This window comes from Citrobacter sp. BDA59-3 (genome assembly GCF_015167655.1).
Lineage (GTDB): Bacteria > Pseudomonadota > Gammaproteobacteria > Enterobacterales > Enterobacteriaceae > Phytobacter > Phytobacter diazotrophicus.
This window is the reverse complement of the sequence record NZ_CP063427.1, coordinates 1,728,842-1,786,512: the sequence shown is the minus strand read 5'-3', so window position 1 is coordinate 1,786,512 and position 57,671 is coordinate 1,728,842. Positions and strand designations below refer to the sequence as shown.

The window sequence follows — 57,671 nt, the reverse complement described above, 5'->3', positions numbered from 1 at the left end:
TTCAGAAAAGAAAAAGGGCGGCATCTCTGCCACCCTCATTGTTTAAGCGAACCGTTAAGAAGCGTCTGCCGTACCAGGTAATGTCTCCGGTAGCTGAGCCGCGAAGCCGCGCAAACCCACAACGTGAACATGCTCGTGGTTCTGGAAGACTTTACGCACCAGTTTATAGGTGGTGCCTTTTTCTGGACTGATGTTCTCCGGAGCCGCAATAATCAATTGCATTTCAAGGCGTTCGCAGAGTTCGAACAAGGTTGCGATGGAGCGGGCATCCAGACGTGCGGCCTCGTCGAGGAACAACAAGCGGCATGGCGAAATATCTTTACCACGCAGGCGTCGCGCCTCGTCTTCCCAGCTCTGAACAACCATCACGAGGATAGACATCCCGGTACCGATGGCTTCACCAGTCGACAGGGCCCCGGATTCCGCACGCAGCCAGCCATCTGAACCACGGTTGACTTCCACTTCCATCTCAAGATAGTTGCGGTAATCAAGCAGCTCTTCGCCGATGGTTTGCGGCGTACGCTGACCAAGATCGATTTGCGGATTCAGGCGTTGATACAGTTTCGCCAGTGCTTCGGAGAAGGTCAGGCGGTTGCTGTTAAACAGGTCCTGATGCTGCTCATGCTGCTCGGAAAGCACCGTCAAAAGCATTGCATGACTCTCGCGGACGTTAACATTCAAACGGACGCTGTGTACCTGGCCGAAGGAGACGTTTTGCAGACCCTGGTTAAGTTGCCGGATACGGTTCTGCTCGCGCTGAATCGTTTTGCGAATGATATTCGCCACGCTACGAGAGCTGATCGCCAGTTTCTGCTCGCGGGAGGTTAGCTCTTCCGTCAGACGGCTGAGTTCAATCTCCATCTGTTCGATAGCTTCAACCGGATCGTCAGTACGAATAATATCCTGGCGGATACGCTCGCGCAGATGCTGGTAAACCGCGACAAAGAATTGAATCTTACGCTCCGGACGTTTCGGATCTTCCGACATACGCAGCACATCACGCAGATGTTCGTTGTCCGCCACGGCGAGGCGCAACGCACCTAACGCCTTATCCGACATTGAACGCAGTTCGTCACCAGAAAGGTAAGCCAGTTCACGACGATGCAAGCGACGTTCAACGCCGTTATCTTTCACCATTCGCATCACCGCACACCAGCCTGCTTTCGCCGTGACGACCTGTTCGCGCATCTCATGATAATCACGTTCAAGGCGACGCAACGCACGGGTCAGGTTATCCATTTCCGCTTCGCAGAAGGTCAGCGCTTTTTCCAGTTGATTACGGCGGGCACGGTTGCCGGACAACTGGGCATGCAACTCGTCGCGACGAATACGCGCGCGCTCCTCCGCGCCACTGTCGGCACGGACACCAATTTCCTGCAGCTCTTTTTGCAGATCGTTGAGCAGTTCTTTTTTGGTATCAAACGAGCTTTTCAGCGATGCCAACACCTGGTTGTACTGACTGAGCTGGGCCGCGTGGCTACGCAGCGCCTCACGCGTACGGCTACGTTCTCGTTCTGCCTGCTCGAGCCGCTGACGCAGCTTCTCGTTGAGATCGTTATTGCCACTGAGCATTTCCGCAGAATCGGAATAGCTAAAGTGCGCCCGGCGCTGTACAACTTCGATCAGCGCAAACGCCTGCTGGCGTGCTTCACGCTGCACTTGCTGGGAGTACGCATAATCTTCTTTCAGTTGTTCATACTGTTCCGGGTCATTTTGCAGCACAGAAACAACCGGCTCCAGTTTCGCCAGATGGTTGCCAAACTGTTGAATAAAACGCACGGCTTCCTGAGCTTCGTCCAGCCGTTCCTGAATTTCATCAACGCGATCGGCCAGGGTTTCATCTGCCAGCAAGCTCAGGCGTGGCAGCAGGCGGTTAAGCTGAGCAACCCCCTCTTTCGCCTGCTCGAACTGCATGCGGTTCTGCTGGTTGTCATTCTCATGATTACTCAGCGCGCGCTCCAGTTCACCACGGCGGCCACTGAGCGTACGAATTTCAGCTTCCGGGTCTGGATCAAACGCCACGGCAAGATGGCTACCGATAAAACGGCTGAAGGCCTGATGCAGGCGCTGCGTTTTCTGCACGTCGAAGGATAATGTGGCAAAACGCTCGGCAAGCTCTTCACGCTCGGCGTGGAGCCCTTCGATACGGCTTTCACGTGCGGCGCGACCAAACAGCGGCACCGACGGGAAACGGGAGTAGCGCCACTGACGATCGGCTATCTTAACCACCACCGCTTTTTCCAGCTCATCGACGCTGAACACACTGTCATCGAAAGATTGCGGATCCCCTTCAATCAAATAGAGGTCTTCCGGGCAATCCTCGAGCCCTTCAAGCTGTTCTGAAATGAGGGAGAGGTCCGGGACCACGATCGCGTGACGTGATGGGCCATACAACGCGGAAAAATAGGGCGCGTCGTCAAGGCTAACGTCATCGTAAATTTCAGAGAGCAGTACACCGCCAAAGCGTTCAGCCAGTGTGTTAAGACGCCCGTCTTCGGAGCCACCCGGCTGACTCAGACGTTCGATTTCTTCGTCTACCGCACGCTTGCGTGCCCCGACTTCATCGCGTTCAACGATAGCTTCGCGTTCACGCTCCAGCAATTGTTGCAGGTATTCCGTCACTTGCTGGCCGGATTCAAACTGCTCGCCGCTCTGCTCACACAACTGGGTCAGGCTGCTTTGCGCTGCCAGCCAAATCGGTGCGCGCTGGGTCAATATTTGGATGCGTGACTGTAGCTGTTCCAGCTCCTGGCGCAACGCCATACGCTGCTCACCGGCCATGGCCACATTCTCGGAAAGCGCGGCAATTTGCGCCTCCAGCTCATGATGCAGAGCCTCAAGCTCATCAGCGTCGTACTGTTTATTCTGCCGTTTGCAGAATTCCGCCAGCATGCGTTCAGCATCTTGTTGCTCACGCAGACGCTGTTCCAGTTCGTTCAGACGCGCACGCAACGATGGCGCCTGTTCAGCCAGATGGCGCTGGTTTACCCCTTCTCGTAAAAGGTCACGTGCGACATCCCAGGCTTCATCACGGGCCAGCGGACCATTGATAGCGACGACCAACTGGTAAGCTTGTTCAAACTGGCTGTGCGCGGTTTGCGCCACGCTCATACGTTGGTCAAGCGACAGGAGTTTCTCTGTAGCTTCCTGCTCTTTCGCCTGGAAAGTTTCCAGCCATTCGTCTGCCGTTTCTGCCGTCAGGTTCGGTAGCTGGCAAAGTTCTTTTGCACGCTGTAAGGCCTGTTGTGCCTGATTGTACTGAATCGCGCGGGTTTGCTGCACATCCAGAGCCTGTTGGTAGTCGGCAAGCTGGTTTTTCAGCTCATCCACTTCCAGTTCAGCGGCCTCGGCGCGCGCTTCGTTCTCTTCCTGCTGATCGGTGGCTTCGGCCACCACTTCATTTTGTTCTTCAAGGCGGATTTGCAGTTCGTCCAGATCCGACTCGTAGCGCTCAATTTTTTCCTGCTGGCGCAGCGCGGTCTGCACCAGGTTCAGGTGATCGCTGGCAGCCTGATAGTCAGCCTCAAGATCCCCTTCAGCCCCGGCGTGTTCTGCCAGTTCGCGCGCCATATCGACATGTTTGTATTGCTCAGCCGCCAGCTTTTGCCGTGAACTGAACAGATCGCGACGGAATGTCAGAGCCTGATCGAGGTGAATACGTCGTTCGTTGGCATGACGCATGTAATCCGCCGCCACATAGTTGGTCGCTTCACTGATCAAATGCTTGAACAGATCGCGATCCGACTGAGTAACGCGAATCGCTTCCAGCGTCATGCGGTTTTCGCGCAGTGCAGCTTCCATGTCCTGGAAGGCTTTACGTACACCGCTATTTTCCGGCAAGAGATAGTCGCGCAGAGAACGGGTGATCGCACTGGAGATACCACCATACAGCGATGCTTCGATCAGGCGATAGAATTTGCTGCGATCGGATGCTGAGCGCAAGCGACGTGCGACGATGCCCAAATCGAACATCAGAGAATGATAATCGGTGATGGAGTTGAACTGCTTAAACTGCACCCCTTCCATCGCATCCAGCTTTTCCTTCACTTCCTGCAACGGCAGCACACGCGCCTGACGCTCGTTAAGCGTTTCTGTCAGCAGTTGTGTCGGCTGAACCGCCGTTGGCAGCCCCTGAATAGCGAACGGTTTGATGTCGACTTTACGATCGCGACCGGCCACCTGTTGCAGGCGAACCCCCACCAGCACGCGCTGATGACGAGAGTTGATCACATCAAGAACGGAGTAGCAGACCCCGGCTTTCAGTTTACCGTGCAGGCCTTTGTCACGAGAGCCAGACGTCGCGCCTGCCTCGGTGGTGTTACGGAAGTGCAGCAGCGTTAAGTCCGGGATAAGCGCGGTGACGAACGCCGCCATGGTGGTGGATTTACCGGCACCGTTTCCCCCGGACAACGTGGTCACCAGTTCGTCCAGGTCAAACGTACGGGCAAAAAAACCGTTCCAGTTAATCAGCGTCAGTGAGCGAAATTTACCGCGATCAATCATTATTCTTCCTCTCCACTATCCGGCTGATTGTCTTCGTTCTCATCATTGAGCTGCAGGTGATTTTCTACAGGCATGGCTTCACCGTCACGGATCAAGCGCCGCTGAGCCTCGCGTGCATCGTCACCGGAGCGCACATCCGCGCCGAAGCGGAACACAGACTCGGTAATACGAAACTTGCTGCTGTCGTTACCCATAAACCAGATCATGCCAAGACGACGCAGGCGGTTCAGGGAGGAACGCACTTTTTCCTGTAATTTTTGGCGATCCAAATCAGAACCGGTTGAGCGGTTGTTCACCAGCTTCAACAGTTTGGCTTCGTCTGCCAGTGCCATCAGCTCGTCATACAGCTCCTGCTGAGTGAAGATGCCTTCATTGGCCAGACGTTCCGGGCTGAGATAGAGGTAACAAAGAATTTTACCGACCATCATGTCCAGTTCAGACAGCACCGAGCGTGGGATCAGCGTTGTCGAGCGCGGGCGCAGATAGAAAAAACCTTCTGGCGCACGGATCAACTCAACGTTGTAACGCCCATAAAACTCCTCCAGAAATTCCTGGAAATCCATTAAAAAGGCGTGATTATCCAGCTCATCAAGGCCGATATGGCGGCCTGAGCGCAGCGCACTGTCGAGCGCCGGAAAGAGTGGGTTTGCCAACGCCTGGGCCAATTTGATCGGCATCACTTGTTCAATATTTGTCAATGACATGCGCCTGTACCTTGGCTCCGTAATCATTAATCGGCTGCCATTTTGCTGGCAGGCCGGTGAAATCTGCTTGCGCTACGCCGAGGCGTACCGCCTGATCAATGACGATCCGCGCGATATCAAAATGCCGCGCGCGCGGGTACCGCGCCAGATATTCGCGTACAACCAGCCCAAGATCCAGTGGAGCTTGTCTGGTTTTATATATCGCCAGTTGTTCTTCGATCATCGCCGCAAGTTGTTCGCGGATTTCGTTGAACTCTTCATATTCCAGGTCAGGCGGAAGCTCACCTGTAACCTCGGCATCGCTCAACGCAATCTCTTCATCGCGCATATCCAGCAGCCTGTCGGCGTTCGCATAGGTCAATGCCCAGGGAGCATCGAAGTAACCCTGTACCGACTGGCGCAAACGCTGGGCAAATACGCGGTTTTTATCCATATCGATAGCGGTACGAATAAACTTGTGTACGTGGCGATCATAGCCAATCCACAAATCGATAGCCTGCTGTCCCCAACTGACGATGCGGTCCAGTTTGCTTTGTAAATCAAAAACCAGCCGGTCGACAAACTCCAGATCGTTATGCGCCAGCGTCGCGTCCTGGATACGTAATAAGTTCGCCTGCAGCTTATCCCCTGCCGCCTCCAGCGTATCCTGTAATTCACGCAGCGTACCGGAGGTTTCGGAGAGTAACAGCTCACAGCTTGAAATAGCCGCACGCCAGTCTTTATTCAATAACTGAGCGATATCATCTTTGACTAACTGCTGTTGCTCATCCATCACGCGCTGGGTGAGATCGATACTGTCGAAAATTTCTGCCACCGAGTATTTCAACGGCGCATAGACATTGCGATGCCAGTGGAATTCATCCCCACCCTCATCAGCGGCATCAGCAGCGCGTTTCAGCTCTCCCGCCACGATAGATAACTGCATGGACAGGCGCAGCGTAGAAAACTCGCGCTGGCGGATATAGTAATCGGTAATGCCAATGCCGAGCGGCGTCAGACGATAGATGGCATTACCGTCAGCCAGTTCGCTGGTAAAACGGTTTAACAGGCGCTGACGCACCATATCGTTTATGGCATTGTTCGCACGCTGAGCAATGGTTTCGCCGCTTTGTTCAAATGCTTCGCTGACGTGGCGAAACGCATCAACAAGCTCTCCCTCGCTCATTTCGCCATCCAGGCGTTCACCGTTCAGCGTGGCAACCGCCAGCAAAAACGACAGTCTGTCTACCGGAAGCGTGATAGAGAAATCGTTTTTCCTGGCCCAGGCAACCAGTTCGGGAACTGTCTGGGAAAATTCACTCATCGTTCATCCTTTCATCTCTCTGCGGCTTGAGCGCGGTCACATGGATATAACGCCCCAGGCTTATATACGGCTCCTGACGACAATATTGCGTTTCAAGTTCAAGCAAGGAGTCAAAACAGTCACGTTGTTGGTGTTTTTCGCGTAAGTAATCGTGAAACACCCGAACACCCGTTTTCCCCGTGATCTGCCAGCCAATCACATTCAGCCAGCTATAGACTTCATCCGGATGTCGCGGATAATCCGGGGATAATGTGCGCTTTTTCTTTTTAGGCATACCCGCCAGCACATAGTCGAAATTACCTGCCACCATGTTGTGCATCAACAGGCCATTAGCATTGTAAAACATCAACGACAATGTCCCTGCGGGCTTTAAAACCGACCACAGCGTTCGCAAAACGTCCACCGGTTCAGCGACCCATTCGAGCACAGCATGGAACAATATCAGATCGACGGACGATTCCAAATGTTGCGCAATATCCTGAACGGGGCATTGTACAAAATGCATGTTACCGCTCACACCTTTCTCTTCTGCGGCTGCGGTAGCACGCGCAATCATCTCCTGCGACACATCACACAGCGTCACATGATGACCCCGTTCTGCCAGACGAATCGCCGTCTGGCCTTCGCCGCCGCCCGCATCCAGTACACGAAGCGTGCGATCGCCCATTTCGGCGAGAACCCTATCCAAATCCTGCCAGAGGATCGCCTGACGCAGTTGGCCTTTGGTCGTGCCATAGATATTGCGGGAGAATTTTTCCGCGATGTCATCGAAATTACGATCCTGCATAGCCGCTCCGCGATCCTGACAAAACCGCTATTTTGTCACAGCCGTGCTCAGAATGAACCCATCCGGTGTAAGATCCACGCAAAACGCCTGCTGTATGGTTAAAAAGGAGACGGACGCGTGCTTTTTACGCTCAAGAAATACATTGGCGGCCTGATGCTGCCCCTGCCGGCATTGCTTATATTGATTGGTTTTGGGCTGTTGCTTGTCTGGTTCAGTCGCTGGCAAAAAACGGGCAAAGGCATCATTAGCGCAAGCTGGTTGATTCTTCTGCTACTGAGTCTGCAACCCGTTGCGGACAAAATGCTCAAACCCATCGAGGATAGCTATCCCACCTGGCGCGGCGCAGAGACGGTCAAATATATCGTGGTTCTGGGCGGCGGCTACACCTGGAATGACGCCTGGGCACCAAGCTCAAATCTCATTAATAACAGCCTGCCACGTTTGAATGAAGGCATTCGCCTGTTACATCAGAATCCTGGTGCGAAATTAATCTTTACCGGCGCGGCGGCAAAAACGAACCCGGTCAGCACAGCAGAAGCCGGAGCCAGAGTGGCGGAGAGCCTGGGCATACCGCGCAGCGATATCATCACCCTGGATTCACCGAAAGATACCGAAGAGGAAGCTGCCGCCGTCAAACAGGCTATTGGCGACGTACCTTTTTTACTGGTGACATCCGCATCGCATATGCCCAGAGCAATGGTTTTCTTCCGTAATGCGGGGCTCCATCCCCTGCCCGCTCCCGCGAATCAGATGGCTATCGTTTCCCCTCTAAATCCGTGGGAACGCGCCATCCCGTCCCCGGTCTGGCTTATGCACAGCGACCGGGTCGGGTATGAAACACTAGGGCGGATCTGGCAGTGGTTGAAAGGTGACTCAGGAAAGCCAGGGAAGGAGTGACTTAGACGCCAAATCAAAACTGGGGCGACTGAAGTGGCCGGTATTCACCAGTTTCGCCACTTCATCCCACAGCAAATAGAGCCAGCGCCGCCACATAAAGGATTCTGCGACCGGTGCGCGCTGGAGATAATGCCAGAACAGCCCTTCGGCCAGCGGGCCATCCGCCAGGCGGAACAACTCATATTCTCGCGGCGCCCAGAGCATAATACCCGGCCCGACCATCGCCAGAAGCTGGTCGCTCCGGGCATCTTTCAACATACTACGCAAATTGAAATTGCCATGCACCAGTACACAATTGTCGTTGAACCCTTCGAACAGCGACGGCAGGCACTCTCTGGTGCGGAAGAGGATACGTTTATCCTGCATCGTGAGCCCGGTATTGTGGTACTGATTCAGCGTGGTCCATAGTACTTCTACCCGCTGGCGATACCAGGAGGGCCAGATGTTCTCCTGAGTATTGTCCACCATTCCCACACAGCCGTGGCTGTCCTGTCTGTGCCAGGACAATAACCCTTCCACGATTTGATCTTTCAGATGTTCCCAGCGTTCGGGGGTACGTGCAGGCGCTTCAACCGGCACGCCGCGCAGGCGTTCCATAAGCAGGACATCTGGCCCTGGATGTTCTTCATGGGTCATTACGCCATACACGACAGGCATACGTACCGTGCCACTGCGTGCCAGCATTGAGATTTTCCATGCCAGTTGACGTGCAAGGCCAGGGGTGGAAAAACTCCTCGCCAGTAACGGCATCGGATTTCCCTGGCTGTCATACAAGGACCATAACGTCGTATCAGGTCTCTCGCTGACACATTCCATGCGGCTCAGCTTTTCACCCAGCAGGTGGCTTAATTCAGCGCGCAGTTGTTCCATATCAGATTGCCCTCATGAAGACTACTGCTTTTATAATGAGCGCCGGATGACGGGATGTCACCTGATGAGATCAAATCAATACGAGAATTTGCTGGAAAAAAGCAAATCCCCTCAGAGTGAGGGGATTGAGAAGGGAAAATTAACGCATTTCAGCGCGCACGCGCACCAGATCTTCCTGCGTATCAACGCCTGTACCCGGAACTTCCGTCGCAACAGCGACGTGAATTTTTTCGCCGTACCACAGTACGCGTAGCTGCTCCAGCATTTCGATATTTTCCAGCGGACTGGCTTCCCAGTTTACATAACGGCGGATAAAGCCGGCACGATAACCGTAAATACCGATATGACGCAGGAAGGTATCACCAATTGTCTCACGAGAAACAGCAAAACGGTCACGATCCCACGGAATGGTCGCCCGCGAGAAATAGAGCGCATAGCCTTGCGCGTCGATTACCACTTTCACCGCGTTCGGATTAAATGCTTCATCGGCATGATGAATCGGCACTGCCAGCGTAGCCATGCCAATGTCGCGAGCGGCCAGGTTTTCTGCCACCTGACGAATAATGGCCGGCGGGATCATCGGTTCGTCGCCTTGCACATTGACGATCACGGTGTCATCACTGAAACCACATTTTTCGACGACTTCGGCCAGACGCTCCGTTCCGGACTGATGATCGGCGCGGGTCATGCAAACCTCTCCACCCGCCGCTTCTACCGCACGCGCAACATCAGCATGGTCGGTCGCAACAATAACGCGCGCCGCCCCTGACTCTCGCGCACGTTCCAGCACATGCACCACCATGGGTTTCCCATTGATATCAACCAAAGGTTTCCCCGGTAAACGGGTGGACGCGTAACGCGCTGGAATAATGACAACGAAACTCATGGCCGACTCTCTTCTTCTGTTAATGAGCGCGCTTCGTTTTCCAGCAGCACTGGAATGCCCTCGCGCACGGGATAAGCGAGGCTATCCACTTTGCAAATCAGTTCTTGTTTATCCTGGCTGTAATAGAGTTTGCCGTTACAAACCGGACAGGCGATGATTTCCAGTAACCGATGATCCATATTTCCTCCTGGCGGACCTGACGCATGATCCGTAAATTTTACCATATTCATTGGTCAGGCTGCGTCGACTTCCAGCCCCTGACGATGCTCAATAAAAAGCCCTTCCGGCAATTTTCCAAAGGTAACACGCTGCGCGCCTTGCCAGCGGGCAAAATCACCGATAGCGGTTATAAGCCCATTTTCAAGCATGCGCCCCGGTTTTACCCCGTTTTCCAGGTAGAGCACAATGACCTCCAGCACCGCTTCTTTGCGATGCATTTTGGCATCCATTCGCCCGACCAGACGGCCACGATGCAATAGCGGCAGAACAAAATAACCGTACTGACGTTTTGGCGCAGGCGTATAGCACTCCAGCCGATAGCTAAAATCAAACAGTTGTTCCGCCCGTTTGCGATCCCACACAACCGGGTCGAAGGGTGAGAGCACAGCGCTATGGGTTGCCGTCAGTTTTCCGGCTGCCGCGAGTTCAAGCTGCGGCAATAAATCAGTATGCAGCCAGGCGGGTCCAAGCTTTTCGACATCCACCGGGACAATGTTTCCCTCTTCCTGGAGACGCTCAAGCAACAGAGGTAACGCAGGCTGGCGCAGACGGTAATAATCCGCGAGCCATTCAGCACGAAAGAGGCCCAGACTACGCGCACTCTTCGCAAGCATAAGGTGCTCGGCCTCAGCCTGCGTCAATAAGTCACGCTCGTCATTCCAGTGTGGCATCACTCTATGAGTAAGATCATAAACGCGCTGGAAATTGCGGCGTTCGATAACCATCACCTTCCCTGCGGTAAACAACCCTTCCAGATGGCGCTTATGTGGCTTCCATTCCCACCAGCCGCTGGCCCCTTTACGCGGATGTTCAAAATCAGCCGAACGAACGGGGCCGTTTTGCTGAATGTGTGCGATAAGCGCCTCAATTTCCTGCGCATGCTCTTGCATCCATGCCTCGCGATATTTCCAGCCCATCTTATCCGGGGCAAGCATACGATGGCGGAATAAGGCAAAATCGCTACGAGGTAAAAAGCAGGCTTCGTGCGCCCAGTACTCCATCAGTTCGCCATTTTTCAGCGCGTCATCGAGCCACTGGGCAGGGTATTTGCCAAGACGGCTGAAAAGTACCAGATAGGGGCTACGCGCCACAATATTGATGGTATCAATTTGTAGCAACGACATACGTTGAATCGTCGTCAGGATGTCGCCAGGGGTGGCGCGACGGGATGGTTTTCTCAGTAAGCCCTGAGCGGCAAGATGAAGATGACGGGCCGTTTGCAGCGTGATTTGTGGCACAGACATAGGCTTCCCGGTTGTAGAACACGGCGCGCCCCGACAAGAGCGTCAGCGCACCAGATTTATGAGTTCCTGCAACAACTTCTCTGCTTGCTTATTCTCAAGATGCGCATCCACGGGCAGATACCACCAGTTATTTTCCGCAAAGGCGCGACACTTGACGGCGTCTTTTTCCGTCATGATAAGCGTCTGCTCTGGTTCAAGCAGTGCCGCAACATCCTGCCGGGAAAGTGCCTGATGATCGGCCAGCGCAACGGTTTTCACCGGACGCGCACCGCTTTCATGCAGCGTAGCAAAAAAACGCGGAGGATGACCAATTCCGGCCATTGCAACCAGATTTTGCAACGCATTGACATTACGGCGCTCCCCGGTAAGTAAATTCACGGCCAACCCAGGCTGCAATCGCATGGCTATTTCGCCAGGCTGAGCAATGCCACCATTGGTGATCACTGCGTCAACGGTTTTAAGACGCGATGCCCGCTCACGCATCGGCCCTGCGGGAAGCCACCAGCCGTTACCAAAACGTCGCACGCCATCAATAACGACAATTTCTTTATCACGGTGCAGACGATAGTGCTGCAAGCCGTCGTCGGTGACGATCAGTTGCACAGGTGAGTCCGCCAGAAGTGCTTTAACGGCATCGACTCTGGCGGGAGACACAGCGACAGGCGCGCCCGTACGCTGAAAAATAAGCACTGGCTCATCACCCGCCTCGGTGGTCGTAGTTTCAGGAGTAAGCAACAGCGGGTAGTGCGCGGCTTTACCGCCATACCCTCTGGAAACCACCCCTACCCGGATACCGCGCTGCTGTAACTGTTCAACCAGCCAGACAACTACGGGCGTTTTACCGTTGCCGCCCGCAGTCAGATTACCGACCACGACAACGGGAACAGGTGCCTGCCAGGCTTTTTTCAACCCCAGCCGCCAGCACAAACGAATAATGCCGCTGACCAGGCCATAGAGCCAGGACAGCGGTAATAACAATAGCCACAGCGGTGATTCACCGGACCAGATGCGCGCAATCATTCGCCAAACTGCATTTTATGCAACTGCGCATAGACACCACGTTGCGCCAGAAGCTCGCTATGGCTTCCACGCTCAACGATGCGCCCATCTTCTACCACCACGATTTCATCTGCCTGCTCTATCGTAGAAAGGCGGTGTGCAATCACCAGTGAGGTACGGTTTTTCTGCAATTCATTTAGCGCCGCCTGAATCGCACGCTCGGATTCCGTATCCAGTGCCGATGTTGCCTCATCCAGGATAAGGATGGGGCTGTCACGCAACAGCGCACGAGCAATCGCAATACGCTGACGTTGGCCGCCGGAAAGCAGTACACCGTTTTCACCGATAATGGTGTCCAGACCATTGTCCATCTTATTGATGAAATCCATGGCATAGGCCATTTTCGCCGCCTGTTCGATCTGCTCACGGCTGTACTCTTCCGTACGGGCATAGGCAATGTTATTTGCCACGGTATCGTTGAAGAGGTGCACATTTTGCGAGACCAGTGCGACCTGGTTACGCAATGACGTCAGCTTATATTCACGCAGATCATGACCATCCATCAGGATCTGGCCTTTATCAATGTCATAGAAGCGCGTGATAAGACTCGCCATGGTCGATTTACCCGAACCAGAGCGGCCAACCAGCGCCACCGTTTTTCCTGCAGGAATACTCAGGTTGATATTACGCAGTGCAGGCGTCTCGCGCCCCGGATAAGTAAAGGTCACATCACGGAACTCAACGTCGCCTTTTGCACGTTCAATAACCAGCGTACCTTCGTCTTTTTCCTGCTCGCTATCCAGAATCGCGAATAGCGTCTGGCAGGCAGCCATCCCGCGCTGAAACTGCGCGTTGACGTTAGTTAGCGATTTAAGCGGGCGCATCAGAGCAATCATTGACGAGAACACCACGGTAATGGTCCCTGCCGTCAGGGTATCCATCACGCTTGGGAAACTTGCGGCATAAAGCACAAATGCCAGCGCCAGTGAGGCAATAAGCTGAATGATCGGGTCGGAAATGGATGATGCGGAGACCATTTTCATGCCCTGCAGACGCATCTTGTTACTGACTTTCTCAAAGCGGCTGGTCTCTACTTCCTGACCGCCAAACATCAGCACTTCTTTATGCCCTTTCAGCATCTGCTCGGCGCTGGTGGTCACCTGCCCCATCGTGTTTTGCATATTTTTGCTGATATTGCGAAAGCGCTTTGACACAACGCGAATAGCAAAAGAGACGATCGGCGCAAGTACTATGAGGATTGCCGACAGTTGCCAACTGTAATAGAACATCATCACAAACAGACCGATGATAGATGCCCCTTCACGAACCACAGTAATCAGCGCACTGGAAGAGGAAGAAGCGACCTGTTCAGAGTCATAGGTAATGCGGGACAGGAGCGTCCCGGTAGATTGTTTGTCGAAGAAGGATACGGGCATCCCCATCATATGACCAAACAGGCGGCGGCGCATGGTCATCACCACCTTGCCAGAAACCCATGAAATACAGTAGCTGGATATATAGCTGGTGACGCCGCGTAAAATCATCAGCCCGATAACCACCAGTGGCATCCACAGCAACACTGAGCGGTCCGTTTTACCAAAACCATCATCCAGTAATGGTTTGAGGAGCGATAACATGAATGTATCGCTGGCTGCGTTGAGGATTAACGCTACTCCCGACACGATCAAACCCGCTTTAAACGGCGCAATGATGGGCCAAAGTCGGCGGAATGTCTGCCATGTAGAGAGATCTTTGTCGTTATGCATTCAAAAAACCAGCACTTGTTGAAATAGCCGCATATTCTACCCGTTATCTCCAGGTACGCCAAACCACTGATGATACCAACGTGGGAAAATTTGCTCGCGTAAGCTTAAGATTTTCCAACCTTGCCGCGAGAATAGGACTGTTATTTGTCCATGATGCGGCGTATCAAACCACTGGTAAGCCTGTTGCCGATAGCGCTTTTGCACTTTTGCCGACGGCAAACGCCAGTTGTTGTAACGCGATGCCGATGCCAGTGCCACCTTTCCATTCACTCTCTGAATAAAAGGGAGCGTGGAAGAGGTGTTGCTGCCATGATGAGGCACCTGGATAAGTGTAGCCTGGAGATGCTGCCAGTAATGGCTCATCATCGCCATTTCCCCTGCGCTTTCAATATCTCCCGTAAGCAGTATGCTTTGTTGCCCGTCATCGACTTTGACCACGCACGAGCGATTGTTTCCCTTCATTTGCACGCCGTTGAGTGGCCAGTGCGCCGTGAAAGTAAGCCCCTGCCATTGCCAGCGTTCACCGCGAAAACAGGGCTGATGGCCGGCCCAGCCCAACGGGCTTTTAACCCACAGTGATGGCCAGTCGGCGAGAAGAGTATTAAGCCCTCCCCGATGATCGAGATGCTCATGGCTGAGAATAATGCCTTCCGGTTGCAGATGATGCCAACGCAACCACGGGGTAATCAGTTGCTGCGCGCTATCCCCACCCGGCCAGGCAAGCCCGGTATCGTACAAAATTGCTTTACCGTTGCGTTCAATAACCATCGCCAGCCCCTGGCCTACATCAAGCATATGTACCGCCCAGTCACCGTCGCGATGGGTCTGCCAAAATGGGAACAGCAGGAGAAGAATTGCCGTACAACTGGCAGCAGGAAAGGTGCGCCAGCAGCGTAATTTTCCCATGATAAGAAAAAACCAGGGAAGCCAGGCCAGCCCAAGCCAGCGTGCATTGACATCAATCCAGCCGAGCGGCAAGCTCTGCAGAAACCAGAATAAAATCGCAAGAGAACCATCAACCAGAAACCAGACACCTGATTCAATACTTTGCGGGCCGATAAGATGCAGCAGCATACCGAAGAGGACAAGTGGGACCGTGACAAAGGTAACCAGCGGTACTGCGATTAAATTTGCCGCCATTGAACTCAGGCTAAGGCCGTGAAAAGACAAAACCTGCAGCGGCATCAGTAATAATGTCATTCCCGCCTGGATATACAGCAGATCGATGAGGATCCGGCGCCACCAGCACAGGTTATGAATCCGTAACGGGAGCCACTGATACCAAAAAATCAGTGCCGCGACGGCGAAAGCAGACAGCCATAAACTTTGCGACAACACAGCAATAGGGTCGATAAACAGTATACCGGCAATACAGCACACCCAGACCTGCCATGGTGTCCACAAGCGTCCAGAGAGACGTAATGCAGCCCATATGCCAATAGAGAGACTGGTTCGAAAGGCGGGTGGCTGCATCCCCGTTAAACCGGCATAGCAGATAGCACAGACCACACCTATCAGTAGCGGTAAATGCCAGTTGATTCGTCTTGCGGGGAAAAAGCGCTGCACGCCTCTGGTCAGTAGCACACCCATCATCGCTGTCAGTGCGATATGCAGCCCCGATATGGCCATCAGATGGGCAGTGCCCGTCTGACGCATGATATCTTTTACGTCACTATCCAGCGCCGCACGTTCACCAAGCCCCAGCGCCATGATGACCTGCCGCCAGGGGTACGCTTCCAGATGCGTACTCAGCGAATCCAGATATCGACCACGCCAGCTACACTGGGCATTCACAATATTTGCCTTCACAAAGCGACCGGTCAGCGGTAAATGCGACGACAACGCATGGCGCTGAGTATCGAATCCCCCATCATTGAGTTGCCCATGTACAGGCCGTGCTCTTATGGTCATATCCCACTGCTGACCAACGCACACCGGTTGCGGCAAATATTCGCCGTAGAACGTAATGCCTGCCGCGGGAATGACGCGCTTACCATCCAGGTGGGTGATGTCAGCATAGTGCGTTGTTGCATGATCGGTGCCGGTAATCACTACCCTCACCTGCCGATTCGCACCCGGCAAATGTTGTGTAGGCCAGAGAACCTGCAATGCCGCCAGTAATCCCCAGGCGAAAAACAGAACCGTAAAACCTGCATAGCGAATGTAGCGCTGATGCCTGCTGGCGAGCAGTAATCCTGTCACAGCTATCATCCAGACATGTTCAATTTCAGGCAGTGTCGGGAGAAATAATAGTGGCAATATGCCTAAGTTCACACAAAGTGCTAATACAGGTAATGGCATGCCAACCTCCTTGTTACGGGAAGTGTGACCAGCGTTACGTATGCCGTCTGGCATGATTTTCTTGTTTTGCGGCGAGGGTGGGCAGATTTAAACGCGCTTGCATCCAAAAACACGCACTTTGCGAGCAGGTTTCCAGGATGCAGGGGCCAGAAATGAAAAAAGCACCTGTCGGTGCTTTTCACGATGATTAGGTTTCAATACAGATTAAAACTTAACCTTCATAAATATTGGCGCGGTCACGCAATTCTTTACCCGGCTTAAAGTGCGGAACGTATTTCCCTTCCAGATCCACTTTATCGCCCGTTTTCGGATTACGTCCGGTGCGGGGTGCACGATAGTGCAGAGAAAAACTGCCGAAACCGCGGATCTCAATACGCTCACCCTGGGCAAGAGTAGAGGCCATATGCTCCAGCATCTCTTTCACCGCGTCTTCCACCGCTTTCGCGGGAATGTGCGATTGCTGGCTGGCAAGTCTTTCAATCAATTCTGACTTGGTCATGATTCCTCCGGTTTCCTTCAGGGCAAATTAGCTTAATAGCTTGAACAAGGGCGGCCGTAGCCGCCCTTTGTGCTTGATTACAGGACGAAATCTGTAATCTGTCAAGTATACTCATCATACTTCGCGTGTCAGACACCGTTGCTTCGCAATATCGCCCCGGCAATTTACCGAGGCGATGTACTAACAACCGTCTGGCAGTCCAAAGTATGGCGAAATATTACTCGCCTTTAGCTGCTTTGAAGGCTTCTGCCATAGCGTTGGAGAAGTTGCCGTCTTCCTGTTTGTTATTAACAGTTGCGATAGCATCTTTCTCGTCAGCTTCGTCTTTAGCACGAACAGACAGGCTAACTACACGGTTTTTACGATCAACGCCGGTGAATTTAGCTTCAACGTCGTCGCCTACGTTCAGAACCAGAGTTGCGTCTTCAACGCGGTCACGGGATGCTTCAGAAGCACGCAGGTAACCTTCCACACCGTCAGCCAGTTCTACGGTTGCGCCTTTCGCGTCAACTGCAGTTACTTTACCGGTTACGATCGCGCCTTTCTTGTTCAGAGCAACGTAGTTGTTGAACGGATCTTCTGCGAGCTGTTTAACGCCCAGAGAGATACGCTCACGCTCTGCGTCAACCTGCAGAACAACAGCTGCGATTTCGTCGCCTTTTTTGTATTCACGAACTGCTTCTTCGCCTGCAACGTTCCAGGAGATGTCAGACAGGTGAACCAGACCGTCGATGCCGCCGTCCAGGCCGATGAAGATACCGAAGTCAGTGATAGACTTGATTTTACCTTCAACACGGTCACCCTTGTTGTGGGTTTCCGCGAACTGCTGCCACGGGTTAGCTTTGCACTGTTTCAGGCCCAGGGAGATACGACGACGTTCTTCGTCGATATCCAGAACCATAACTTCCACTACGTCACCAACGTTAACAACTTTGGATGGGTGGATGTTTTTGTTGGTCCAGTCCATTTCGGAAACGTGTACCAGGCCTTCAACGCCTTCTTCGATTTCAACGAAGCAGCCGTAGTCAGTCAGGTTGGTTACGCGGCCGGTCAGTTTAGTACCTTCCGGGTAACGTTTAGCGATAGCAACCCACGGATCTTCGCCCAGCTGTTTCAGGCCCAGAGATACACGGGTACGCTCGCGGTCAAACTTCAGCACTTTAACAGTGATTTCGTCGCCCACGTTGACGATTTCGCTCGGATGCTTAACGCGTTTCCAGGCCATGTCAGTGATGTGCAGCAGGCCGTCAACGCCACCCAGATCAACGAATGCACCGTAGTCAGTGAGGTTCTTAACGATACCTTTAACTTCCATGCCTTCCTGCAGGTTTTCCAGCAGTTGATCACGTTCAGCGCTGTTCTCGGATTCGATAACGGCACGACGAGAAACAACAACGTTGTTACGCTTCTGGTCCAGCTTGATGACTTTGAATTCAAGCTCTTTGCCTTCCAGGTGCAGCGTATCGCGAACCGGACGAACGTCTACCAGAGAACCTGGCAGGAACGCGCGAATACCGTTCAGCTCAACAGTGAAGCCGCCTTTGACTTTGCCGTTGATAACACCGGTAACAGTTTCAGCTTCTTCGTACGCTTTTTCCAGCGTGATCCAAGCTTCGTGACGTTTAGCTTTCTCACGGGACAGCAGGGTTTCACCGAAGCCGTCTTCTACTGCATCCAGAGCAACGTCAACTTCGTCGCCAACCTGGATTTCCAGTTCGCCCTGGGCGTTTTTGAACTGCTCAGCCGGAATGGCAGACTCAGATTTCAGACCGGCGTCAACCAGTACTACGTCTTTGTCGATAGCAACAACAACACCACGAACGATGGAACCCGGGCGGGTTTCGATTTCTTTTAAGGATTCTTCAAACAGTTGAGCAAAAGATTCAGTCATGTTTAATCTTCAGGTTAATATTAACGTCCACCTGGCTCCGTGCCGGATGGGGTTGTTTCACATACCCGCCGTCAATCCTTTGCAGCGGGGGTACTACTAATTCTGTCGCGATTACGCGAGCGCCAGTTTTTGGCGCGCATATTGTAGCGCTTTTTCAATCACTTGCTCAATAGTTAAACTGGTGGAATCCAGCACTAAAGCATCTTCTGCAGGAACAAGTGGGGCGACGGCGCGGTTACGATCGCGGTCATCGCGCTCTTTTATCTCGGATAAAAGGCGATCAAAATTAACACTAAACCCCTTTTCCTGCAACTGTAGCATGCGGCGGTGCGCACGCTCTTCGGAGGAGGCGTCAAGAAAAATTTTCACTGGCGCATCGGGGAATACGACGGTTCCCATATCGCGCCCGTCAGCGATAAGGCCCGGCGCTTCACGAAAAGCGCGCTGACGACGTAACAGAGCCTCACGCACGCGTGGAAAAGCCGCAACCTGCGATGCTGCATTAGCGACTTCCTGCGTACGAATCTCACCGCTCACGTCCTCACCTTCAAGAATCACTTCAAGGTTGCCGTCAGTCGAGACAAAACGTACGTCGAGATGCGCTGCCAGCGGAACCAGTACGTCTTCAGAGGTGACATCAACATGGTGGTGCAGCGCCGCCAGCGCCAGCACACGATAGATTGCGCCTGAATCCAGTAGATGCCATTGCAACGCTTCCGCCATTGCCTTGCACAGAGTGCCTTTCCCCGCACCGCTAGGCCCATCAATGGTGATTACCGGGGCAATTGCCGCCATCTTTTTCTCCTTCATAAAGGCATACCGTTAACGTAAACGCCGCGCATTATACGCTGCAACGTCAATGACCGTTACTACCAGGTATAAATAACGGGATGAATCGTGCTGAGTGAAGAAGGTTTGCGCAATTATAGAGGGGCTGGAGGATTACCAGCCCGAAAGTGACAATTATTTACTTTTTATCAGCGGCGATACGATCACGAATGTGCTGCGCGCGCTCCGCTGATGGCGGGTGAGAATCGAACAGTGACTTCGCGTGGCCGGAGTCCATTTTCGCCAGTTTTTCAAAACTGGTCACCAGCCCTTGTGTTTTAATGCCGCGTTTTTTCAGCAAATCATAGGAAAAATCATCCGAATCCGACTCCTGACTGCGAGAAAATGCGGAATTGATAACGCCATTTGCCAAATCCCCCAGCTGTGAGCGGGACAACTGCGCTGCAACGCCGCTGGTCGCAGAAATCGCATCGCGAGCGGCAATCGTCGCGTATTCAGCCTGCATGGCTTTCTTCGAATGGCCCAGCGCTACATGCCCAAGCTCATGGCCCAGAACCGCCTCGACTTCGTTATCTGTCATCATGTCCATCAGGCCACTGTAAACACGGACGCAGCCGTTCGCCATTGCCCAGGCATTCACATCCGACGTTAAATAGACTTTATAATTAACAGGCGTACCGTCGGCATTGTTGCCCAGTGCTTTCGCTATTGTATTCAGGCGTTTTGTATATTTACTTGATGCGCCCGCCACTTTGTTGGTGGCATCCATCTGCTTACAGGCATCGTTCGACAGCGCTTTGACATCAGCATCCGATAATGTTGCCGCTTTGAAGGCAGAGGCACCCGAGCTGGCAAGCATATTAGCATTCATATTTTTGCAACCTACCAGCACTACCGCTGCCACGGCTAATGCCAGAAGTTTCTTTGTATTTGTCATGTGAATCATCCGTTGATTAAACATATAAAATATATATAAATCATCATCTTATATTAAGATGATGCGCAAAAATAGCATTCAATGGGGAAGGCAGCAAGGCGGAGAAAACAACAACGCCGACAGAAGCCGGCGTCAGAAGCAAAGCAACAGGAACAGAATCAGGCAAGCGTACTGATACGCGCCAGTTGCTCGAAATAGTCAGGGAATGTTTTGGCGGTACATTTCGGATCGAGGATCGTGACAGGTGTATCCGACAACGCCACCAGCGAGAAGCACATTGCCATACGGTGGTCATTATAGGTGCCAATTTCCGCATACTGAATGTGGGCAGGTGGGGTTACGCGAATATAATCTTCACCCTCCTCCACCTCGGCGCCGACTTTACGCAGTTCTGTCGCCATGGCAAAAAGACGGTCGGTTTCTTTAACGCGCCAGTTATAGATGTTACGCATCGTGGTAGTACCGCGCGCAAATAACGCCGCCGTCGCAATGGTCATCGCCGCATCAGGAATATGGTTCATATCCATATCAATGGCGTTCAGTTCACCGTGCGTACAAGAAATAAAATCATCACCCCAGACAACCTGCGCACCCATTTTTTCCAGTACGTCGGCAAAACGAATATCGCCCTGCACGCTGTTGCGCCCAATACCGGTGACTTTCACCGTGCCGCCTTTAATCGCGCCGGCCGCCAGGAAATAGGAGGCAGAGGAAGCATCACCTTCCACCAGATAGTGCCCCGGAGAGATGTACTGCTGCTTACCACGCACGACAAAGCGCTGATATTGCTGATTTTCAACCTCGACACCGAAAGTGTTCATCAGATGCAACGTAATGTCGATATAGGGTTTGGAAACCAGGTCTCCTTTAATGGAGATAACGGTATCCTGCGTTGCAAGCGGAGCGGTCATCAGCAATGCAGTCAAAAACTGGCTCGATACACTGCCGTCAACCTCGACGACGCCGCCGCTGAACCCGCCGCGCAGACGCAGAGGCGGATAATTTTCCTGTTCCAGGTAATCAATCTGCGCGCCGCCCTGCCGTAGCGCATCCACCAGATGGCCAATCGGACGTTCTTTCATACGCGGTTCGCCGGTCAGGACAATATCATTGCTGCCAAGGCACAGCGCTGCTGCCAATGGTCGCATTGCCGTACCTGCATTACCCAGGAATAATTCCAGCGGTTTTGCTGCCGTTAACGGTCCACCGACGCCGGTTACTTCACAACGGGTACGATCCGCAGACAGCGTGAAGGAAACTCCCAACGCACTGAGCGCATTGAGCATATGGCGCACATCGTCGCTGTCCAGAAGATTGGTCAGAACGGTGGTGCCCTGTGCGAAGGCGGCCAGCAACAAGGCGCGGTTGGAAACACTTTTTGAACCAGGCAGATTAATGGTGCCATCTACCCGCGCGATGGGTTGTAACGTCAGGGATTCCATGAAACTCAACTCTCAACAAACAGAATAAAAACCCCCGCAGCCAGGCTACGGGGGTACGGGGCAAGCCAAATTTAGCCGTGGCGACGTTCGAAGTCAGCCATAAAGTCGGTCAGCGCTTTTACGCCTTCCAGCGGCATCGCATTATAGATAGAGGCACGCATACCCCCAACCACACGGTGGCCTTTCAGTGCATGCAGCCCTGCCGCCAGCGACTCTTCAAGAAAAACTTTGTCGAGCGCGTTGTCAGCCAACTGGAACGGAACGTTCATGCGAGAACGGTTCGCTTTGGCAACATCGTTACGGTAGAAATCGCTTTTATCAATTACACCATAGAGCAGATCAGCTTTTTGCTGATTAATACGGTCCATGGCTGCAACGCCGCCGTTGTTTTTCAGCCATTTGAAGACGAGGCCAGCAAGATACCAGGCAAACGTCGGCGGCGTGTTAAACATGGAGTCGTTTTCCGCCAGGATGGTGTAATCCAGAATTGAAGGGCAAGATTGATGCGCTTTACCCAGCAAATCCTCACGAACGATCACCAGCGTTAAGCCTGCCGGGCCGATATTTTTCTGCGCACCGGCATAAATCACACCGTAGCGGGAAACATCCAGCGGAGTTGACAGAATAGTGGAAGAGAGATCCGCCGTTACAACCACATCGGACGCAAAGTTCGGCGTTTCATTGATGGCAATACCGTCAATGGTTTCATTCGGGCAGAAGTGCAAATAAGCGCTGTTATCGCTCAGTTGCCACTCGCTCATTGGCTTCACACCACGCAGACCCTCAACAGAGATTTTTGCATCGATAACATTCGGGGAGCAGTATTTTTTTGCTTCTTTGATTGCACTCGCCGCCCAGTAACCTGCGTCAACATAATCTGCAGTGGTTTTATCACCGAGGATGTTCAACGGAATACCGGCAAACTGACCACGACCGCCGCCATGGCAGAACAAAACTTTGTAGTTCGAAGGAATATTCAGCAGATCGCGAAAATCCTTTTCTGCTTCCTCAGCCACCTGAATAAATTCTTTACCACGGTGGCTGATTTCCATCACCGATGTACCAAGACCATGCCAGTCACAAAGTTCCTGTTGAGCCTGTTTAAGCACATCCGCCGGTAACATTGCCGGACCTGAACTGAAATTAAAGACCTGAGCCATTTCCCCTCACCACGCTAAAAGCAATAAGTTATAACAGTGGATATCGGTTTTATCATTCAGTGACACGCGCCGCAATGTCTAAAACTTATGACCCCAAATATGCGGTCGCAGTCACACAAAACATTCTTCCGCTGAATCGTCATAAAACCGACATAATGGCTATCAGGTTACCCGAATTCCCCGGCTGGCCTTCGACCATTCTGGATTTGCACAACGCGGACATAATTGATGGCAGCCCGCAGGCATAGCAATGATTTTACTGCATTGAACGCAGGCGTAGTCTCCCGCTTCCGGTATGGTAGTGAAACGTTCAGAAAATGCTTTAGGCAAAATACACAAACCCGGTTTTACATCCTCATCCGTATAGTAAAAAACACTCAATTGACCATTGGTCTCCAGGATAGCCAGCCTCACCTGCCCAAGATGATCAACGCCACGGATGCGTAGTTCCATAAAGAATTCAAATTCCGTCATGTTTTGCTTATCTAATTTCTCCCAGACAAATTCCCCTTCGTGGATAATGATGGCAGGCTTACCTTCCAGCAGATCCTCCAGTTTCTCGCTGTGCGTCATGAACCACATTACTAAGCGGTACAGCACGGCCAGGGTAACAAATACCACCAGTACCGGAAGCATGGGCACATCGTCATAAAACGCAACGTCGCCTGCCGCTGAGCCTAATGTCAGGATGATTAATACTTCAAAGAGCGACATCTGACGCACGCCGCGTCGCCCCGTGATTTTGAGAAATATAAAGACCAAAACAAAGGTATAGAGGCTGCGAAGCGCCACTTCGCCAAGAAACTCCAGAGGAACTTTATCCAACGCCATGCGGTGGAGATCAAACGCTTTCATTTTTTTATGTCCGAACAACGAGTTAGGTTCATTAATGATAGTCAAAAGTTTTATTTTCGCAGACCGGGCCCCGAAGATAGCGTCAGTCACGTAAAACCCGTATGATTGCCCGCTTTACGTACAAAAAAGTGACTGCTATGACGCAAACCTATATCCCCGGCAAAGACGCCGCACTGGAAGATTCCATCGCTCGCTTCCAGCAAAAACTGCTCGACCTCGGCTTCAATATTGAAGAAGCTTCCTGGCTAAACCCGGTACCGAACGTCTGGTCCGTGCACATTCGCGATAAAGACTGCGCGCTGTGCTTTACTAACGGTAAAGGCGCAACCAAAAAGGCGGCACTGGCATCTGCGCTGGGTGAATATTTTGAGCGTCTGTCCACTAACTATTTCTTTGCCGATTTCTGGCTGGGTGATGAAGTGGCTAATGGCCCATTCGTCCATTATCCAAATGAGAAATGGTTCCCGCTGACCGAAGACGACACACTGCCGGAAGGCATTCTCGATCCGCGTCTGCGCGCATTTTACGATCCGGAAAACGAACTGACGGCAGGCATGCTGATCGATCTGCAGTCCGGCAATGAAGAACGCGGGATTTGCGCCCTGCCCTTTACCCGCCAGTCAGATGAACAAACTGTCTATATTCCGATGAATATCGTCGGTAACCTGTATGTCTCCAATGGCATGTCAGCGGGCAATACCCGTAATGAAGCTCGCGTCCAGGGTTTGTCCGAGGTTTTCGAACGTCATATTAAAAACCGTATCATCAGCGAACGTATCAGCCTGCCTGAAATTCCTGCCGAGGTCCTTGTACGCTATCCTGGCGTTGTGGCATCTATTGAGAAACTGGAAGCCGAAGGTTTCCCGATTTTTGCCTATGATGGCTCGCTGGGCGGTCAATATCCGGTGATTTGCGTTGTCCTGTTTAACCCGGCTAACGGCACCTGCTTTGCCTCATTCGGCGCACACCCGGATTTTGGCGTCGCACTCGAACGTACCGTGACCGAACTGCTGCAGGGCCGCAGCCTGAAAGATCTGGATGTCTTTACCCCGCCGACGTTTGATGATGAAGAAGTCGCAGAGCATACCAACCTCGAAACGCACTTTATCGACTCCAGCGGTTCGATCTCATGGGATCTGTTCAAGCAGGATGCAGACTACCCGTTTGCTGACTGGAGCTTTGCCGGAACAACCGAAGAAGAGTTTGCCACCCTGATGGCCATCTTCAATGCAGAAGATAAAGAAGTGTACATCGCCGATTACGAGCATCTGGGCGTTTACGCCTGTCGTATCCTGGTTCCGGGCATGTCAGATATTTATCCGGCGGAAGATCTCTGGCTGGCAAACAACAACATGGGCAGCCATCTGCGTGAAACAATCCTCTCTCTGCCAGGCAGCGAGTGGGAAAAAGAAGACTACCTGAATCTTATCGATCAGCTTGATGAAGAAGGTCATGACGATTTCACCCGCGTCCGGGAGCTGCTGGGTGTGGCGACCGGTAAAGACAATGGCTGGTTTACGCTACGTATTGGCGAACTGAAAGCGATGCTCGCGCTGGCGGGTGGCGACCTTGATCAGGCGCTCTCCTGGACTGAATGGACAATTGAATTCAACGGTTCGGTCTTTAGCGCTGAGCGCATCAATTATTACCGCTGCTTGCAAACGCTGTTGCAACTGTCTCAGGAAGAAGAGCGTCAGCCGCTGCAATATCTGAACGCTTTTGTGCGCATGTACGGTGCAGATGCGGTTGAAGCGGCCAGCGCGGCGCTAAGCGGAGAAGCGCCTTTCTATGGTCTGCAGGCAGCGGATGGTTCACTGACGGCGTTTCCGGCGCATCAGGGCTTGTTAGCGGCTTACGAAAAATTACAACGGGCCAAACGTGCCTTTTGGTCGAATTAACGACAAGTAACACGACAATCTGTAGGCTTAATCACAGGTCTACGTTATATTACGGGGCAATTTCATTGCCCCTTTTTATTTATATTTCGGCAATGAGTGCCAATTGTAATAATTAAGTTAACCATGGGTGAATATATTTATATAGACCCAGGGATTATTGTTACTCTTTATGGCAATTACCCCATTTTAATTAACTGTTGTTTGGGAGGCCGCATAAAAAAATTCAACTGTAATTGCAAATTTTAAACTTTATTTTTATTTGGATAATCAACACGTTACTCTGCATTTGCTGAAAAACCATGCACTTTGCAGTCCTATAAGCCAGGCGAGATATGATCCATATCAAATTCTCTTCTATAATGCTTTGTTAGTATCTCGTCGCCGACTTAAATAAAGAGAGAGTTAGTGTGAAAGCTGACAACCCTTTTGATCTAATACTTCCAGCTGCGATGGCCAAAGTTGCCGAAGAAGCAGGTGTCTACAAAGCAACTAAGAAACCGCTGACAACGTTCTTTTTGGCGATTACAGCAGGTGTCTTTATCTCCATCGCGTTTGTTTTTTATATTACTGCCACCACAGGGACAGCATCAATGCCGTACGGCATGGCTAAACTGGTTGGTGGGATATGCTTCTCATTAGGGTTAATTCTTTGCGTCATCTGCGGCGCAGACCTTTTCACATCAACGGTGTTGATCGTGGTGGCGAAAGCCAGTGGGCGTATCACTTGGGGCCAATTGGCTCGTAACTGGGTAAACGTCTATATCGGTAACCTGATTGGCGCATTGTTGTTCGTGCTGCTGATGTGGTTATCCGGGGAGTATATGGTAGCGAATGGCGGCTGGGGCTTGAATGTCCTGCAAACAGCCGACCACAAACTGCACCATACATTTATTGAAGCTGTCGCACTGGGTATTCTGGCGAACCTGATGGTCTGTCTGGCCGTATGGATGAGCTACTCAGGTCGCAGTCTGACCGATAAAGCGTTGATTATGGTGCTGCCGGTGGCCATGTTTGTTGCCAGCGGTTTTGAGCACAGTATCGCAAACATGTTTATGATTCCGATGGGTATCGTAATCCGTCACTTTGCGAGCCCGGAGTTCTGGACCGCTATCGGCTCCAGCCCGGAAAGTTTTTCTCACCTGACTATTGCAAATTTCATCACCGATAATCTGATTCCGGTAACAATTGGGAATATCATTGGTGGAGGATTGTTAGTTGGGTTGACATACTGGGTCATTTACCTGCGTGGCGATAATCATCATTAATTGATGCTTGTTTCAGGCAGTAAATAAAAAATCCACTTAAGAAGGTAGGTGTTACATGTCCGAGCTTAATGAAAAGTTAGCCACAGCCTGGGAAGGTTTTGCGAAAGGTGACTGGCAGAAAGAAGTCAACGTACGCGACTTTATCCAGAAAAACTATACCCCTTACGAGGGTGACGAGTCCTTCCTGGCTGGCGCAACTGATGCGACCACCACGCTGTGGGACAAAGTAATGGAAGGCGTTAAACAGGAAAACCGCACTCACGCGCCTGTTGACTTCGACACCTCTGTTGCTTCTACCATCACCTCTCACGACGCTGGCTACATCAACAAAGCGCTTGAGAAAATCGTTGGTCTGCAGACTGAAGCACCGCTGAAACGTGCGATTATCCCGTTCGGTGGTATCAAAATGGTTGAAGGTTCCTGCAAAGCGTACAACCGCGAGCTGGACCCGGCCCTGAAAAAAATCTTCACTGAATACCGCAAAACTCATAACCAGGGCGTTTTTGACGTTTACACCAAAGACATCCTGAACTGCCGTAAATCTGGCGTGCTGACCGGTCTGCCGGATGCCTATGGCCGTGGCCGTATCATCGGTGACTACCGTCGCGTTGCGCTGTACGGTATCGACTTCCTGATGAAAGACAAATACGCTCAGTTCCTGTCTCTGCAGTCTGACATGGAAAACGGCGTAAACCTGGAAGCGACTATCCGTCTGCGTGAAGAAATCGCTGAACAGCACCGCGCTCTGGGTCAGATCAAAGAGATGGCCGCTAAATACGGTTGTGATATCTCTGGTCCGGCTACTACCGCTCAGGAAGCTATCCAGTGGACTTACTTCGGCTACCTGGCTGCTGTTAAATCCCAGAACGGCGCAGCAATGTCCTTCGGTCGTACCGCTACCTTCCTGGACGTGTTCATCGAACGCGACCTGAAAGCAGGCAAAATCACCGAACAAGAAGCGCAGGAAATGGTTGACCACCTGGTCATGAAACTGCGTATGGTCCGCTTCCTGCGTACCCCTGAGTATGATGAACTGTTCTCCGGTGACCCGATTTGGGCAACTGAATCTATCGGTGGTATGGGCGTTGATGGCCGTACTCTGGTTACCAAAAACAGCTTCCGTTTCCTGAACACCCTGTACACCATGGGGCCGTCTCCGGAGCCGAACATCACTATTCTGTGGTCTGAAAAACTGCCACTGAACTTCAAGAAATTTGCTGCGAAAGTCTCCATCGATACCTCTTCTCTGCAGTATGAGAACGATGATCTGATGCGTCCTGACTTCAACAACGATGACTATGCTATTGCTTGCTGCGTAAGCCCGATGGTTGTTGGTAAACAAATGCAGTTCTTCGGTGCTCGTGCTAACCTCGCGAAAACCATGCTGTATGCCATCAACGGCGGCGTTGATGAAAAACTGAAAATGCAGGTTGGTCCGAAATCTGAGCCGATCAAAGGCGATGTGCTGAACTTCGCAGAAGTGATGGATCGTATGGATCACTTCATGGACTGGCTGGCTAAACAGTATGTCACCGCGCTGAACGTCATCCACTATATGCACGACAAATACAGCTACGAAGCTTCTCTGATGGCGCTGCATGACCGTGACGTTATCCGTACCATGGCGTGTGGTATCGCGGGTCTGTCCGTTGCGGCCGACTCCCTGTCTGCTATCAAATATGCGAAAGTTAAACCGATTCGTGATGAAGATGGTCTGGCTGTTGACTTCGAAATCGAAGGCGAATACCCGCAGTTTGGTAACAACGATGCGCGTGTAGATGACCTGGCTGTTGACCTGGTAGAACGTTTCATGAAGAAAATTCAGAAACTGACTACTTACCGTAACGCCATCCCGACACAGTCTGTTCTGACCATCACCTCTAACGTTGTGTATGGTAAGAAAACCGGTAACACCCCAGACGGTCGTCGTGCAGGTGCGCCGTTCGGACCAGGTGCTAACCCAATGCACGGCCGTGACCAGAAAGGTGCTGTTGCTTCTCTGACTTCCGTTGCTAAACTGCCGTTTGCCTACGCTAAAGATGGTATCTCTTACACCTTCTCTATCGTTCCGAACGCACTGGGTAAAGACGATGAAGTTCGTAAGACTAACCTGGCAGGTCTGATGGATGGTTACTTCCACCATGAAGCGTCCATCGAAGGTGGTCAGCACCTGAACGTGAACGTAATGAACCGCGAAATGCTGCTCGATGCGATGGAACATCCGGAAAAATATCCGCAGCTGACCATCCGTGTATCTGGCTACGCAGTACGTTTTAACTCCCTGACTAAAGAACAGCAGCAGGACGTTATTACCCGTACTTTCACTCAGACCATGTAATTGGTGTAACCCGATGGCATTCGGGTTGCATGCATCAAGGCGGCAAGCGCGAATCCCGATGAGCTTACTCACGTAAGTGATTCGGGTGAGTAAACGAAGCCAACAAAGATGCAGCCTGAAAGACGACGGGTATTGACTGAAATCGCGATTTAAAAAGCGTACAATAAAGGCTCCACACAAGTGGGGCCTTTTTAACACCCCTCTCCAGTCTGCTTTGCCAGATATCTATGCCAAAACGATGGATATCAGCCAAAATAGACTTAAACACAGCCGGTGAGCTGTGCATCAATACAGGCCCCGGATGGGCCACATCTGGAGAAAACACCGCAATGTCAGTTATTGGTCGCATCCACTCCTTTGAATCCTGTGGTACCGTTGATGGCCCGGGTATCCGCTTTATCACCTTCTTCCAGGGCTGCCTGATGCGTTGCCTGTATTGCCATAACCGCGATACCTGGGACACCCATGGCGGCAAAGAAATCACCGTCGAAGACCTGATGAAAGACGTGGTGACTTATCGTCACTTTATGAATGCGTCCGGCGGCGGCGTGACTGCCTCTGGCGGAGAAGCCATTTTGCAGGCAGAGTTTGTCCGCGACTGGTTCCGCGCTTGCAAAAAAGAGGGCATTCATACCTGTCTTGATACGAATGGCTTTGTTCGCCGTTACGATCCGGTGATTGATGAGCTGCTGGAAGTGACTGATCTGGTGATGCTCGATCTCAAACAGATGAATGATGAAATTCATCAGGATCTGGTGGGCGTTTCCAATCACCGTACGCTGGAATTCGCGAAATACCTGGCGAATAAAAACATTAAGGTCTGGATCCGCTACGTTGTTGTTCCGGGCTGGTCTGACGATGACGACTCCGCGCATCGCCTCGGTGAATTTACCCGCGATATGGGCAATGTCGAGAAAATCGAACTGCTGCCTTACCATGAGCTGGGTAAACACAAATGGGTAGCGATGGGTGAAGAGTACAAACTGGATGGCGTTCATCCGCCGAAGAAAGAGACCATGGAGCGCGTGAAAGGCATCCTGGAACAGTATGGTCACAAAGTGATGTATTAATTAAAACGCCCGGTTTCCCGGGCGTTATTATTTTATTTGAATACACCATTAATAATTGCCGTCACAACGGCAGTACTCAGCGCCACCAAAACTAAGTCGTCGCCTACAATTCGCCATTCATATCCCGGATAGGATGGTAACTGCCCCAGCATAGACGCAGGCACCGTTTTCTTCGCAATACCTGGCGGTAGTGCTTTACCGCGCGCAACGTTTTTTGCGATTCCCGGCGGCAAAGAGTCATAGCCCGTCAAGCCATAATTCACAGCCAGCGTACGCGCACGGTCGTAGCTGACATTCACTGAAACGTCATTACCGTCTTTTTGTTTAGCGGATTTGTGTTGATTATTTGCCGAATGATTTCCGTTATCACCATGTGAGCCGGAATTACCATGGTTGCCGCTATTGCCCTGCCCTCCGCCATTACCATTCCCATTACCGGGATTAGCCATAGCAGGTATTGATACGAGGGAACACGCGAGAAAAACAGCCAATGCGGCAGTATTTAAACGACGTAAAGACATCATGATGGAGGCCTTCTTAAAGTGAGTCCAGGCGCAGAATATCTAACATATTCAACGGGTCACAATAGGGAGAACTCCCATAATGGATAATTTTCGTCTGTAAAGAGAAAAAGCCTGCGTATGCAGGCTTAAAATCAGGCATGCGCCACTGGCGTTGGATGCTGACCAGCTTTACGCATCAGCATTAGCAGATAGATAAAGGACACGCTGGCAATCATGATAAACAGCAGACTGTCGGAATAGCTCTGCATCAGCATTGCGGTCAGCGTTGGTCCTGAGAGGCTGCCAACAGTATAGCTCAGCAGCAAAGCCTGGTTCATCGCCACCAGTTGATGGTATTCGACTTTTTCGCAGGCCCACGCCATCGCCACCGGATAGAGCGTGAAACCGGCAGTCCCCAATACAAACAACGCCGGGGCCATAGCCGCGTTGCTGAGCATTGCGAAACAACCAAGGATCACAACAAAGACCTGAACACGCAGCACCAGCAGTCGTCCAAAACGATCTGCCAGGCGGCCAATTGGCCATTGCCCAATGATACCGGAACTCACCATTAACGCCATCCAGAACCCAATACCCGCATCACTGATGCCCTTATGGTTCAGATAAAGCGGCATCAGCCCATACAAGGAGCCCAGAATGATCCCGGAAATAATGCAGCCATTAACGCCAAGCCGCGCCTGACGCAGGCGAAGCATAGGCCAGATTGCCGTAGTACCGTGAGATTCATCGCGCTGCTCCATAATGCGCGTGAAGAGTAACGGTAAAATCCCCGCCAGTATTAACCCCACCGCCCAGGGCAGCACATGCATCAGTTCAGTGGACAGTTTGCTCACCATCAACTGTCCCAGCACCGTGCCCACGTAATAGACCATCATATAGGCCGCCAGTAAGCGCCCGCGATTACGGGATGTTCCGCTGCACATCAATGCGCTTTCCACCACAACCCAAATCATTGCGCAACCGATACCCGCGACGAAACGCCAGCTAAGCCAGCTCCAGAAACCCACATTCAGCCCCAGCCCTGCGCAGCCAACCGCAAAGATGATGGATGCAATGTAATAACTGCGGTTAAACCCAAGCCGCTGGATCACACGCCCGGTCAGCAGTGTCCCCAATAAGTTGCCGGTAAAATAGGATGAACCGACCATACCAACCTGCCAGGTAGGCATGTTTTCATGGGCGAGCCAAAGCGGGACGAGCGTGTTCAGCACTGCAATCGCCAGCGTCAACAGCAGCAAGCCACAGAGCAACAAAAGCACTGGGCGAGTATAAGTGGGCATGGGTAAAAACCGTGAGGAAGTTCAAGATTCGTGCGCATCATGCCACTGGCAAAAACATTGTCAATCTACCACTTTTATCCATCGGTACGTTTTACGGCAGGACGATATATAAAATTAATCCAGCGAAGTTTCCGTAGGGTTAAAAGTTTCATTACGTGATTGATTAGACAGGCTTATATCAGAATGACATCGACAGGGTTCAGTTGAAAAAATTCATGATGATTTCTTGTGAAAACAGCCCTGAAAAGCCGGGACTTCCGCCCCGGCTATTATAACGTTACCCTGCCACCGCCATACCCACGGTCATGTGCAGGCCGTAAAATACACCACGACCAATCATTTCCCCCACCAGCACCAGGACAAATGCCAGACTCAGTAACGGGACCGCCGGGTAGTGGCCTTTCAGTTGCGGTGCCACCCAGCATACTACAGCCAGGACCAGCGCAACGACGCGCCATGCCATTAACGCCCCGTAATCCGGTACCAGCGCAGACGCCTGCTGGACGGAGCTATGAACAGACGCGAGTTCACTTCCCTGTATCAGCACGACAACCATACTGGCAACCAGTGCAAGCAAAGTAATCACTGGCAGCAGTCGCATTGCCCAACCTTCAACGCCCACTATTCGCAGCAACAAATAGCCAAGTAGCGGGCCGCCAATGAATAGCGTCAGGAAGAAACTGAGCGGTGTCCAGAGCGTGTACCAGGTCGGTACCGTATCAATGGTGTTGTATACGCGCACCATCATCCAGACAAACACCACGCCCAGTACTGCCGTCACAATGAGCCACATCTGGCGCAAACCCTGCGACAATTTTCCTGCCATAGCCAGCAGCCAACCGATACCACCCACAGCAAAAAACAGCGATCCTGAGGCAATTTCATTGCTTAACGCTGAGGAGCCGACCCGGTTAAGGGAGTTCAGCGCCCGCATTGGCGTACCAAGGTGCAGCATTGATGCGATAAAGCCAATACCCATCAGCACCCACAGACCGAACATCACGCGGACAATACGTTGCTGCGTCCCGGAGTGAGCATCTACTTTCAGGAGCGCCACAGCTAGTACAATGAAGCCACCCACCACACACTGGCCCAGGACAGTGAAGATCATCAGCGGCCATTCATGCCATCCGTTACCCATCTCACACCTCCAGCGGGTTTGCCAGATAGCCGGTAGTATCCCCTGTCGGGCGGCTGTTGGCGTTAGGTTTAATCACAATGCACGGCCTGGTGAAGTGCGCCCCCGGGAGCGGGGCGACAGCCGCCAGCTCACCGTATTTTTTACGCAACTCCTCAATGGGACCGAAGTCCAGCGCACGCAGTGGGCAGGATTCCACACAAATCGGCTTATGGCCCTCCGCGACACGACTGTAGCAGCCGTCGCATTTGGTCATATGGCCTTTTTCGGCGTTGAACTGCGGCGCGCCGTACGGGCAGGCCATGTGGCAGTAACGACAGCCGATGCAGATATCTTCGTCCACCACCACAAAGCCATCTTCGCGTTTGTGCATCGCTCCGCTGGGGCAGACTTTGGTACAGGCCGGATCCTCGCAGTGGTTACAGGCGATGGAGAGGTAATAGACGAAAACGTTCTGGTGCCAGACGCCGTTATCTTCCTGCCAGTCTCCCCCCGCGTATTCGTAAATGCGGCGGAAGCTGACATCCGGGGTTAAGTTCTTGTAATCCTTACACGCCAGCTCACAGGTTTTACAACCGGTGCAGCGTGCGGAGTCGATATAAAATCCATATTGCGTAGCCATCTTTTACTCCTTACGCCTTCTCGACCTGAACAAGGTTAGTGTGCGATGGGTTACCCTTCGCCAACGGTGAAGGACGCTGAGTCGTCAGGACGTTGATACTACCCGCCTGGTCTATGCCTTTCGCATTCGGCGCATACCAGGCGCCTTCGCTCAACGCGACGACACCCGGCATCATGCGCGGCGTCACCTTCGCTTCAATATGAACTTCGCCACGATCGTTAAAAATGCGTACGCGATCACCGTTGCTTATCCCACGTTTGCGCGCATCAATCGGGTTGATCCACATCTCCTGTCGACAGGCCGCTTTCAATACATCAACGTTGCCATAGGTCGAGTGCGTACGGGACTTATAGTGGAAACCAGTAAGCTGTAAGGGGAATGTTTTGTTCAGCGGATCGTTGTAACTCTCAAACCCTGGAGTATAAATCGGCAGCGGGTCGATAACATCCCCTTCCGGCAATTCCCAGGTCGCTGCGATCGTTGCCAGCGCTTCCGAATAGATCTCGATCTTACCTGACGGTGTGGTCAGCGGGTTGGCCTGTGGATCGTCGCGGAACCCTTTATAGGCGACATAGTGCCCATCCGGATCGCGCTGTTTGAACATTCCCTGCTGACGGAAGGTGTCAAAATCCGGCAAATCCGGGATCGCTTTGCGTGAAAGTCCGTGCAGGTGACGCATCCACTCTTCCTGCGTACGACCTTCGGTAAACTGCTGCTCAACGCCAAGACGTTTTGCCAGCCCGGACATCATGTCGTAGATGGTTTTACACTCGAAACGCGGCTTGATGACCTGATCATTAAAAATGACGTAAGACATATTGCCGCAGGAGGCATCCAGCGCGAAGTCCATCTGCTCAGACGCCGTGCAATCTGGCAGCAAAATATCGGCATATTTTGCTGATGACGTCATATGGCAATCAATCACCACAATCAGCTCGCATTTTTTATCATCCTGCAGGATGTTATGCGTACGGTTGATATCTGAATGCTGGTTGATGAGGCAGTTACCAGCATAGTTCCAGATCATCTTAATCGGCACGTCCAGCTTATCTTTACCACGCACACCATCACGCAGCGCCGTCATCTCAGGCCCGCGCTCAATGGCATCCGTCCATAAGAACATGGAAATACTGGTTTGTACCGGATTGTCCAGCGTCGGCATCCGTTCGAATGGCAGGGCGTAAGACCCCTCGCGCGCCCCTGTGTTGCCGCCGTGGATCCCGACATTGCCTGTCAGGATAGCCAGCATTGAAATTGCACGGGTCGCAATCTCACCGTTGGCATGGCGCTGTGGCCCCCATCCCTGGCTGATAAACGCGGGTTTGGTGCTACCGATTTCTCGTGCCAGCCTCACAATGCGCTCAGCAGGCACACCGGTAATTGTCGACGCCCACTCAGGCGTTTTGGCCACACCGTCTTTCCCCTGCCCAAGAATATAGGCTTTGTAATGACCATTGGCAGGTGCACTGGCTGGCAACGTTTTTTCGTCATAACCAACGCAGTACTTATCGAGGAATGGCTGATCAACAAGGTTTTCCGTAATCAGCACCCATGCAATGCCATTTACCAGTGCGGCGTCTGTACCGGGACGAATGGGGATCCACTCATCTTCACGCCCTGCGCCGGTATCGGTATAACGCGGATCGACGATAATCATTCGGGCATTCGATTTTGCCCTCGCCTGTTCAAGATAATAGGTCACCCCGCCACCGCTCATACGCGTTTCGCCAGGGTTGTTACCAAATAGGACGACCAGTTTACTGTTTTCGATATCTGACGGACTGTTACCCGCCGCCCAGCCACCGTAAGTGTAATTAAGCCCCGCAGCAATTTGTGCCGAGGAGTAGTCGCCATAATGGTTAAGGTAACCGCCACAGCAGTTCATCAGGCGTGCCACCAGCGTTTTTCCCGGTGGCCACGAACGCGTCATTGTGCCGCCCAGCGTACCGGTACCATAATTCAGATAGATGGATTCGTTACCGTAGTCTTTAATAAGACGCGTCATATTCTGTGCGATCGTGTCGTAAGCTTCTTCCCAACTGATTCGCTCGAATTTACCTTCGCCGCGTTTGCCAACGCGCTTCATTGGATATTTCAGACGATCGGGGTTGTAGACACGACGGCGCATTGAGCGGCCACGAAGGCAGGCGCGAACCTGATGCAACCCCTCGTAGTTATCATCGCCAGTGTTGTCTGTTTCGACGTATTTAATCTCGCCATCCACGACATGCATGCGTAGCGGACATCGGCTACCGCAGTTGACCGTACAGGCACTCCAGACAACTTTTTCACTGGTGGAAGATGGGGAAATGGCGTCAGCGGCGCTGACGAGTCGGGAAAAAGGTAAAGTGAAGGCGCTTCCTGCCGCCGCGAGCCCGCCAATAGCGGTTGTTCTCATCAGCCCACGTCGACTCACCTCCACACCGAGTAGTGTATCGGGGGTCTTAGTTTTCATATGTACTCACTTTGCTTACAAAATTAAAATGCGAGTCCGATATATAATTTTCTATATAACGAAATCTCAACTTTTTAGTGATTTGTTCTGATTCGGCAAAATGAATCTTAACCTCATTAAAAGTGAGGTTATTATCGGGAATCAAGGTGGGCAAAAAAAAAGCGCCCGCAGGCGCTTTTTATAAGACGGGAGTGCTAGCCGATATACTCAAGCCCACGCATATAAGGACGCAGGACTTCCGGGATCTCAATCCGCCCGTCGGCTTGCTGATAGTTTTCCAGCACCGCAACCAGCGTACGACCGACCGCCAGACCGGACCCGTTCAGGGTATGTACCAGGCGTGTTTTTTTATCGGATTTGCTACGGCAACGAGCCTGCATACGGCGCGCCTGGAAGTCCCAGACGTTGGAGCAGGAGGAGATTTCACGATAGGTATTTTGCGCCGGCACCCACACTTCCAGGTCGAATGTTTTGCAGGCACCAAAACCCATGTCACCCGTGCAGAGTGCAACACGACGGTACGGCAGGCCGAGCAGCTCCAGCACTTTTTCCGCGTGACCGGTCATCTCTTCGAGTGCGGCCATAGAGTCTTCCGGACGAACAATCTGTACCATCTCGACTTTGTCGAACTGGTGCATACGGATCAGACCGCGCGTATCACGACCATAAGAACCGGCTTCTGAACGGAAGCATGGTGAATGCGCCGTCAGCTTAATCGGCAAGTCGTCTTCGTCGATGATTTCATCGCGAACAAGGTTAGTCAGCGGCACTTCTGCGGTCGGAATCAGCGCATAGTTACTGCTGTCAGCTTCTTCCTCCAGCGGACGCGTGTGGAACAGATCGCCCGCAAACTTCGGCAATTGCCCCGTACCGTACAGCGTATCCTGGTTAACCAGATATGGAACATAGGTCTCGCTATAGCCGTGCTGCTCGGTATGCAGGTCGAGCATAAACTGCGCCAGTGCACGATGCAGGTGAGCGATTTGACCTTTCATCACCACAAAACGGGAGCCGGTCAGTTTAACCGCAGCAGCAAAATCCAGCCCCGCGTGCATTTCGCCGAGCGAGACATGGTCACGAATTTCAAAGTCGAATTGACGCGGCGTACCCCAGCGTTTCACTTCAACGTTGTCGTTTTCATCTTTACCAACCGGAACGCTGCCATCCGGAATGTTGGGGATTGCCAGCGCGATATCACGGATTTCCGCCAGCAGCGTTTCCAGCTCGGCTTTCGCCGCGTCCAGTTGTTCACCCAGTTTGTTCACTTCCAGGCGTAATGGCTCAATGTCTTCCCCGCGCGCTTTCGCCTGGCCGATGGATTTCGATCGCGAGTTACGCTCTGCCTGCAGGTTTTCGGTGTTTACCTGCAAAACTTTGCGACGTTCTTCAAGAGCGCGCAATTTATCTACATCCAGCTTAAAGCCCCGGCGTGCCAGTTTTTCTGCGACTGCGTCTGGCTCGGTACGCAGCAGATTGGGATCGAGCATGCTTATCCTGTGCTTATCGAATTGAAAAAATGAGAAAGTGACCGCAGCCTGCGGCCACAGAGATACACCGACAACATTACCGCAACGCCACTCTCAGCGATAGCGTTTTGTGGGGCTTTTATGATCCTGTTCAGCGAGCCAGGCGAGCTTTTCGCCAATCTTGCCTTCAAGGCCTCTGTTTGTCGGATGATAATAGCGTGTTTGTGCTAACTCTTCGGGGAAATAAGACTCGCCAGCCGCATAGGCATTGGGTTCGTCATGAGCATAGCGATACTCCTGACCATAACCCATCTCTTTCATCAGTTTGGTTGGCGCATTACGTAAATGGACGGGAACGTCGTAATCCGGACGTTGGCGCGCATCAGCCAGCGCGGCTTTGAAGGCGGTATAAACCGCATTACTTTTCGGGGCACAGGCCAGATAAACAATTGCCTGCGCAATGGCCCGTTCACCCTCCGCAGGCCCAACGCGGGTGAAACAATCCCAGGCCGAAATAGCCACCTGCATCGCGCGCGGATCGGCGTTACCAACATCCTCAGACGCAATCGCCAGACAGCGGCGCGCCACGTACAAGGGATCGCCCCCGGCGCTGATAATACGTGCATACCAGTACAACGCCGCATCTGGCGCACTACCGCGCACCGACTTATGCAGCGCTGAGATCAAATCGTAGAAACGGTCGCCTTTGTTATCAAAACGCGCACTGCGCTCACCGGCAATCTCCGTCAGAAGCGAGGGTTGCAGGACGCGCTTACCGGAGTCATCCAACTCAGCCATGTCGGCCATCATTTCCAGCGTATTAAGCGCCCGGCGCGCATCGCCGTTGACCAGCTCAGCAATCGCGCGACGGGTCTCATCCGGCAGAGAAATATCCTGACCGCCATAGCCCCGCGCCTTATCTTCCATCGCTTGCGTTAATACCTGTTCAATATCCGCTGTCGTCAGAGATTTCAGCAGATAGACGCGCGCACGAGAGAGCAAAGCGGAATTGAGTTCAAATGAGGGATTTTCGGTGGTAGCGCCAATGAAAGTGATCGTACCGTCTTCAATATGGGGTAAAAAGGCATCCTGCTGGCTTTTGTTAAAGCGATGGACTTCATCAACAAACAGGATCGTGCGACGCCCCGCATTGCGATTTTGCCGGGCTCGCTCAATAGCTTCACGAATCTCTTTCACGCCCGATGTGACCGCAGAAATGCGTTCAACATCGGCACTGGCATAGCGGGCAATCACCTCTGCCAGCGTCGTTTTTCCCGTTCCGGGCGGTCCCCACAAAATCATCGAATGCAGATGACCGGCTTCAATCGCCCGAGGCAGGGGTTTACCCGGAGCCAGCAGATGTTGCTGACCTATATATTGCGCCAAATTTTCTGGCCGCATACGCGCGGCCAGAGGTTGAAACGCATTATCGGAAAAATCGAGCGACAGATTGCTCACGCATGCCTCTTACTTACGTTGATCGTCGACCGTTACGCCTTTTGGCGGAGTAAAGGTAAACTTAGCAGCATCTACCGTGCCATTTTGCTGGGCTTTTAGCTGGTAGTTACTTTTCTGGTCATCCTGCTCAATCGCGCTGAACTGGTGAATAGTGCCATCACTGCCAACGTTGATCGTGAACTGCTTGAGGTTGCCATTGCTGCTTTTTGGTGTCAGGACAAAATCATCGCCGTTCTGCTGAATATTGTACTGCTGCCAGTCGCTACTCTGGTTACGCGCAATCAGCATAAACGGTGTGTTGCTGGTAGCATCTTTCAGCCAGGTTGCCGTAGCCTGCTCAACAAAGGGGTTGTAGAACCACAATGTTTTCCCATCGGAAACAAGGACGCTCTCATCGGGTTGCGTCATGTGCCAGTTGAACAGATTTGGACGCTTGACCCACAAATCGCCCTGACCTTCCTGTACCGCCGCACCGCTTCCGTCCGTCACTTTTTGGGTGAAGCTCGCATGAAAACTGTTCACTTTGTCGAGACGGCTTTTCAGATCGCTGGAAGCATCCGCCCACACGCTGCTCACCATAAAGCTGCCAAGTAACGCACAGGTTATCGCGATTTTTTTCATTGTTTTTCCTCAAAAACGTCGCTCCCGGTAAGGGAGAACACTTCTGTCACTCTAAAAGCTCATTGCCACAAGTGACAGAAGAAAAGACTGAATTTTTACGGCTTTACCGATCTTTGCAATCACTCGAACGGCGGAGGCGCTAACACCTCACGATTGCCATTGTGCCCCTGCTCGCTGACGATGCCCTGCGCTTCCATTTGCTCAATGATACGCGCCGCACGGTTATAACCGATACGGAACTGACGCTGTACGCCAGAGATAGAAGCCTTGCGTTTTTCGGTGACGAAATTTACCGCCTGGTCGAATAACGGATCCAGCTCTTCACCACCGTCAAAACCACCGCCGCCGCCCCCTTCGCTTTCGCTATCAGAGGTAATACCATCAACGTATTGCGGACGGCCGCGCGCTTTCCAGTCCTGCACCACGGCATGCACTTCCTGGTCACGCACAAACGCACCATGGACACGTACCGGCATGGTCGAGTTTGGCCCTGAGTAAAGCATATCCCCCATTCCCAGCAGCGATTCTGCACCGCCCTGGTCAAGGATGGTACGGGAGTCGATTTTGCTCGACACGGTAAAAGCAATACGGGTCGGGATGTTGGCTTTAATCAGACCGGTGATAACGTCAACAGAAGGACGCTGCGTAGCCAGCACCAGGTGAATACCCGCAGCACGCGCTTTCTGCGCCAGGCGAGCAATCAGCTCTTCCACCTTTTTACCCACCGTCATCATCAGGTCGGCAAATTCATCGACCAGCACGACGATGTACGGCAGTTTTTCCAGCACCGGATGCTCAATCGCCATGCTGTCACCCGGTTTCCAGTATGGATCCGGGATTGGACGGCCCATTTTCGCCGCTTCGGCGATTTTGTCGTTATAACCCGCGAGATTACGCACGCCAAGCGCCGACATCAGTTTGTACCGACGTTCCATCTCATTAACGCTCCAGCGCAATGCGTTGGCAGCGTCTTTCATGTCGGTGACCACCTCAGTCAGCAAATGCGGGATACCTTCGTACACGGAAAGTTCCAGCATTTTTGGGTCGATCATGATGAATTTCACGTCTTCCGGCTGCGCTTTGTAGAGCATGCTGAGGATCATGGCGTTAACCCCAACGGATTTACCAGAACCCGTGGTCCCTGCAACTAACAGATGGGGCATTTTGGCCAAATCAGCAATCACCGGCTCGCCACCGATATCGTTGCCCAACACGACGGTCAAAGGCGACGGGCTTTCGCGGAATTTCGCGCAGTCCAGCACTTCGCGCAGATAGACGGTCTGACGCTTTTTGTTCGGTAACTCCAGACCAACGTAAGGTTTGCCTGGAATCACTTCTACAACACGAACCGCCGCGGTCGACAGGGAACGCGCCAGGTCACGCGACAGGTTAGAAATTCGTGCCGCTTTCACGCCCGGCGCCAGGTTCAGTTCAAAACGTGTAATCACCGGACCCGGAGAGTAGTTCACCACGTCAGCTTTAATACGGAAATCGGCCAGGCGCGCCTCCACCAGACGGGCCATTTGCTCCAGCGCGAAAGTATCAACCGGTTCAACCTCAGCTGGCGGTGGCGTCAGCAAATCCAGCGAAGGCAGCAGTGTCGTCGGTTTCGGCAACGGGCGGCTATCGCCGTTACGCATCAACAGCGGATGAATCAGGCTTTCCTGAGACGCAGGTGATTGTGGTCTGGCCGCTGCAGGTTGCGTATGGACAGGCGCGGAAGGCTGAGCAGAATAATTTACAGCAGGCTGCTGCGTTGGCTGTTCAGCTTCTGGCATCACGCCGGGCGTAAATAATGGCTCGCCAGGGCCATCATCCACCAGCGCTTTAAACGGCGAGAATGCAAAGTCATCAGCTGAAAAGACATGAGCCCCTGTCGGCTGTTCACCGGAATAGCGCTGCTGCTGGGTGGCGGCAAACTGACGCGCCAGTTCAGCCTCTTCGGCCTCATCGTCATCAAGAATGGGTGCTGTCGTATCGTGCTGATACTCCTCGCCATAGCGGTTCTGCTGACTGGTCGCGAACTGTTGCGCCAACTCATGTTGTTGCAGCATGTCGGCATCGTCATCATCCAGAGCACCATTTTGTTGGCGCCCGGCTTCACGCGCACGCTCTTCTGCCATGCGCTGCGATGGCAGTTTGATGCCATAGGAAGCCAGTTCACGACGTGTGGGCACGCGGACACGGTTCGGGCGCGGCAGTTGTGGTCCAATGCCCTCTTTCACCTGCGGACGAACAGCACCACCATCGGCAAGACTAAACACCGGCGCAGTAGCCGCTGTCGCAGCGACATCTTTTGCACCTGCAACAACAGGCGCGACTGTCGGCGCAACGCTGGATTCAACAGGCGTTGTCGGCGCAGCAGGAACAGAAGGCATCGCTGGCGCGACCGGACGCGTCGGTTCTTGTATCGGTTCCGGGATGGGCTGATACCAGGCGGCAAGCTGTTCACGCTCACGTGCTCGCTGGGCTTCAACCTCTTCAAAATAGTAAAGTGGCGGGCGCGTCTGCTTCACCTCTTCTACCACTTCCGGCTCAATCTCTGGCGCTGGCGCGGGCTCTTCGTATTGAGGCTCTTGCCACGCCTGATATGCTTGCGGCTGTGGTGCGACAGGCGGCGCTTCCGGCTGCCACTCATTATTCTGTGCGGGCGCGGCGTAATGCGAAAGCGGAACCTGCTCGGGCTCTGGCTCATATTGCGCCGGATAGTTGCCAGAAGCTGGCTGCCACGGCGGCGTTTCCAGCGGAGGCTGGACCACCGGGCTGGCTGGCGCAGCATACGCCTGTGCCGCTGTCATGGCTGCAGCGGCGGCTGAAACAGGTTCGGTTGCGCGTTGCCCGCTTAACAGCGGATCGTAAGCGTCGATATCCGGTTGTGTGGCTCTATTGCCTGAAAACAGGACATCATCAGCATCTGCTGCGACACCGCGGGCACTGTAGTCAATCTCCTCTTCATCATCATCCATCCGTTTTCCGGAGAACAATGCTGCGTCGGTTTTACGGCCAAGTGGGTTGGCGAATTTCTCCGCGACGCGTTTACGGCGCGCCAGTGCTCCACGCAGAATACGGGCACGACGCGATTCGCGCGGGGCTGCGGGCTCGTCGTCGTACTCCTCTTCTTCTTCATATTCCTCTTCATCAACCCAGGTATCGTCACGGCGCGTGCGATTACTGGCGAAGGTGAGAATACCGAGAATAATGCCACCGAGTTTTTCAGCAATGGTCACCCAGGACCAGCCGGTAAACAGCGTGAGCCCGGCTGCCCAGACACACAATAAGGCGATGGTGCCCCCGCTGCTATGCAGCAATGGTTGCAACGTTGTGCTCAGCAAACTACCGATGACGCCGCCAGAGGCGAAATACCAGATATCATCAGCGTTGATAGCCGCCAGACCGCAAGAGGTCAGGATCAGCGCCAGCGCGCCAATAAGACGTAATGAAACGGCGAAATAATCGATAAAGTCTTCATTGGCACGATGTCGATAAGCAAACCAGCAACCCCCGATGATAATCACCGGCAGGGTGTAAGCCATTACACCGAAAATGAAGAATAACGTATCCGCGAGCCACGCTCCCGGTGCGCCACCCAGATTATGTATGGGTTCATGCCACGCGGTTTGCGACCAACTGGGATCCGAAGGATTAAAACTAATGAGGGCCGCCATTAACCAGACGGCAAACAGAGAAACAAGGATCAGCAACGCCTCAAGGAGTCGACGCCCGCTGCTTAGCTTGGTTAGTGTGACTTCTTTGTCTTCTGTGTATTCCTGGCTCAAGTAAGGCTCTCCAGCTAAAACGGACAACAGCGCCGGGTAACCCCGGCACTGTTGCTGTATGGATTAACAGGAGTGTAATCAAAAAAAGCTGATTTTGCACCTGTTCCGTATTAGCGCGTCTTGATAACCAGACGGTTGCTCTGTTTGACTTCTTCCATCACCACATAAGTACGGGTGTCATTCACGCCCGGCAGTCGCAGCAGGGTTTCCCCTAGCAGTTTGCGATAAGCAGACATATCCGGCACACGTGTTTTCAACAGGTAGTCGAAATCACCGGACACCAAATGACACTCTTGAATTTCTTCAAGTTTTTGTACTGCGGCGTTAAATTGCTCAAACACATCCGGGGCGCCACGATTCAGAGTAATCTCAACAAATACCAGAAGTGATGCATCCAGATAATGCGGGTTCAGCAGCGCTGTATAGCCCTGAATGAAGCCCTGTCTTTCCAGCCTGCGCACGCGCTCAAGGCACGGCGTAGGAGAAAGTCCCACTCGTTTAGAAAGCTCGACGTTGGAAATACGCCCATCTTTTTGCAATTCGTTCAGAATATTACGATCAATGCGGTCGAGATCTTTGCCAGGGCGCTTCTTGCTATCTACCATTATTATTGTCTCTCTGTATTCCTTCCCTACTCCTGTCTTGACCCTGTGCACTTCACTGTTCAGGGTCTTTGCCCGTCGCTTTACGTGCGGGTTAATAACGATAACGCCACATGTAATCCCAGGGTCTGCATTAAGAAGTCCGTTGCCATACGGCAGCTATCGACATCACGAATGGCGTCTGTCCACGCCATGCGTAGATTTCGCTAGCCCGGTAAAAATGGTATTTACATGCATGAATTTGCATCACGCGCGAAACACTGCTTTTTTTCTTCCTTTGATGTTTTCGCAAATGCGCAGGGGATTGTCAAAGCAAAACATCTTTTTTTAGTACAACATGCCAGATATTCATCATCACCCTTAGGCAATACTCATTTAATCACCTTATAACGGCCCGTTTTTCAGTAGAAATAGTTATATTTAGGATCTCACTCAGCGTTAAATGATTAGTGCCATCTATTACACATATCGTTAACAAAACCGCTGTGCCCTTTTTTTACGCCTGTAAATTCCCTACAATCCAGCCCAATGTCTGCCAAACAATAATGAGGATCTCATGGGTACGGCCAAACACAGTAAGCTGCTTATCCTTGGTTCAGGGCCTGCGGGATACACCGCTGCGGTCTATGCTGCACGTGCAAACCTGGAACCGGTGTTAATTACCGGTATGGAGAAAGGCGGTCAGCTCACCACGACCACTGAGGTGGAAAACTGGCCAGGCGACCCGCACGATCTGACCGGGCCGCTCCTGATGGAGCGCATGCATGAACATGCCGCAAAATTTGATACCGAAATTTTGTTCGATCATATCAATAAGGTTGATCTGCAAAACCGTCCGTTCCGTCTTATCGGTGATAGCGGCGAATATACCTGTGATGCGTTGATTATCGCCACCGGCGCCTCCGCGCGTTATTTGGGTCTGCCATCTGAGGAAGCATTTAAAGGCCGCGGTGTTTCTGCCTGCGCCACCTGCGATGGTTTCTTCTATCGCAATCAGAAAGTCGCGGTCATCGGTGGGGGTAATACTGCCGTTGAAGAAGCGCTGTACCTGGCAAACATCGCCTCTGAGGTACACCTGATTCACCGTCGTGATTCTTTCCGCGCGGAGAAAATCCTGATTAAACGTCTGATGGATAAAGTGGCCAGTGGCAATATCGTGCTGCACACCAACCGCACCCTGGAAGAGGTGACGGGCGATCAGATGGGCGTTAGCGGTCTGCGCATTCGCGATACCGAAAATGCGGATAATATTGAATCACTGGATGTCGCCGGCCTGTTTGTCGCTATTGGACACAGCCCGAACACCGCCATTTTTGATGGTCAACTTGAACTGGAAAATGGCTACATCAAAGTACAGTCAGGTATTCATGGCAATGCCACCCAGACCAGTATTCCAGGCGTTTTCGCCGCGGGTGATGTGATGGATCATATCTATCGTCAGGCGATCACCTCGGCCGGTACCGGCTGTATGGCGGCACTGGATGCAGAACGTTACCTTGATGGGTTAGCACAAAGTAAATAAACGTTACAACTCAGTAACAAAGGTAAATAAGGCGACTATAAGTCGCCTTTATTTTTGCGCCGATGTAACATTGCGAAGCTCAAAATTTCCGATAACTTCACCTGCAAAGCGCGCAATGAATAAAACCCGTCAACAAGAGTTAACCCGCTGGTTAAAACAGCAAAGTGTCATTTCCCGTCGCTGGCTTATGATGTCTCGCCTGCTGGGCGTGGTGAGTGGCGTTCTTATCGTTGCTCAGGCCTGGATACTCGCCAAAATCCTGAATCATATGATTATGGAAAATATCCCGCGCGAAGCATTGCTGCTGCCTTTTGCCTTGTTGGTGCTGATTTTTGTTTTACGCAGTTGGGTCGTCTGGTTGCGTGAGCGCGTCGGTTTTCATGCCGGCGTCCACATCCGTTTCGAAATACGCCGTCAGGTGCTCGACAGGTTACAGCAAGCTGGTCCAGCGTGGATTCAGGGTAAGCCCGCAGGCAGTTGGGCTACGCTTATCCTCGAGCAAATCGACGATATGCATGATTTTTATGCACGTTATCTGCCTCAGATGGCACTGGCAGCCAGTGTACCGTTGCTGATTGTCATTACCCTCTTTCCAATTAACTGGGCCGCAGCCTTGATTCTGCTGGCAACCGCGCCGCTCATTCCGATCTTTATGGCGATGGTGGGGATGGGCGCAGCCGATGCGAACCGACGCAACTTCAAAGCACTGGCGCGCCTGAGCGGCCATTTCCTTGACCGCTTACGCGGCATGGAGACGCTGCGTATCTTCGATCGTGGCGCAGCTGAGACAGAAAATATTCGTCAGGCCTCAGAGGATTTTCGCAGCCGTACGATGGAAGTCCTGCGTATGGCGTTTCTCTCCTCCGGCGTGCTGGAGTTTTTCACCTCGTTGTCCATCGCTCTGGTGGCCGTCTATTTTGGCTTCTCTTACCTGGGCGAACTCAATTTTGGCCATTACGGCACGGGCGTAACGCTGTTTGCCGGTTTCCTGGCCCTGATTCTGGCTCCGGAGTTCTTCCAGCCGCTGCGCGATCTGGGGACGTTCTATCACGCGAAAGCCCAGGCTATTGGTGCCGCCGACAGCCTGAAAACCTTTATGGAAGCGCCACTTGCCCATCCGCAGCGTGGCGATATCACGCTGAAAGCAGATGAGGCGGTGAGCATCACAGCGGAAGATCTGGTTCTCAAATCGCCAGAAGGCAGCGTCCTTGCCGGGCCACTGAACTTTACGCTGCCAGCCGGTCAGCGCGTGGTGCTGGTGGGGAAAAGCGGCTCCGGTAAGAGTTCGCTGGTGAATGCCCTTTCCGGGTTCCTGCCGTATGAGGGCTCCCTGCGGATAAATGGCATTGAGTTACGAGACCTGGACCCGGAGAGCTGGCGTCAGCTTATCAGTTGGGTCGGGCAAAACCCGCAGCTTCCGGCCACCACATTACGGGAAAATATCCTCCTGTCTCGCCCGGATGCCAGCGCCGCTGAATTGCAGGCCGTGCTGGATAAAGCCTGGGTGAGCGAATTTTTACCGCTCTTACCACAAGGGCTGGAAACAGCTTGTGGCGATCAGGGAACGCGTCTTTCCGTAGGCCAGGCCCAGCGCGTTGCGGTTGCCCGCGCCCTGCTTAACCAATGCCAGCTATTGCTGCTCGATGAACCCGCCGCCAGCCTTGACGCGCACAGTGAACAGCGCGTGATGCAAGCGCTTAATGATGCCTCACTGAACCAGACGACGCTGATGGTGACACATCAGTTAGAAGGGCTGGCCGACTGGAGCGCAATATGGGTCATGGATGACGGAAAAATCATCGAACAGGGGACTTTCGCGGAACTCTCCACAGCGCAGGGAGCCTTTGCCGCGCTCCTCGCCCATCGCCAGGAGGACATTTAAATGCGCGCGCTTCTGCCCTATCTCGCTCTGTATAAACGCCACTTCTGGCTGCTGTTGCTGGGTGTGATCCTCGCGATTGTGACACTGCTGGCCAGTATCGGACTGCTGACATTGTCCGGATGGTTTTTATCTGCCTCCGCGGTGGTCGGCGCCGCCGGACTCTACAGCTTTAATTACATGCTCCCGGCTGCGGGGGTTCGCGGTGCCGCGATTACCCGTACCGCCGGGCGCTATTTTGAACGGCTGGTCAGCCACGATGCAACCTTCCGCGTACTGCAACATCTGCGCGTCACTACATTCAGCAAACTGCTGCCGCTCTCTCCTGCCGGCCTGTCACGTTTTCGCCAGGGGGAGTTACTCAATCGCGTGGTTGCTGATGTCGACACGCTTGACCACTTGTATCTGCGCGTGATTTCACCTCTTGTTGGCGCTCTTGTGGTAATTGTTGTGGTCACCGTCGGGCTAAGCGTACTGGATGTCCCACTGGCCCTGATGCTGGGTGGAATTATGCTGGCTACGCTGATTATCCTGCCGCCGCTCTTTTATCGTGCCGGGAAACCCACCGGCGAAAATCTGACGCAGCTTCGCGGACAATACCGTCAGCAGTTAACCACCTGGCTACAGGGCCAGGCGGAACTCACGATTTTCGGCGCCAGCCAGCGCTACCGCGAACAGATGGAAAATACGGAACTAAGCTGGCATGACGCCCAGCGTCGCCAGTCCGATCTGACTGCCGCGTCCCAGGCAGTGATGTTACTGATTGGCGCGATTGCAGTGCTGACTATGCTGTGGTTCGCCGCAGGCGGCGTGGGCGATAACACGCAGCCAGGTGCGCTTATTGCCCTTTTCGTGTTCTGTGCTTTAGCGGCTTTTGAAGCGCTGGCCCCGGTTACCGGTGCATTCCAACACCTTGGACAAGTTATCGCCTCGGCGATACGGATTACGCAAATTACCGACTGTCCGCCGGAAGTGCAGTTCCCGCAAACCTCAGCGATGGCCCCCACTACGGTCAATATCAACCTGCAGGACATCTCATTTAGCTATCCTGAGCAACCGCAAAAGGCGCTGGATGGCATTAGCCTGTCTATTGCCGCTGGCGAACATGTTGCTGTGCTGGGGCGCACAGGGTGTGGTAAATCAACGCTGCTCCAGCTGTTAACGCGTGCCTGGGACCCGCAGCACGGCGAGGTATTACTCAACGGAGTGCCGCTGACTCAATATGGGGAAACGGCGCTACGTGCGAGTATCAGTATGGTACCGCAACGTGTGCATCTGTTCAGCGCAACGCTGCGCGATAATCTGCTGTTGGCCGCACCGCAGGCAACTGATGAGGCGCTGGCTGATGTACTTACCCGCACGGGTCTTGAGAAATTACTCGATGACAGCGGCCTGAATGCCTGGCTGGGTGAAGGCGGTCGTCAACTGTCCGGCGGTGAGCTTCGCCGTCTGGCTATCGCACGAGCGTTATTGCACGATGCGCCGCTGGTCCTGCTGGATGAGCCGACCGAGGGGCTTGATGCTGCCACGGAGAGCCAAATCCTTGAGTTACTTGAAGAAGTGATGCAGAAAAAAACCGTGCTTATGGTGACACATCGCCTGCGTGGACTGAGTCGCTTTGATCAGATAATTGTGATGGACAACGGACAAATAATTGAGCAAGGTAATCACGCAGCGTTAATGGCAAAACAGGGTCGATACTACCAGTTTAAGCAACGTCTGTAGTCTATGGATGTCGTCATTTTCAGCCGCCCATTAAGGGGTGATTCTAAAGTGCTGTGCCGGATGTGACGATATATATGGGGTATTCCTTGTTGCGTTGTGGAGCGTTGTGTCATGCGCCTGGTCCAGCTGTCTCGTCATACCCTTGCGTTCCCTTCGCCGGAAGCGGCGTTGCGTGAACCAAATGGCTTGTTGGCACTGGGTGGGGATCTTAGCCCTGCCCGTCTCCTGATGGCGTATCAACGCGGTATCTTCCCGTGGTTTTCGCCAGGCGATCCCATTCTCTGGTGGTCGCCAGACCCACGTGCTGTGCTGTGGCCGACAGAGTTTCATGTCAGCCGTAGTATGAAGCGTTTTCACAAATCGTCCCCCTATCGCGTTACGATCAATCATGCCTTTGGGCGGGTAATCGACGGCTGCACAGAGGATCGTGATGAGGGAACCTGGATCACACCGGATGTGGTGCTGGCTTATCACCGACTGCATGAGTTAGGACATGCCCATTCAATTGAAGTCTGGGAGGAGGATGAACTGGTCGGTGGCATGTACGGCGTATCGCAGGGGAGATTGTTTTGCGGCGAGTCGATGTTCAGCCGCCGCGTTAACGCATCCAAAACCGCGTTAATGGTGTTCAGCCATGCCTTCGCTCGCGATGGGGGTCAATTGATTGATTGCCAGGTGCTGAACTCGCATACCGCCTCGCTGGGCGCCGTGGAAATTCCGCGGCGCGAGTACCTTGAATGGCTTAGAAAGCTCCGTTTGCAAAAGCTCCCTTCCCATTTCTGGGTGCCCAGGGAACTGTTTTTACCCGCCTGATGAATGTTTTCGGCACATTTTTTATCAGGGTGTTATAATGGACGCTCAGAGCAGCTTCTGCCTGTTACCCCGCCACCATTCGGGAAAGCTTGTATCAGGGACGTCCTTCATTTCCTTCTTCGTTCCCCTTTACACGTTGCGCATATTGCGTGCCGTGAGTGTGGCGTGAGGGTAATGCGCAAAAGCCGCTTTGCTGCGTTTTATCGCACAAATCTTTACTTAACAGACGAACTTCGGCATTATCTTGCCGGTTCAAAAAAATATGGTAGTGATACCCCCGAGGATTAGATGGCCAAAGAAGACAATATTGAAATGCAGGGCACCGTTCTGGAAACGTTGCCTAATACTATGTTCCGCGTAGAACTGGAAAACGGTCACGTGGTCACTGCGCATATCTCCGGTAAAATGCGTAAAAACTACATCCGCATTCTGACGGGCGACAAAGTGACAGTTGAGCTGACCCCGTACGACCTGAGCAAAGGCCGCATTGTCTTCCGTAGCCGTTAATTATTGAAGCACGCACGTGCAAGAATTTGAGAGCCGGACGCGCAGTCCGGCTTTTTTCGTTTCCGAATACGATGCGCCCCGCTTTTCGGGGATGATGCCAACATCAACACCAGTATGCTACGCATAAAAAAACCGGACATCAGTCCGGTTTTTTATTTCAGGCAGGAAGATTAATGTGCGGCTTCCGGTTTGTGCTTTTGTGCACTCTGGAAGTCATATTTCAGCTCATCTTTCTCTTTATCCAGCGTTACCGTTACCTGGCCGCCATCAACCAGCGAACCAAACAGCAGTTCATTGGCGAGCGGTTTTTTCAGGTTATCCTGGATGACGCGTCCCATTGGACGTGCCCCCATCGCACGGTCATAGCCTTTTTCTGCCAGCCAGTTGCGCGCATCCTGACTGACTTCCAGCGACACGCCTTTCTGATCCAACTGCACCTGGAGCTCGACGATAAATTTGTCGACCACCTGATGGATCACCTCAGTCGACAAGTGATCGAACCAGATGATGTTGTCCAGACGGTTGCGGAACTCCGGCGTAAAGATCTTTTTGATCTCTTCCATCGCATCGGTACTGTTATCCTGGTGGATAAGACCAATCGATTTACGTTCAGTTTCACGCACCCCGGCGTTGGTGGTCATCACCAGCACCACATTGCGGAAGTCCGCTTTGCGCCCGTTGTTATCGGTCAGCGTACCGTTATCCATGACCTGCAACAGCAGGTTAAAGACATCCGGATGCGCTTTCTCGATCTCATCAAGCAGCAGGACCGCATGAGGATGTTTAATGACCGCATCCGTCAGTAAGCCGCCCTGATCAAAGCCGACATATCCTGGAGGCGCACCAATCAAACGGCTGACGGTATGACGCTCCATATATTCGGACATATCAAAACGCAGCAGTTCGATGCCCAGCGCTTTGGAAAGCTGGACCGTCACTTCGGTTTTCCCGACCCCGGTAGGACCGGCAAACAGGAAGGAGCCGACCGGCTTATGATCGTGGCCCAGACCCGCACGGCTCATCTTGATGGCTTCGGTTAATGCCTCAATGGCTTTATCCTGCCCAAAGACCAGCATTTTCAGGCGATCGCCGAGATTTTTCAGCGTATCGCGATCGCTTTGCGATACACTCTTCTCAGGAATACGCGCGATGCGGGCCACCACCGATTCGATATCCGCCACGTTGATGGTTTTTTTACGCTTGCTGACGGGCATCAGTCGTGCACGCGCGCCTGCTTCGTCAATCACATCAATCGCTTTATCCGGCAGATGACGATCGTTGATGTATTTCACCGCCAGTTCCACCGCCGCACGCACCGCTTTCGCGGTATAGCGTACGTCATGGTGTGCTTCGTATTTCGGTTTCAACCCATTGATAATCTGCACAGTCTCTTCGACAGAGGGTTCAGTAATATCAATTTTCTGGAAACGACGCGCCAGCGCACGATCTTTCTCAAAAATGTTGCTGAATTCCTGATAGGTCGTCGACCCCATTACGCGAATCTTACCGCTGGAGAGCAACGGTTTGATCAGGTTAGCGGCATCCACCTGTCCACCCGACGCGGCACCCGCACCGATAATGGTATGGATTTCGTCGATAAACAGAATGCTGTTGCTGTCCTGCTCAAGCTGTTTCAACAACGCTTTGAAACGCTTCTCAAAGTCACCGCGGTATTTTGTGCCCGCCAGCAGAGAACCGATATCCAGCGAATAGACGGTGCAATCGGCCATAATTTCAGGCACGTCACCCTGCACAATACGCCATGCCAGACCTTCGGCAATCGCCGTCTTACCGACACCGGATTCTCCCACCAACAACGGGTTATTTTTACGGCGACGACAGAGAACCTGAACAGTGCGCTCAAGCTCTTTGTCACGCCCAATCAACGGGTCAATACCGCCGACACGAGCAAGCTGATTGAGATTGGTGGTGAAGTTTTCCATACGTTCCTCCCCGCCTGCTTGCTCTTCATTATTCGCCTGACTGCTTGAATCAGAAGAGGATTGTCCCGGCTCGTCTTTACGTGTGCCGTGAGAGATGAAGTTAACCACGTCAAGGCGGCTCACTTCATGTTTGCGTAGCAGATAAGCCGCTTGCGACTCCTGCTCGCTGAAAATGGCAACCAGCACGTTCGCCCCGGAAACTTCGCTACGACCGGAGGACTGAACGTGAAACACCGCGCGCTGTAAGACACGCTGGAAGCTGAGCGTCGGTTGAGTATCGCGCTCCTCTTCACTCATCGGCAGGACGGGTGTGGTTTGTTCGATGAAGGCTTCGAGTTCCTGTCGCAACGCCACCAGGTCCACAGAACACGCTTCCAGCGCTTCGCGGGCCGAGGGGTTACTGAGCAATGCCAGTAACAGGTGTTCGACGGTCATAAACTCATGTCGGTGCTCACGCGCTCTGGCGAAAGCCATGTTTAAACTGAGTTCCAGTTCTTGATTGAGCATTGGCACCTCCCCCAAGTTTTATGCCTGCATTCAGGCTCTTTCCAGCGTACACAACAACGGATGCTCGTTTTCCCTGGCATATTTATTTACCATCGACACTTTCGTTTCTGCGACTTCTGCGGTGAAAACACCACAAATTGCCTTTCCACGATAGTGCACAGTCAGCATCAATTGCGTTGCACGTTCTACATCATAAGAAAAGAACTTTTGTAGCACGTCAATAACAAATTCCATTGGCGTGTAATCATCGTTCATTAACATAACTTTATACATGGATGGCGGCTTTAGCGCGTCACGCAGTTTTTCATCCGCCAGGTGGTCAAAATCCAGCCAGTTATTGGTCTTGCCCATCGTCAGTTTTCATCTTAGGTTACAGGTTCCGACCCAAATCAATCGGCCGATTACATGAGTCTAGATGTATTTTTAATCTACATCAGGTGTTAGATAACTATCATCTATCGTTGTCATCCGCGACGGCTGTCACAAACCCCTCCAATAGCGTTAACTGCTTCAAATTTTTGATTGATGCACCCCGCATAACCCCTGCCAAACGCTTGACGCGATGCCTGATTTCTCTAAATTGTACAGGCGAGAGTTGGCGAGGTTTTGAACAAACCCACACTCTGCCACCGGTTCATTCCATCTTACTTAAATAAGATTTACGAAGGATGTCGAAGCATGGAAACGGGTACTGTTAAGTGGTTCAATAATGCCAAAGGGTTTGGTTTCATTTGCCCCGAAGGCGGCGGCGAAGATATCTTCGCACATTACTCCACCATTCAGATGGATGGTTACAGAACGCTAAAAGCCGGGCAAACCGTCCGGTTTGATGTACATCAGGGCCCTAAAGGCAATCATGCCAGTCTCATCGTGCCCGTAGAAGCAGAAGCCGTCGCCTGACGGCGCTTTCTTCATTGTGTACATGCCGCAGTTAAAATGCCAGTCCAGTCGACTGGCATTTTTATTTACTCGCGAGCCAGCGCATCCACCGGGTCCAGTCGCGCCGCGCTGCGGGCTGGCAACCAGCCAAACAGCACGCCAGTAAAGGTTGAGCAGATAAAGGCAGTCAATAGCGCAACTGGCGAAAAGCCTATCTCCCAACCCGGCAGGAACAATTGCAGCGTGAAAGCGATAGCCATCGAGAGCGCCACACCCAGCGCGCCCCCCACCAGACACACCAGCACGGCTTCAATCAAAAACTGCGCCAGTACATCGCTCGCCCTCGCACCCACCGCCATGCGGATACCAATCTCTCGGGTTCGTTCCGTTACTGATACCAGCATAATATTCATTACACCAATACCGCCAACCAGAAGTGAGATTACCGCAACCAACGTTAAAAACAGCTGAAGAGTACGTGTGGTCTTTTCTGCCGTTTTCAATACACCGTCCATATTCCAGGTGAAGAAATCCTTTTTGCCGTGGCGTAATGACAGCAACCGCGTAAGCTGCTGCTCCGCCTGCTCACTGCTGTAACCTTCATTGACTCGCACGGTAATGGAGTTCAACCAGGACTGGCCCAGAACGCGGGCCGAGAGGGTGGGATAAGGCAACCAGACGCGCAAAATCTTACTGCTGCCAAACATTGACTGCTTCTCTTCTGCCACACCAATCACCGTGGCGGGCATATTTCCCACCAGAATCACTTCGCCGGTAACCTGCGCTTTGTTCGGGAAGAGCTGGCGACGCGTATTGCTATCGAGAACCACCACCTGTGCCCGTCCTTTTTCCTGTTCGCTATTGAAGGTGTTCCCTTCGCTAAAGGTCATGCCATAGACGTTGAAATACTGACCGCTAACGCCATTCGCGCTGGCCGCCACATCAATGTTTCCACTGCGCAGACGCACGTTTTGCGAGACAGATGGCGTAGCCGAGCGCACCCATGGCTGCTTTTGGATGGCGACCATATCGTCGTATTTCAGCGCCTGTTGATACTGAGGGTCGTCATCGCCGAAATCTTTACCGGGGTAGACATCAATGGTGTTGGTGCCGATGGCTCGAATATCAGCCAGTACCAGTTGTTTAGCGGCATCGCCCACCACCACAATCGACACCACCGAGGCAATGCCAATGATGATGCCGAGCATGGTGAGCAAGGTACGCATCTTATTTGCCGCCATCGCCCGCCACGCCATCATCAGCGCTTCCTGCAAACGCCCGGAGAATTGTCGCCAGTTGCCGGGTTCCGTCCCTGCACTCATTGTCTTCGGCGCGTTGTCGTGCTTCGTAGAGGGGGGATTATTAATTATCTCGCCATCACGGATTTCGATAACTCTTTCAGCCTGTGCGGCAATGTCCGCATCGTGGGTGACGATAATGACCGTGTGGCCGCGATCGCGAAGCTGATGCAGAATAGCCATCACCTCTTCACCCGAATGGCTATCCAGTGCGCCGGTAGGTTCATCAGCAAGGATAACCTGCCCGCCGTTCATCAGGGCGCGCGCGATACTAACGCGCTGCTGTTGCCCACCTGAGAGCTGCGACGGCGGATACTCCATCCGTTCATCTAATCCCAGTCGTGCCAGCAGCTCCTTTGCCCGCGCCAGACGCGCCTTACGGTCAACGCCCGCATAAACGGCGGGAACTTCAACATTCTGCGCGGCCGTAAGATGCGACAACAGGTGATAGCGTTGAAAGATGAAACCGAAGTGTTCCCGGCGCAGCCTGGCCAGCGCATCGCCATCGAGCGTTGCAATATCAATCCCCGCAACCCGATAGCTGCCGCTGGTCGGCTTATCCAGGCAACCCAGGATATTCATTAATGTCGATTTGCCGGACCCGGAAGCCCCGACAATCGCCACCATCTCGCCGGCATGGATATCAAGGGTAATGCCTTTAAGAACCTCTACCTGCGCGTCACCGGAAGGATAACTACGGCGAATGCCTTTAAGTTCGAGCAACGCGGTCATTTATTAGCCCCAGCGTTGATTTCCGAAATGACCACCTCCTCTCCGGCATCCAGCCCTTTTGTCACCTCAGCATCAGTATCATTGCGGGCACCCAGCGTCACTTCACGCTCGCGCACTTCACCGTTACGTAGCACTTTCACTTTGTAGCGGTTATCACCCACCGGATCGCCTAATGCGGCAAGCGGCACAGTAAGGACATTTTTCACACCCGTTAGCTGAATATGTACCTGCGCCGTCATTTCCAGACGAAGAATGCCTTGCGGGTTAGGCACCTCAAAACGCGCATAGTAAAAAATGGCGTCATTCACTTTCTGCGGCGTGGGGAGAATATCCTTAAGTTTGCCTTCATAGCGGGTGTCCGGGTCACCCAGTACGGTAAACCAGGCCTTTTGTCCCGGCTTGAGGTGGATGACATCAGCCTCGGATACCTGCGCTTTCACCAGCATCGTACTCATATCGGCCAGGGTCAGAATATTCGGAGCCTGCTGAGCGGCAATGACCGTCTGGCCCTGTAACGTGGTGATTTCCGTCACCTCGCCCGCCATAGGCGCAACAATGCGGGTGTAATCAAAATTGGCTTTCGCCGTGTCGAGCGTCGCCTGATTACGCTGAATCTGGGCATCTATTGTGCCAATTTGCGCCTCTTTGACCGCCAGGTCGGTAATCGCAGTGTCCAGGTCCTGACGCGAGATAAGATGCGTTTTAGCCAGTTGTTGCTGGCGTGTGAGCGTGACCGCTGCCAGTTTGCGCTGAGCCTGAGCCTGACGACGTTGCGCACGCAACTCCATCAGGGTCGCTTCCACTTCCTTGATCTGGTTTGTTGCCTGTTCCGGATCGATAACGCCGAGCAGTTGATCTTTTTTAACTTTATCACCGATATTCACCGACAACGTTTTGAGCTGCCCGCTGACCTGAGCGCCAACATCAACTTTGCGCAAAGCATCCAGCTTACCGGTCGCCAGCACGCTCTGCTGCAATTCGCCCGGGCGAACGATCAAGGTTTGATAGTGAGGCACTGGCGCATTCAACTGCTTAAAGAGCCATATTGCCGCCAGTACGATCAGTACTATCAGCACCAGCCAGATTTTTCGACTTCTTCCCTTCAAATTCATAACTTTTCCAGATATCCAAACTGACTCTATTGATGCCAGTATTCATTAAACAATTGCTCAACGAAACCCAATCTTCTTTTTTTTCACATAATTCATTTATCCGGCGTTAAGACATATTTTGTTGAAATATTGACATTACGCTTACAATTCGAGTTTGTGTCATGTCCACTATCGCTGGAATCGCTTCAC

The 57,671-nt window shown here is 52.7% G+C and carries 44 protein-coding genes and 1 pseudogene (1 of these 45 cut by a window edge); 13 read left to right on the top strand and 32 right to left on the bottom strand.

Features of this window, described 5'->3' with window-relative positions:
• Positions 1 to 54: 54 nt before the first annotated feature.
• Genes mukB through cmoM form a run of 4 tightly spaced genes read right to left on the bottom strand, consistent with a single transcriptional unit; the run spans position 55 to position 7,297 of the window.
• Positions 55 to 4,503, bottom strand: a complete 4,449-nt coding sequence (mukB, locus tag IP582_RS08290) for a chromosome partition protein MukB (RefSeq protein WP_193795619.1) — start codon at positions 4,501 to 4,503, stop codon at positions 55 to 57.
• On the bottom strand, positions 4,503 to 5,207 hold the full coding sequence (mukE, locus tag IP582_RS08285) for a chromosome partition protein MukE (RefSeq protein ID WP_039078560.1): 705 nt from the start codon (positions 5,205 to 5,207) through the stop codon (positions 4,503 to 4,505). The genes mukB and mukE overlap by 1 nt, the downstream gene beginning before the upstream one ends.
• Complete coding sequence (gene mukF / locus IP582_RS08280; RefSeq protein ID WP_039078559.1) at positions 5,188 to 6,510, bottom strand: chromosome partition protein MukF; 1,323 nt, start codon at positions 6,508 to 6,510, stop codon at positions 5,188 to 5,190. The genes mukE and mukF overlap by 20 nt, the downstream gene beginning before the upstream one ends.
• Positions 6,503 to 7,297 carry a tRNA uridine 5-oxyacetic acid(34) methyltransferase CmoM gene (gene cmoM / locus IP582_RS08275; protein WP_193795618.1) on the bottom strand — a complete coding sequence of 265 codons (795 nt, stop codon included), beginning with the start codon at positions 7,295 to 7,297 and terminating at the stop codon, positions 6,503 to 6,505. Before cmoM ends, mukF begins: the two co-directional genes overlap by 8 nt.
• A 117-nt stretch (positions 7,298 to 7,414) precedes the next feature.
• Here cmoM and elyC point away from each other — a divergent pair, with 117 nt between their 5' ends.
• On the top strand, positions 7,415 to 8,194 hold the full coding sequence (elyC, locus tag IP582_RS08270; RefSeq protein ID WP_108701729.1) for an envelope biogenesis factor ElyC: 780 nt from the start codon (positions 7,415 to 7,417) through the stop codon (positions 8,192 to 8,194).
• On the opposite strand, the gene IP582_RS08265 is transcribed toward elyC, so the two are convergent.
• The 14 genes from IP582_RS08265 to IP582_RS08200 all read right to left on the bottom strand — a co-directional run bounded on the left by IP582_RS08265 (position 8,171) and on the right by IP582_RS08200 (position 24,052).
• Complete coding sequence (locus IP582_RS08265; protein WP_039078556.1) at positions 8,171 to 9,064, bottom strand: YcbJ family phosphotransferase; 894 nt, start codon at positions 9,062 to 9,064, stop codon at positions 8,171 to 8,173. The two genes, elyC and IP582_RS08265, sit on opposite strands and share 24 nt — an antisense overlap.
• Positions 9,065 to 9,203: 139 nt before the next feature.
• Positions 9,204 to 9,950: a 3-deoxy-manno-octulosonate cytidylyltransferase gene (kdsB, locus tag IP582_RS08260; RefSeq protein ID WP_193795617.1), complete on the bottom strand. Its 747-nt coding sequence runs from the start codon at positions 9,948 to 9,950 to the stop codon at positions 9,204 to 9,206.
• A complete protein-coding gene (locus IP582_RS08255) occupies positions 9,947 to 10,129 on the bottom strand; it encodes a Trm112 family protein (protein ID WP_039078554.1) in 183 nt (60 codons plus the stop codon). Before IP582_RS08255 ends, kdsB begins: the two co-directional genes overlap by 4 nt.
• Positions 10,130 to 10,183: 54 nt before the next feature.
• Positions 10,184 to 11,413 (bottom strand): winged helix-turn-helix domain-containing protein, encoded by a 1,230-nt coding sequence (locus IP582_RS08250; RefSeq protein ID WP_193795616.1) that lies wholly within the window; start codon positions 11,411 to 11,413, stop codon positions 10,184 to 10,186.
• A gap of 42 nt (positions 11,414 to 11,455) precedes the next feature.
• Entirely contained in the window at positions 11,456 to 12,433 is a 978-nt protein-coding gene (gene lpxK, locus IP582_RS08245; protein ID WP_193795615.1) for a tetraacyldisaccharide 4'-kinase, read from the bottom strand.
• On the bottom strand, positions 12,430 to 14,178 hold the full coding sequence (gene msbA / locus IP582_RS08240) for a lipid A ABC transporter ATP-binding protein/permease MsbA (RefSeq protein WP_193795614.1): 1,749 nt from the start codon (positions 14,176 to 14,178) through the stop codon (positions 12,430 to 12,432). Before msbA ends, lpxK begins: the two co-directional genes overlap by 4 nt.
• Before the next feature lie 36 nt (positions 14,179 to 14,214).
• Entirely contained in the window at positions 14,215 to 16,479 is a 2,265-nt protein-coding gene (locus IP582_RS08235; RefSeq protein ID WP_193795613.1) for a ComEC family protein, read from the bottom strand.
• A gap of 211 nt (positions 16,480 to 16,690) precedes the next feature.
• A complete protein-coding gene (gene ihfB, locus IP582_RS08230; protein WP_039078549.1) occupies positions 16,691 to 16,978 on the bottom strand; it encodes an integration host factor subunit beta in 288 nt (95 codons plus the stop codon).
• A 217-nt stretch (positions 16,979 to 17,195) separates the two neighbouring features.
• On the bottom strand, positions 17,196 to 18,869 hold the full coding sequence (gene rpsA / locus IP582_RS08225) for a 30S ribosomal protein S1 (RefSeq protein WP_039078548.1): 1,674 nt from the start codon (positions 18,867 to 18,869) through the stop codon (positions 17,196 to 17,198).
• Positions 18,870 to 18,980: 111 nt separating this feature from the next.
• The gene (cmk, locus tag IP582_RS08220; protein ID WP_039078547.1) at positions 18,981 to 19,664 is read right to left on the bottom strand and encodes a (d)CMP kinase; all 684 of its coding nucleotides are present in this window, start codon (positions 19,662 to 19,664) and stop codon (positions 18,981 to 18,983) included.
• A 172-nt stretch (positions 19,665 to 19,836) separates the two neighbouring features.
• Entirely contained in the window at positions 19,837 to 20,595 is a 759-nt protein-coding gene (locus tag IP582_RS08215) for a M48 family metallopeptidase (protein ID WP_193795612.1), read from the bottom strand.
• Between the two features lie 158 nt (positions 20,596 to 20,753).
• Positions 20,754 to 22,037, bottom strand: coding sequence for a 3-phosphoshikimate 1-carboxyvinyltransferase (gene aroA / locus IP582_RS08210; RefSeq protein ID WP_193795611.1), 1,284 nt, complete (start codon positions 22,035 to 22,037; stop codon positions 20,754 to 20,756).
• Between the two features lie 71 nt (positions 22,038 to 22,108).
• Entirely contained in the window at positions 22,109 to 23,197 is a 1,089-nt protein-coding gene (gene serC / locus IP582_RS08205; RefSeq protein ID WP_039078544.1) for a 3-phosphoserine/phosphohydroxythreonine transaminase, read from the bottom strand.
• A 162-nt stretch (positions 23,198 to 23,359) separates the two neighbouring features.
• Positions 23,360 to 24,052, bottom strand: a complete 693-nt coding sequence (locus IP582_RS08200; RefSeq protein WP_039078543.1) for a DUF421 domain-containing protein — start codon at positions 24,050 to 24,052, stop codon at positions 23,360 to 23,362.
• 137 nt (positions 24,053 to 24,189) lie between these two features.
• Here IP582_RS08200 and ycaO point away from each other — a divergent pair, with 137 nt between their 5' ends.
• The 4 genes from ycaO (at position 24,190) to pflA (ending at position 30,623) form a co-directional block, all read left to right on the top strand.
• The gene (gene ycaO / locus IP582_RS08195) at positions 24,190 to 25,950 is read left to right on the top strand and encodes a 30S ribosomal protein S12 methylthiotransferase accessory factor YcaO (protein ID WP_193795610.1); all 1,761 of its coding nucleotides are present in this window, start codon (positions 24,190 to 24,192) and stop codon (positions 25,948 to 25,950) included.
• A gap of 407 nt (positions 25,951 to 26,357) precedes the next feature.
• Complete coding sequence (gene focA, locus IP582_RS08190) at positions 26,358 to 27,215, top strand: formate transporter FocA (RefSeq protein WP_039078542.1); 858 nt, start codon at positions 26,358 to 26,360, stop codon at positions 27,213 to 27,215.
• A 55-nt stretch (positions 27,216 to 27,270) separates the two neighbouring features.
• Positions 27,271 to 29,553 carry a formate C-acetyltransferase gene (gene pflB / locus IP582_RS08185; RefSeq protein ID WP_039078541.1) on the top strand — a complete coding sequence of 761 codons (2,283 nt, stop codon included), beginning with the start codon at positions 27,271 to 27,273 and terminating at the stop codon, positions 29,551 to 29,553.
• 329 nt (positions 29,554 to 29,882) lie between these two features.
• The gene (gene pflA, locus IP582_RS08180) at positions 29,883 to 30,623 is read left to right on the top strand and encodes a pyruvate formate lyase 1-activating protein (RefSeq protein WP_039078540.1); all 741 of its coding nucleotides are present in this window, start codon (positions 29,883 to 29,885) and stop codon (positions 30,621 to 30,623) included.
• A 32-nt stretch (positions 30,624 to 30,655) separates the two neighbouring features.
• Here pflA and IP582_RS08175 read toward each other — a convergent pair whose 3' ends face one another.
• The 10 genes from IP582_RS08175 to lrp form a co-directional block, all read right to left on the bottom strand.
• On the bottom strand, positions 30,656 to 31,144 hold the full coding sequence (locus IP582_RS08175) for an anti-virulence regulator CigR family protein (RefSeq protein ID WP_193796208.1): 489 nt from the start codon (positions 31,142 to 31,144) through the stop codon (positions 30,656 to 30,658).
• Positions 31,145 to 31,278: 134 nt separating this feature from the next.
• Complete coding sequence (locus IP582_RS08170; RefSeq protein WP_039078539.1) at positions 31,279 to 32,427, bottom strand: MFS transporter; 1,149 nt, start codon at positions 32,425 to 32,427, stop codon at positions 31,279 to 31,281.
• 277 nt (positions 32,428 to 32,704) lie between these two features.
• Positions 32,705 to 33,568 (bottom strand): dimethyl sulfoxide reductase anchor subunit family protein, encoded by an 864-nt coding sequence (locus IP582_RS08165; protein ID WP_193795609.1) that lies wholly within the window; start codon positions 33,566 to 33,568, stop codon positions 32,705 to 32,707.
• Between the two features lies 1 nt (position 33,569).
• The gene (locus tag IP582_RS08160; protein WP_193795608.1) at positions 33,570 to 34,187 is read right to left on the bottom strand and encodes a DMSO/selenate family reductase complex B subunit; all 618 of its coding nucleotides are present in this window, start codon (positions 34,185 to 34,187) and stop codon (positions 33,570 to 33,572) included.
• Positions 34,188 to 34,197: 10 nt separating this feature from the next.
• Entirely contained in the window at positions 34,198 to 36,642 is a 2,445-nt protein-coding gene (gene dmsA, locus IP582_RS08155; RefSeq protein ID WP_193795607.1) for a dimethylsulfoxide reductase subunit A, read from the bottom strand.
• Between the two features lie 194 nt (positions 36,643 to 36,836).
• Positions 36,837 to 38,129, bottom strand: coding sequence for a serine--tRNA ligase (gene serS / locus IP582_RS08150; protein WP_193795606.1), 1,293 nt, complete (start codon positions 38,127 to 38,129; stop codon positions 36,837 to 36,839).
• A gap of 93 nt (positions 38,130 to 38,222) precedes the next feature.
• Positions 38,223 to 39,566 carry a replication-associated recombination protein RarA gene (gene rarA / locus IP582_RS08145; protein ID WP_193795605.1) on the bottom strand — a complete coding sequence of 448 codons (1,344 nt, stop codon included), beginning with the start codon at positions 39,564 to 39,566 and terminating at the stop codon, positions 38,223 to 38,225.
• 9 nt (positions 39,567 to 39,575) lie between these two features.
• Positions 39,576 to 40,187, bottom strand: coding sequence for an outer membrane lipoprotein chaperone LolA (gene lolA, locus IP582_RS08140; RefSeq protein WP_071196086.1), 612 nt, complete (start codon positions 40,185 to 40,187; stop codon positions 39,576 to 39,578).
• A 119-nt stretch (positions 40,188 to 40,306) separates the two neighbouring features.
• Positions 40,307 to 43,963 carry a DNA translocase FtsK 4TM domain-containing protein gene (locus tag IP582_RS08135; protein WP_193795604.1) on the bottom strand — a complete coding sequence of 1,219 codons (3,657 nt, stop codon included), beginning with the start codon at positions 43,961 to 43,963 and terminating at the stop codon, positions 40,307 to 40,309.
• Between the two features lie 110 nt (positions 43,964 to 44,073).
• The gene (lrp, locus tag IP582_RS08130; protein ID WP_000228469.1) at positions 44,074 to 44,568 is read right to left on the bottom strand and encodes a leucine-responsive transcriptional regulator Lrp; all 495 of its coding nucleotides are present in this window, start codon (positions 44,566 to 44,568) and stop codon (positions 44,074 to 44,076) included.
• A 553-nt stretch (positions 44,569 to 45,121) separates the two neighbouring features.
• On the opposite strand from lrp, the gene trxB reads away from it, so the two are divergent.
• The 6 genes and pseudogenes from trxB (at position 45,122) to infA (ending at position 51,011) form a co-directional block, all read left to right on the top strand.
• On the top strand, positions 45,122 to 46,087 hold the full coding sequence (trxB, locus tag IP582_RS08125; RefSeq protein WP_039078531.1) for a thioredoxin-disulfide reductase: 966 nt from the start codon (positions 45,122 to 45,124) through the stop codon (positions 46,085 to 46,087).
• 115 nt (positions 46,088 to 46,202) lie between these two features.
• Entirely contained in the window at positions 46,203 to 47,969 is a 1,767-nt protein-coding gene (gene cydD / locus IP582_RS08120; RefSeq protein WP_193795603.1) for a cysteine/glutathione ABC transporter permease/ATP-binding protein CydD, read from the top strand.
• Positions 47,970 to 49,691: a cysteine/glutathione ABC transporter ATP-binding protein/permease CydC gene (gene cydC / locus IP582_RS08115; RefSeq protein WP_193795602.1), complete on the top strand. Its 1,722-nt coding sequence runs from the start codon at positions 47,970 to 47,972 to the stop codon at positions 49,689 to 49,691.
• Positions 49,692 to 49,802: 111 nt separating this feature from the next.
• Entirely contained in the window at positions 49,803 to 50,504 is a 702-nt protein-coding gene (aat, locus tag IP582_RS08110) for a leucyl/phenylalanyl-tRNA--protein transferase (protein WP_193795601.1), read from the top strand.
• A gap of 191 nt (positions 50,505 to 50,695) precedes the next feature.
• A pseudogene (locus IP582_RS25290) lies at positions 50,696 to 50,865 on the top strand (hypothetical protein); the annotation flags it as partial.
• Positions 50,793 to 51,011, top strand: a complete 219-nt coding sequence (gene infA / locus IP582_RS08105) for a translation initiation factor IF-1 (protein ID WP_001040187.1) — start codon at positions 50,793 to 50,795, stop codon at positions 51,009 to 51,011. The pseudogene IP582_RS25290 and the gene infA, both read left to right, overlap by 73 nt.
• A 170-nt stretch (positions 51,012 to 51,181) precedes the next feature.
• Here the strand turns inward: infA and clpA are convergent, their stop codons facing one another.
• Positions 51,182 to 53,461: an ATP-dependent Clp protease ATP-binding subunit ClpA gene (gene clpA, locus IP582_RS08100; protein WP_039078527.1), complete on the bottom strand. Its 2,280-nt coding sequence runs from the start codon at positions 53,459 to 53,461 to the stop codon at positions 51,182 to 51,184.
• Positions 53,462 to 53,491: 30 nt separating this feature from the next.
• Complete coding sequence (gene clpS, locus IP582_RS08095) at positions 53,492 to 53,812, bottom strand: ATP-dependent Clp protease adapter ClpS (protein ID WP_039078526.1); 321 nt, start codon at positions 53,810 to 53,812, stop codon at positions 53,492 to 53,494.
• Positions 53,813 to 54,139: 327 nt separating this feature from the next.
• Here clpS and cspD point away from each other — a divergent pair, with 327 nt between their 5' ends.
• Positions 54,140 to 54,361, top strand: coding sequence for a cold shock-like protein CspD (gene cspD / locus IP582_RS08090; RefSeq protein ID WP_039078525.1), 222 nt, complete (start codon positions 54,140 to 54,142; stop codon positions 54,359 to 54,361).
• A gap of 65 nt (positions 54,362 to 54,426) precedes the next feature.
• On the opposite strand, the gene macB is transcribed toward cspD, so the two are convergent.
• Positions 54,427 to 56,370: a macrolide ABC transporter ATP-binding protein/permease MacB gene (gene macB, locus IP582_RS08085; protein ID WP_193795600.1), complete on the bottom strand. Its 1,944-nt coding sequence runs from the start codon at positions 56,368 to 56,370 to the stop codon at positions 54,427 to 54,429.
• A complete protein-coding gene (macA, locus tag IP582_RS08080) occupies positions 56,367 to 57,482 on the bottom strand; it encodes a macrolide transporter subunit MacA (protein WP_193795599.1) in 1,116 nt (371 codons plus the stop codon). The genes macB and macA overlap by 4 nt, the downstream gene beginning before the upstream one ends.
• 161 nt (positions 57,483 to 57,643) lie before the next feature.
• On the opposite strand from macA, the gene IP582_RS08075 reads away from it, so the two are divergent.
• Positions 57,644 to 57,671, top strand: partial view of a VirK/YbjX family protein gene (locus IP582_RS08075; protein WP_193795598.1) — the start only. 926 nt of this gene lie beyond the right edge of the window; 28 of the gene's 954 nt are visible here — the first part of the coding sequence; its start codon is at positions 57,644 to 57,646; the stop codon falls past the right edge of the window.

What these genes read in the sequence shown, in the direction of transcription:
- mukB (WP_193795619.1), bottom strand. Translation starts at nt 4,503, where the DNA reads ATGATTGATCGCGGTAAATTTCGCTCACTGACGCTGATTAACTGGAAC.
- mukE (WP_039078560.1), bottom strand. Translation starts at nt 5,207, where the DNA reads ATGTCATTGACAAATATTGAACAAGTGATGCCGATCAAATTGGCCCAG.
- mukF (WP_039078559.1), bottom strand. Translation starts at nt 6,510, where the DNA reads ATGAGTGAATTTTCCCAGACAGTTCCCGAACTGGTTGCCTGGGCCAGG.
- cmoM (WP_193795618.1), bottom strand. Translation starts at nt 7,297, where the DNA reads ATGCAGGATCGTAATTTCGATGACATCGCGGAAAAATTCTCCCGCAAT.
- IP582_RS08265 (WP_039078556.1), bottom strand. Translation starts at nt 9,064, where the DNA reads ATGGAACAACTGCGCGCTGAATTAAGCCACCTGCTGGGTGAAAAGCTG.
- kdsB (WP_193795617.1), bottom strand. Translation starts at nt 9,950, where the DNA reads ATGAGTTTCGTTGTCATTATTCCAGCGCGTTACGCGTCCACCCGTTTA.
- IP582_RS08255 (WP_039078554.1), bottom strand. Translation starts at nt 10,129, where the DNA reads ATGGATCATCGGTTACTGGAAATCATCGCCTGTCCGGTTTGTAACGGC.
- IP582_RS08250 (WP_193795616.1), bottom strand. Translation starts at nt 11,413, where the DNA reads ATGTCTGTGCCACAAATCACGCTGCAAACGGCCCGTCATCTTCATCTT.
- lpxK (WP_193795615.1), bottom strand. Translation starts at nt 12,433, where the DNA reads ATGATTGCGCGCATCTGGTCCGGTGAATCACCGCTGTGGCTATTGTTA.
- msbA (WP_193795614.1), bottom strand. Translation starts at nt 14,178, where the DNA reads ATGCATAACGACAAAGATCTCTCTACATGGCAGACATTCCGCCGACTT.
- IP582_RS08235 (WP_193795613.1), bottom strand. Translation starts at nt 16,479, where the DNA reads ATGCCATTACCTGTATTAGCACTTTGTGTGAACTTAGGCATATTGCCA.
- ihfB (WP_039078549.1), bottom strand. Translation starts at nt 16,978, where the DNA reads ATGACCAAGTCAGAATTGATTGAAAGACTTGCCAGCCAGCAATCGCAC.
- rpsA (WP_039078548.1), bottom strand. Translation starts at nt 18,869, where the DNA reads ATGACTGAATCTTTTGCTCAACTGTTTGAAGAATCCTTAAAAGAAATC.
- cmk (WP_039078547.1), bottom strand. Translation starts at nt 19,664, where the DNA reads ATGGCGGCAATTGCCCCGGTAATCACCATTGATGGGCCTAGCGGTGCG.
- IP582_RS08215 (WP_193795612.1), bottom strand. Translation starts at nt 20,595, where the DNA reads ATGACAAATACAAAGAAACTTCTGGCATTAGCCGTGGCAGCGGTAGTG.
- aroA (WP_193795611.1), bottom strand. Translation starts at nt 22,037, where the DNA reads ATGGAATCCCTGACGTTACAACCCATCGCGCGGGTAGATGGCACCATT.
- serC (WP_039078544.1), bottom strand. Translation starts at nt 23,197, where the DNA reads ATGGCTCAGGTCTTTAATTTCAGTTCAGGTCCGGCAATGTTACCGGCG.
- IP582_RS08200 (WP_039078543.1), bottom strand. Translation starts at nt 24,052, where the DNA reads ATGAAAGCGTTTGATCTCCACCGCATGGCGTTGGATAAAGTTCCTCTG.
- ycaO (WP_193795610.1), top strand. Translation starts at nt 24,190, where the DNA reads ATGACGCAAACCTATATCCCCGGCAAAGACGCCGCACTGGAAGATTCC.
- pflB (WP_039078541.1), top strand. Translation starts at nt 27,271, where the DNA reads ATGTCCGAGCTTAATGAAAAGTTAGCCACAGCCTGGGAAGGTTTTGCG.
- pflA (WP_039078540.1), top strand. Translation starts at nt 29,883, where the DNA reads ATGTCAGTTATTGGTCGCATCCACTCCTTTGAATCCTGTGGTACCGTT.
- IP582_RS08175 (WP_193796208.1), bottom strand. Translation starts at nt 31,144, where the DNA reads ATGTCTTTACGTCGTTTAAATACTGCCGCATTGGCTGTTTTTCTCGCG.
- IP582_RS08170 (WP_039078539.1), bottom strand. Translation starts at nt 32,427, where the DNA reads ATGCCCACTTATACTCGCCCAGTGCTTTTGTTGCTCTGTGGCTTGCTG.
- IP582_RS08165 (WP_193795609.1), bottom strand. Translation starts at nt 33,568, where the DNA reads ATGGGTAACGGATGGCATGAATGGCCGCTGATGATCTTCACTGTCCTG.
- IP582_RS08160 (WP_193795608.1), bottom strand. Translation starts at nt 34,187, where the DNA reads ATGGCTACGCAATATGGATTTTATATCGACTCCGCACGCTGCACCGGT.
- dmsA (WP_193795607.1), bottom strand. Translation starts at nt 36,642, where the DNA reads ATGAAAACTAAGACCCCCGATACACTACTCGGTGTGGAGGTGAGTCGA.
- serS (WP_193795606.1), bottom strand. Translation starts at nt 38,129, where the DNA reads ATGCTCGATCCCAATCTGCTGCGTACCGAGCCAGACGCAGTCGCAGAA.
- lolA (WP_071196086.1), bottom strand. Translation starts at nt 40,187, where the DNA reads ATGAAAAAAATCGCGATAACCTGTGCGTTACTTGGCAGCTTTATGGTG.
- lrp (WP_000228469.1), bottom strand. Translation starts at nt 44,568, where the DNA reads ATGGTAGATAGCAAGAAGCGCCCTGGCAAAGATCTCGACCGCATTGAT.
- trxB (WP_039078531.1), top strand. Translation starts at nt 45,122, where the DNA reads ATGGGTACGGCCAAACACAGTAAGCTGCTTATCCTTGGTTCAGGGCCT.
- cydD (WP_193795603.1), top strand. Translation starts at nt 46,203, where the DNA reads ATGAATAAAACCCGTCAACAAGAGTTAACCCGCTGGTTAAAACAGCAA.
- cydC (WP_193795602.1), top strand. Translation starts at nt 47,970, where the DNA reads ATGCGCGCGCTTCTGCCCTATCTCGCTCTGTATAAACGCCACTTCTGG.
- aat (WP_193795601.1), top strand. Translation starts at nt 49,803, where the DNA reads ATGCGCCTGGTCCAGCTGTCTCGTCATACCCTTGCGTTCCCTTCGCCG.
- infA (WP_001040187.1), top strand. Translation starts at nt 50,793, where the DNA reads ATGGCCAAAGAAGACAATATTGAAATGCAGGGCACCGTTCTGGAAACG.
- clpA (WP_039078527.1), bottom strand. Translation starts at nt 53,461, where the DNA reads ATGCTCAATCAAGAACTGGAACTCAGTTTAAACATGGCTTTCGCCAGA.
- clpS (WP_039078526.1), bottom strand. Translation starts at nt 53,812, where the DNA reads ATGGGCAAGACCAATAACTGGCTGGATTTTGACCACCTGGCGGATGAA.
- cspD (WP_039078525.1), top strand. Translation starts at nt 54,140, where the DNA reads ATGGAAACGGGTACTGTTAAGTGGTTCAATAATGCCAAAGGGTTTGGT.
- macB (WP_193795600.1), bottom strand. Translation starts at nt 56,370, where the DNA reads ATGACCGCGTTGCTCGAACTTAAAGGCATTCGCCGTAGTTATCCTTCC.
- macA (WP_193795599.1), bottom strand. Translation starts at nt 57,482, where the DNA reads ATGAATTTGAAGGGAAGAAGTCGAAAAATCTGGCTGGTGCTGATAGTA.